General features: G+C 52.0%; 49 protein-coding genes and 3 tRNA genes (2 of these 52 only partly in view). 25 read left to right on the top strand and 27 right to left on the bottom strand.

Features of this window, described 5'->3' with window-relative positions; genetic code table 11:
* The 4 genes from fecA to EH228_RS16245 all read right to left on the bottom strand — a co-directional run.
* Positions 1–283, bottom strand: the 5' portion of a protein-coding gene (gene fecA / locus EH228_RS16260; RefSeq protein ID WP_152322652.1) for a TonB-dependent Fe(3+) dicitrate receptor FecA. The gene continues 2078 nt to the left of window position 1, outside the view; 283 of the gene's 2361 nt are visible here — the first part of the coding sequence; its start codon is at positions 281–283; its stop codon lies off the left edge, out of view.
* Positions 284–419: 136 nt separating this feature from the next.
* Positions 420–1394: a ferric citrate uptake sigma factor regulator FecR gene (gene fecR / locus EH228_RS16255; protein WP_152322651.1), complete on the bottom strand. Its 975-nt coding sequence runs from the start codon at positions 1392–1394 to the stop codon at positions 420–422.
* A 5-nt stretch (positions 1395–1399) separates the two neighbouring features.
* On the bottom strand, positions 1400–1918 hold the full coding sequence (gene fecI, locus EH228_RS16250; protein ID WP_152322650.1) for a ferric citrate uptake sigma factor FecI: 519 nt from the start codon (positions 1916–1918) through the stop codon (positions 1400–1402).
* A gap of 149 nt (positions 1919–2067) precedes the next feature.
* Positions 2068–2628 (bottom strand): DsbA family protein, encoded by a 561-nt coding sequence (locus tag EH228_RS16245; RefSeq protein WP_152322649.1) that lies wholly within the window; start codon positions 2626–2628, stop codon positions 2068–2070.
* Between the two features lie 188 nt (positions 2629–2816).
* Between EH228_RS16245 and EH228_RS20580 the strand changes: the two genes are divergently transcribed.
* Both EH228_RS20580 and EH228_RS16240 read left to right on the top strand, forming a co-directional pair.
* Positions 2817–3020: a YnfU family zinc-binding protein gene (locus tag EH228_RS20580; RefSeq protein WP_338030667.1), complete on the top strand. Its 204-nt coding sequence runs from the start codon at positions 2817–2819 to the stop codon at positions 3018–3020.
* Between the two features lie 156 nt (positions 3021–3176).
* The gene (locus tag EH228_RS16240) at positions 3177–11759 is read left to right on the top strand and encodes a GH36-type glycosyl hydrolase domain-containing protein (protein WP_152322648.1); all 8583 of its coding nucleotides are present in this window, start codon (positions 3177–3179) and stop codon (positions 11757–11759) included.
* Positions 11760–11893: 134 nt separating this feature from the next.
* Here EH228_RS16240 and EH228_RS16235 read toward each other — a convergent pair whose 3' ends face one another.
* The 3 genes from EH228_RS16235 to EH228_RS16225 form a co-directional block, all read right to left on the bottom strand.
* Positions 11894–12145, bottom strand: coding sequence for a DUF2534 family protein (locus EH228_RS16235; protein ID WP_152322647.1), 252 nt, complete (start codon positions 12143–12145; stop codon positions 11894–11896).
* A gap of 149 nt (positions 12146–12294) precedes the next feature.
* On the bottom strand, positions 12295–12669 hold the full coding sequence (gene copC / locus EH228_RS16230) for a copper homeostasis periplasmic binding protein CopC (protein WP_152322646.1): 375 nt from the start codon (positions 12667–12669) through the stop codon (positions 12295–12297).
* A 284-nt stretch (positions 12670–12953) separates the two neighbouring features.
* Positions 12954–13421 (bottom strand): DUF2946 domain-containing protein, encoded by a 468-nt coding sequence (locus EH228_RS16225; protein WP_240116310.1) that lies wholly within the window; start codon positions 13419–13421, stop codon positions 12954–12956.
* Between the two features lie 412 nt (positions 13422–13833).
* Here EH228_RS16225 and EH228_RS16220 point away from each other — a divergent pair, with 412 nt between their 5' ends.
* Entirely contained in the window at positions 13834–14529 is a 696-nt protein-coding gene (locus tag EH228_RS16220; protein WP_152322645.1) for an IS6 family transposase, read from the top strand.
* 525 nt (positions 14530–15054) lie between these two features.
* Here EH228_RS16220 and EH228_RS20260 read toward each other — a convergent pair.
* From EH228_RS20260 to betI, 4 genes are all read right to left on the bottom strand, one after another.
* Positions 15055–15606, bottom strand: a complete 552-nt coding sequence (locus EH228_RS20260) for a hypothetical protein (protein WP_193323364.1) — start codon at positions 15604–15606, stop codon at positions 15055–15057.
* An 81-nt stretch (positions 15607–15687) separates the two neighbouring features.
* Complete coding sequence (gene betA / locus EH228_RS16210; protein ID WP_152322644.1) at positions 15688–17364, bottom strand: choline dehydrogenase; 1677 nt, start codon at positions 17362–17364, stop codon at positions 15688–15690.
* Positions 17365–17431: 67 nt separating this feature from the next.
* Positions 17432–18889 carry a betaine-aldehyde dehydrogenase gene (betB, locus tag EH228_RS16205; protein ID WP_152322710.1) on the bottom strand — a complete coding sequence of 486 codons (1458 nt, stop codon included), beginning with the start codon at positions 18887–18889 and terminating at the stop codon, positions 17432–17434.
* Between the two features lie 28 nt (positions 18890–18917).
* Positions 18918–19514 (bottom strand): transcriptional regulator BetI, encoded by a 597-nt coding sequence (gene betI / locus EH228_RS16200; RefSeq protein WP_152322643.1) that lies wholly within the window; start codon positions 19512–19514, stop codon positions 18918–18920.
* A gap of 556 nt (positions 19515–20070) precedes the next feature.
* On the opposite strand from betI, the gene dtpA reads away from it, so the two are divergent.
* Entirely contained in the window at positions 20071–21534 is a 1464-nt protein-coding gene (gene dtpA / locus EH228_RS16195; protein ID WP_152322642.1) for a dipeptide/tripeptide permease DtpA, read from the top strand.
* Between the two features lie 7 nt (positions 21535–21541).
* Here the strand turns inward: dtpA and EH228_RS16190 are convergent, their stop codons facing one another.
* On the bottom strand, positions 21542–21736 hold the full coding sequence (locus tag EH228_RS16190) for a hypothetical protein (protein ID WP_152322641.1): 195 nt from the start codon (positions 21734–21736) through the stop codon (positions 21542–21544).
* 387 nt (positions 21737–22123) lie between these two features.
* On the opposite strand from EH228_RS16190, the gene gstA reads away from it, so the two are divergent.
* Complete coding sequence (gstA, locus tag EH228_RS16185; RefSeq protein ID WP_152322640.1) at positions 22124–22726, top strand: glutathione transferase GstA; 603 nt, start codon at positions 22124–22126, stop codon at positions 22724–22726.
* A gap of 45 nt (positions 22727–22771) precedes the next feature.
* Here the strand turns inward: gstA and pdxY are convergent, their stop codons facing one another.
* From pdxY to anmK, 5 genes are all read right to left on the bottom strand, one after another.
* Positions 22772–23632 carry a pyridoxal kinase PdxY gene (gene pdxY / locus EH228_RS16180; protein WP_152322639.1) on the bottom strand — a complete coding sequence of 287 codons (861 nt, stop codon included), beginning with the start codon at positions 23630–23632 and terminating at the stop codon, positions 22772–22774.
* Positions 23633–23681: 49 nt separating this feature from the next.
* Positions 23682–24956, bottom strand: a complete 1275-nt coding sequence (gene tyrS, locus EH228_RS16175) for a tyrosine--tRNA ligase (RefSeq protein WP_152322638.1) — start codon at positions 24954–24956, stop codon at positions 23682–23684.
* Positions 24957–25274: 318 nt separating this feature from the next.
* A complete protein-coding gene (gene pdxH, locus EH228_RS16170) occupies positions 25275–25931 on the bottom strand; it encodes a pyridoxamine 5'-phosphate oxidase (RefSeq protein WP_152322637.1) in 657 nt (218 codons plus the stop codon).
* Positions 25932–25995: 64 nt separating this feature from the next.
* Positions 25996–26307 carry an MliC family protein gene (locus EH228_RS16165; protein ID WP_152322636.1) on the bottom strand — a complete coding sequence of 104 codons (312 nt, stop codon included), beginning with the start codon at positions 26305–26307 and terminating at the stop codon, positions 25996–25998.
* A 76-nt stretch (positions 26308–26383) separates the two neighbouring features.
* Entirely contained in the window at positions 26384–27505 is a 1122-nt protein-coding gene (anmK, locus tag EH228_RS16160) for an anhydro-N-acetylmuramic acid kinase (protein ID WP_152322635.1), read from the bottom strand.
* A gap of 289 nt (positions 27506–27794) precedes the next feature.
* Here anmK and EH228_RS16155 point away from each other — a divergent pair, with 289 nt between their 5' ends.
* Complete coding sequence (locus tag EH228_RS16155; protein WP_152322634.1) at positions 27795–28262, top strand: outer membrane lipoprotein; 468 nt, start codon at positions 27795–27797, stop codon at positions 28260–28262.
* A 573-nt stretch (positions 28263–28835) separates the two neighbouring features.
* On the opposite strand, the gene slyA is transcribed toward EH228_RS16155, so the two are convergent.
* The gene (slyA, locus tag EH228_RS16150; protein ID WP_275065365.1) at positions 28836–29279 is read right to left on the bottom strand and encodes a transcriptional regulator SlyA; all 444 of its coding nucleotides are present in this window, start codon (positions 29277–29279) and stop codon (positions 28836–28838) included.
* A 142-nt stretch (positions 29280–29421) separates the two neighbouring features.
* Here slyA and EH228_RS16145 point away from each other — a divergent pair, with 142 nt between their 5' ends.
* The 4 genes from EH228_RS16145 (at position 29422) to EH228_RS16130 (ending at position 32990) form a co-directional block, all read left to right on the top strand.
* Complete coding sequence (locus tag EH228_RS16145) at positions 29422–29658, top strand: DUF1656 domain-containing protein (protein ID WP_152322632.1); 237 nt, start codon at positions 29422–29424, stop codon at positions 29656–29658.
* A 4-nt stretch (positions 29659–29662) separates the two neighbouring features.
* On the top strand, positions 29663–30520 hold the full coding sequence (locus EH228_RS16140; protein WP_152322631.1) for an efflux RND transporter periplasmic adaptor subunit: 858 nt from the start codon (positions 29663–29665) through the stop codon (positions 30518–30520).
* Positions 30517–32538 (top strand): FUSC family protein, encoded by a 2022-nt coding sequence (locus tag EH228_RS16135; protein ID WP_152322630.1) that lies wholly within the window; start codon positions 30517–30519, stop codon positions 32536–32538. Before EH228_RS16140 ends, EH228_RS16135 begins: the two co-directional genes overlap by 4 nt.
* Before the next feature lie 119 nt (positions 32539–32657).
* On the top strand, positions 32658–32990 hold the full coding sequence (locus tag EH228_RS16130) for a NirD/YgiW/YdeI family stress tolerance protein (RefSeq protein ID WP_152322629.1): 333 nt from the start codon (positions 32658–32660) through the stop codon (positions 32988–32990).
* On the opposite strand, the gene EH228_RS16125 is transcribed toward EH228_RS16130, so the two are convergent.
* On the bottom strand, positions 32991–33230 hold the full coding sequence (locus EH228_RS16125; RefSeq protein WP_152322628.1) for a DUF1289 domain-containing protein: 240 nt from the start codon (positions 33228–33230) through the stop codon (positions 32991–32993).
* Between the two features lie 221 nt (positions 33231–33451).
* Here EH228_RS16125 and eptA point away from each other — a divergent pair, with 221 nt between their 5' ends.
* From eptA to EH228_RS16095, 6 genes are all read left to right on the top strand, one after another.
* Positions 33452–35092 carry a phosphoethanolamine transferase EptA gene (gene eptA, locus EH228_RS16120; RefSeq protein ID WP_152322627.1) on the top strand — a complete coding sequence of 547 codons (1641 nt, stop codon included), beginning with the start codon at positions 33452–33454 and terminating at the stop codon, positions 35090–35092.
* A 34-nt stretch (positions 35093–35126) separates the two neighbouring features.
* Positions 35127–35723 carry a TetR/AcrR family transcriptional regulator gene (locus tag EH228_RS16115; protein WP_193323369.1) on the top strand — a complete coding sequence of 199 codons (597 nt, stop codon included), beginning with the start codon at positions 35127–35129 and terminating at the stop codon, positions 35721–35723.
* Positions 35724–35768: 45 nt separating this feature from the next.
* Positions 35769–36872 (top strand): alkene reductase, encoded by a 1104-nt coding sequence (gene nemA, locus EH228_RS16110; protein WP_152322625.1) that lies wholly within the window; start codon positions 35769–35771, stop codon positions 36870–36872.
* Positions 36873–37139: 267 nt separating this feature from the next.
* Entirely contained in the window at positions 37140–37547 is a 408-nt protein-coding gene (gene gloA / locus EH228_RS16105) for a lactoylglutathione lyase (RefSeq protein ID WP_152322624.1), read from the top strand.
* 98 nt (positions 37548–37645) lie between these two features.
* Positions 37646–38284 carry a ribonuclease T gene (gene rnt, locus EH228_RS16100; protein WP_152322623.1) on the top strand — a complete coding sequence of 213 codons (639 nt, stop codon included), beginning with the start codon at positions 37646–37648 and terminating at the stop codon, positions 38282–38284.
* 66 nt (positions 38285–38350) lie between these two features.
* Positions 38351–39202 (top strand): NAD(P)-dependent oxidoreductase, encoded by an 852-nt coding sequence (locus EH228_RS16095; RefSeq protein ID WP_152322622.1) that lies wholly within the window; start codon positions 38351–38353, stop codon positions 39200–39202.
* Positions 39203–39339: 137 nt separating this feature from the next.
* Here the strand turns inward: EH228_RS16095 and EH228_RS16090 are convergent, their stop codons facing one another.
* The gene (locus tag EH228_RS16090) at positions 39340–39681 is read right to left on the bottom strand and encodes a Grx4 family monothiol glutaredoxin (protein ID WP_152322621.1); all 342 of its coding nucleotides are present in this window, start codon (positions 39679–39681) and stop codon (positions 39340–39342) included.
* Positions 39682–40057: 376 nt separating this feature from the next.
* Here EH228_RS16090 and EH228_RS16085 point away from each other — a divergent pair, with 376 nt between their 5' ends.
* Entirely contained in the window at positions 40058–40858 is an 801-nt protein-coding gene (locus tag EH228_RS16085) for a C40 family peptidase (RefSeq protein ID WP_152322709.1), read from the top strand.
* A 57-nt stretch (positions 40859–40915) separates the two neighbouring features.
* Here the strand turns inward: EH228_RS16085 and cydH are convergent, their stop codons facing one another.
* Positions 40916–41005 carry a cytochrome bd-I oxidase subunit CydH gene (cydH, locus tag EH228_RS16080; RefSeq protein WP_152322620.1) on the bottom strand — a complete coding sequence of 30 codons (90 nt, stop codon included), beginning with the start codon at positions 41003–41005 and terminating at the stop codon, positions 40916–40918.
* 399 nt (positions 41006–41404) lie between these two features.
* On the opposite strand from cydH, the gene purR reads away from it, so the two are divergent.
* The gene (gene purR / locus EH228_RS16075; protein ID WP_152322619.1) at positions 41405–42436 is read left to right on the top strand and encodes an HTH-type transcriptional repressor PurR; all 1032 of its coding nucleotides are present in this window, start codon (positions 41405–41407) and stop codon (positions 42434–42436) included.
* Positions 42437–42525: 89 nt separating this feature from the next.
* On the opposite strand, the gene punR is transcribed toward purR, so the two are convergent.
* Positions 42526–43449: a DNA-binding transcriptional activator PunR gene (gene punR, locus EH228_RS16070; RefSeq protein WP_152322618.1), complete on the bottom strand. Its 924-nt coding sequence runs from the start codon at positions 43447–43449 to the stop codon at positions 42526–42528.
* A 112-nt stretch (positions 43450–43561) separates the two neighbouring features.
* Between punR and punC the strand changes: the two genes are divergently transcribed.
* Together punC and cfa are read left to right on the top strand one after the other, a co-directional pair.
* A complete protein-coding gene (gene punC, locus EH228_RS16065) occupies positions 43562–44752 on the top strand; it encodes a purine nucleoside transporter PunC (RefSeq protein WP_152322617.1) in 1191 nt (396 codons plus the stop codon).
* Between the two features lie 481 nt (positions 44753–45233).
* Positions 45234–46382, top strand: a complete 1149-nt coding sequence (cfa, locus tag EH228_RS16060; RefSeq protein WP_152322616.1) for a cyclopropane fatty acyl phospholipid synthase — start codon at positions 45234–45236, stop codon at positions 46380–46382.
* A 72-nt stretch (positions 46383–46454) separates the two neighbouring features.
* Here cfa and EH228_RS16055 read toward each other — a convergent pair whose 3' ends face one another.
* Positions 46455–47102 carry a riboflavin synthase subunit alpha gene (locus tag EH228_RS16055; protein WP_152322615.1) on the bottom strand — a complete coding sequence of 216 codons (648 nt, stop codon included), beginning with the start codon at positions 47100–47102 and terminating at the stop codon, positions 46455–46457.
* A gap of 229 nt (positions 47103–47331) precedes the next feature.
* Here EH228_RS16055 and EH228_RS16050 point away from each other — a divergent pair, with 229 nt between their 5' ends.
* The 4 genes from EH228_RS16050 (at position 47332) to EH228_RS16035 (ending at position 49099) form a co-directional block, all read left to right on the top strand.
* Entirely contained in the window at positions 47332–48705 is a 1374-nt protein-coding gene (locus EH228_RS16050) for an MATE family efflux transporter (protein ID WP_152322614.1), read from the top strand.
* A gap of 151 nt (positions 48706–48856) precedes the next feature.
* A tRNA-Val gene (locus tag EH228_RS16045) sits at positions 48857–48933 on the top strand.
* 4 nt (positions 48934–48937) lie between these two features.
* Positions 48938–49014: transfer RNA gene (locus tag EH228_RS16040), tRNA-Val, on the top strand.
* Positions 49015–49022: 8 nt separating this feature from the next.
* Positions 49023–49099, top strand: a tRNA-Val gene (locus tag EH228_RS16035).
* 38 nt (positions 49100–49137) lie between these two features.
* Here EH228_RS16035 and EH228_RS16030 read toward each other — a convergent pair.
* The 4 genes from EH228_RS16030 to EH228_RS16015 form a co-directional block, all read right to left on the bottom strand.
* Complete coding sequence (locus tag EH228_RS16030) at positions 49138–49992, bottom strand: alpha/beta hydrolase (RefSeq protein WP_152322613.1); 855 nt, start codon at positions 49990–49992, stop codon at positions 49138–49140.
* 23 nt (positions 49993–50015) lie between these two features.
* Positions 50016–50258, bottom strand: a complete 243-nt coding sequence (locus EH228_RS16025; protein WP_193323362.1) for a phosphopantetheine-binding protein — start codon at positions 50256–50258, stop codon at positions 50016–50018.
* 24 nt (positions 50259–50282) lie between these two features.
* On the bottom strand, positions 50283–54203 hold the full coding sequence (locus EH228_RS16020) for a non-ribosomal peptide synthetase (RefSeq protein WP_152322611.1): 3921 nt from the start codon (positions 54201–54203) through the stop codon (positions 50283–50285).
* Positions 54204–54388: 185 nt separating this feature from the next.
* A complete protein-coding gene (locus EH228_RS16015; RefSeq protein WP_420841470.1) occupies positions 54389–56662 on the bottom strand; it encodes a TonB-dependent siderophore receptor in 2274 nt (757 codons plus the stop codon).
* 521 nt (positions 56663–57183) lie between these two features.
* On the opposite strand from EH228_RS16015, the gene pykF reads away from it, so the two are divergent.
* A protein-coding gene (pykF, locus tag EH228_RS16010) for a pyruvate kinase PykF (protein ID WP_152322609.1) crosses the window boundary here: on the top strand, positions 57184–57671 show its start. The gene runs 928 nt beyond the window's last position; only the first 488 of its 1416 coding nucleotides appear in the window; it begins with the start codon at positions 57184–57186; its stop codon lies beyond the right edge, outside the window.

Here is a 57671-nt window from a genome sequence, read left to right as displayed (position 1 = left end):
CCGTCAGGCCATCGGTGACCGTATAACTGCCCTGCAACCCGCGGCTGTGTTTTCCACGTGTCAGCGAGGCATCAACAGAAAGCGTGATCCCGGCTTTGGCCGCAAACTGATTCAGCGCAGTATCCAGATCCCCGGCCGCTATCTGATAAGACGCAGCCTGCTCCCCGGCGACCGCAGGTAAAGCGCTCAGTAATACAGCGGGAATAATCGCGCAGTGAATAGCGATCGCCAGAGGTGTTGTTTGGTGAAAAGAACGAAGAACGCGTGAGCGTGAAATGGACATACCGTCTCCAGATGTTATCTTTTTGCTATGTAATTTTTTATCAGTGCTGCTATGGAGTCGGATGAGCAGATAAAAGGGACAATCGCGAATGCGATTTTTTATCATTTTTATTTACTGGAAGGTTTTTATCAGGACATCATGCTGGTACCACATCAACCCAGTAACGCGTCACCATTTGAATTTTCACCGGGAGAGTACGGGAAAGAATATTCAGGACTGCGTCGGTGTCTTTCAGCGGAAAGGTGCCGCTAATACGGAGATTCGCCACTAATGGATCGCACCCCAGGTGCCCGGGACGGTAGCGGGACAGTTCAGTAAGCATATCGGCCAGACGCCAGTCACTGACGCTCAACACACCGTTGGTCCAGCTTCCCGCATCGCTCGTTATTGCCACGACAGAACCGAACCTGTTCCCGGTGAAGCGTACTGCGTGGCCTTCGCTGACCCGTAAAATGTCAGAAGGCCGGTCATGGAGCGTAATTTCCACTGCGTGTTTCAGCACCGTTAGCGTCGTGGCGTCATCCTGCTGACGCACGATAAACTCAGTCCCCAGCGCGCGTAACCTCCCCTGCAGCGTGTCGACCAGAAAAGGGCGTGGAACCGGCTGATTATCACGCGCGGTGGTAATGCTGATTTCCCCCTGATGCAGCCGGATAAGACGCTGAGTGGCCGTAAAGCGGATATCAACGGCGCTGGCGGTATTGAGCGACAGTTGTGAATTATCCGCAAGGCGCAGCGTCTTAATTTCGCCAGTGGCTGTCCGTGTGTCGGCCCGTAAACGCTGTCCGGCAGGCGACTGCCAGGCTTTCCAGCCCCCTCCCAGACCGCACAACACCAGCAGACTTTTCAATACGCGGCGGCGTGTGACATCCGCTTGCTGACGCGCCTGGTTAAGGGTCTGATAACTGAATTTTCCGGGCAGGCGGCTCAGTTGCCCTTGCAAAGATTCCACCCGCTGCCACGCCCAGCGGTGGTCTTCATCCTGCGCCAGCCACTGTTGCCATTTCTGATTTTGCTGCGGCGTGACGTCGTCCGCGCACAACATCGCGAACCACTGTGCGGCCATTTTCAGTGCCAGACGCTGTTTATCGGTCAGGGAGGAGGTCTTCATCGTGCTCAGTGGTGTTCCAGACTGAACAGCAGGCAATGTTCAGTCGCTTTCGCCATGTATTTTTTGACAGAACTGACCGACACGCCCAGTCGCTCAGCGATCACCGGATAGGTCAGCCCTTCCAGTTGCGACAACAAAAATGCCTGGCGCACCTTCTCGCCTAAACCGTCGAGCATCCTGTCGATTTGTTGCAGGGTTTCGAGCAAACATTGCTGTTGTTCCGGCGACGGCATATGTTCTTCCGGCATCAGCGCCAGCATCTCAAGCCAGGCTCGTTCCAGTGCGTTGCGACGGAAAAAGTCCACCATTACACGGCGGGCCACGGTACACAAAAAAGATTTGGGCTCGCGAATGTCCTGCACGGTATTACCGGCGAGGACACGCATAAATGTATCATGCGCCAGATCGTCGGCATCATTCGCGGACCCCAGTTTGCACTGTAACCAGTTTCTCAGCCAACGGTGGTGCAAGCTGTAAAGCACTTCAAAAGCGCAAACAGGAGAAACGGCAGCATTTTCAGACATTGGACGTTACATTACCAGGACAGAATTCACCTCGCGATGATAATTGATAATGATTATCACTACAATAAAAGTTCCTGCTCTTTTTGCCAGCCAGAGGAGGATCAGCGGCGGCCAGGGTCATGCCCCTGCGGTCGCAGAACGTGTCAGCACTACGCCAGGATGCGTTTCGCCCATTCGCTGATATCGTCCCCGCTACCAATATCCGGGTAGACCAGGCCGTTTATCATAAAGGTCGGCGAAACATGAATGCCATTCTGACGGGCATATTTGCAATGCCATTTTATCTCGGTCTGTAACTCAGGCCGGGCAAAAGGCGCACTGGCGTCGACGCCACTGTAGTGCTTCAGCCGGGCCAAAATGTCATTAGGCGTGGCATCCATATTAGGACCGGCGCAGTGATCGGTGAATTCAAATTCCTCCCGGTTATCCGCCACGGCCTGTAACACCGCTTTAGCCGCATTTTTGCCTGCCGGCAATGTGGACGCCGCTAAAATATAACGAACGATAAGGCCAGAATACAGATGCCATGGTTGTGATTGCAGGCGGATTTTAAGCGTCATCCGTTCTTCTCCCACCCGCGCCAGCAAAGCATCGAATTTATTAAACGCCCTCACCGAAAAAGGACAGGTGGGTTCGAGAAAAACCTCGAAAACGTTTGGACCATGCCCCCACACCAACGGATCGGCATGCAGTGTTACGTTACGATTCATCTTTTTCTCCCCATATCGCGCTTAAGTCAGTCATTACTCATATACCCTTTTGTGACTTCCAGGCCAGGTATTTTGCTGCCTATTTTTGCAAATGGCGATGACACCTGCAGTGGCCTGGATAAGCACAGAGGTTCAGCGCCTGGTGGGTAAAATAGCAGACAATATATTGAATACAATTTAACCAATTTATGGTAGGGTGGAAATCATTCATTGAAAGGTTAATCATCATGTCTTTTATCGATTACGCAATGAAGTTAATGAGTAGTGCTTCTACAACCACTGTCACCTGCCCGGTTTGTGGTGTCAGGTCAATACAATCCACCTCCAAAATTCGTCTGAATCAGGCAATGATTTGTCCTGGATGTAAATCCCTGTTTGTTGCGCCGCACTGAATCCCCAATGCGCGTTCAGAGATAAAATCGGTGTTCGATAGTTAAAAATAGACCAGCAGCTGTTAAATCCCTGATGCCTTACGCCCATCCTGAGAGAACCTTTCTGAACTGATTTCTCAACTGCTCCGAGCGTTAATGTCGCATCAGAGCAAACCTATGAAAAAGAACCTTAAGAAGTGGTTTAACGGTTCCCTCCGCCTGCGGGCAACACCAGAACTTACGCCATTCCAGCACCACGATCCTGTCGGTGACCATCGTCTTCGGAGCGAGTTATTTTCAGCGCCTCAGATGGCGCGCTACGGGCAAAAGCTGGCGAGTTCGCACAAATTGTCGCCTGCCAGACTGCCGTATTACCTTCTCAAACGGCTTAATGACAATGAAGAGGTAATTACGCAAAACTGTTATCTGCTCAATGCGGGTAAAAAAACGACTATTATGCCCGCCGGAGAGTGGTTGCTGGACAATTACTATCTGATTGAGGAACAGATCCGCCTCGTTCGCCATCACTTGCCGAAAAACTTCGGTAAAGGCCTTCCGGCCCTGGCATCACCTCGCCATTGTCCGCGTATTTATGATATTGCGGCTGAGGCGATTGCTCACGGCGACGGACACTGGGACGCCGTCAACCTGAACAGCTATATCTCTGCCTATCAACAGAAAACATCACTCACGTTAGGCGAAGTCTGGGCATTACCCGGCATGCTGCGTCTGGCCTTAATTGAAAATCTCCGCCGGGTCAGTATAGAGGTGGTCAAAGCCCAACAAGAACGCGATCTGGCCGATAGCTGGATAACACGATTTTTCGAGTGCGCAGGAAATACCCCCGCCGATTTGATCATGGTGCTCGCCGACATGGCGCGCTCCCGCCCTGCCTTGAGCAACGCTTTTGTCGCTGAACTGGTACGTCGTCTGCAAGGCCGCGGCAATGTGCTGGTCCTGCCTCTGACCTGGATTGAACAGCGTCTCGCGGAACAAGGCGACACCACCGATGCCCTCATTGAACGTTTTAACCAACAACTTGCCGCCAGCCAGCTTTCGGTCAGCAACAGCATCGCCAGTTTGCGTTTAGTGAGTGAAACAAACTGGGCTGATTTCGCTGAGACTATCAGCGTGGTGGAACAGCTGTTGCGCCTTGACCCCGCCGGGATCTATCCGTTGATGCACTTTGATACACGGGACCATTATCGCCATATCATTGAAGTTCTGGCCAGAGACAGCCGCATCAGCGAACCAGACGTCGCCCGTCGCTTACTGGCACTTTCAAAAGAGACCGTTCCTGACAACACGCCTGGGCGTCATATTGGCTATTATCTGCTGGGCGAAGGCCGCCAACAGTTGGCAATACAACTGTCGGTCAATACCTCGCGGCTTATCCGTCTGCGGCACCGCATCAACCCACTTCCGCTCATTTTATGGCTTGGCAGCCTGAGCCTGCTGACCACCGTAACAACGGTCGGGATATTGTACGAAACGACGAAACAGGGAATGGGCTGGCTGCTGATACTCCCCGGCATACCGCTTATTGTGGCCATCAGCCAGTTAGCCAGCGACCTGCTGAGCGAGGCAGCAACCCGCTTTCGTATGCCGAAACCGCTGCCGCGAATGGATTTTTCTGCCGGGATCCCAGAGCGTTGCGCGACCATGGTCGTGATCCCCTGTCTGCTGACCAGCAGCGGAAACATCAGCAAGCTCATCACCTGTCTTGAGGTTTACTGGCTGGGTAATCAGATCGAAAATCTCTGTTTCGCGCTGCTGACCGACTTCACTGATTCAGCCAGTGAATATTCAGCGGAAAACCGCGCCCTGGTCGGGCAGGCCCTCTCACAGATGCAGGATCTTAACCGGCGTTATCCCGCCGTCCGTCCGCGCTTTTACCTGCTCCATCGGGCGCCGGAATGGAACCCGACCCAGCAAGTCTGGATGGGCTATGAGCGCAAACGGGGTAAGCTGGCGTTGTTGAACAACTGGTTACGCCATCCCGCAGCACAATTTTCCAGTGTTACAGATATGCCCTCTGACCAGTTACCGAAACGGATAAAATATATCATTACACTGGACAGTGATACGATCTTGCCACGTGATACGGCGCATAAACTGGTCGCGACCATGGCGCATCCCCTCAACCAGCCAGAGTATGACCCTCTGCGTCAAAGAGTGGTCAAAGGCTACGGCATTTTACAGCCAGGGCTGGCAGAGGCAATCCCTCGTCACGGTCAGGGGTACTATGCCGCCCTGTGCAGCAGCATGCCGGGCAACAACCCTTATGCCATGATGTCTTCCGATATCTATCAGGATCTGTTCGGCGAAGGATCGTTTGTCGGCAAGGGGATTTACGATGTCGATATCTTTGTTCAGGCCACGAAGAATACCTGCCCCGAAAATCTGGTCCTCAGTCATGATTTACTGGAGGGATGCTATGCCCGGTCAGGGTTACTGAGCGAAGTCTTACTTTACGAGCAATACCCCAATAACTACCTGACAGATGTCACGCGGCGGACACGCTGGATCCGGGGAGACTGGCAACTGCTGAACTGGCTCAAACCCCGTGTCAGAAAAGCGGATGGAACCCACACGACAAACCCGTTATCCGCCCTGTCTTACTGGAAGTTATTCGATAATCTGCGCCGCAGTCTGGTTCCCCCCTCTTTACTGGCGCTGCTGTTTTGCTCGCTCCTGTGTGTACCCAATCCGTTTTACTGGTTAAGCGTGCTGGCTCTGGTGTGGCTGCTACCAGCGGCACTGAGTGTCGCCCATGCTCTTATCCATAAACCAGCACCTCGTGCCGTGACAGCGCATTTACTGTTGGTTGCCGCCAGCGCGTTGAAGCGCCTGTCCCGGACAGGGGTGAATTTTGTCACATTGCCGCATGAAGCTGGCTACTCGTTATACGCCATTATCGTCACGCTGTGGCGCCTGGGTGTGAGCCAGCACAACCTCAATCAGTGGGCCCGCTACCGTCCGGATGATGATCAGAAAAAAACCTCCCCCCTCCGCTTTTACCGTGTGATGTGGCTGAATGTGGCCTGCGGCACAGCATTAACCGTCCTGACCGTGTATTTCGCCCCTTCTTTCTCAGCGTTCGCATTGCTGGTCGGTATTTTATGGTGTCTGGCGCCGCTACTACTGAGCTGGATGAGCCGCCAGCCTGCCCATACCGTATTTTCGCCGACGAAAGAACAAAAACAGTTATTACGCCAGACGAGCCGTGAAATCTGGGCCTTTTTTGAGACCTTCGCCACAGCCAAAGAGAACTGGCTTCCACCTGACAACTATCAAGAAATACCGCAACCGGTCGTCGCGCACCGTACCTCCCCCACCAACATTGGTCTGTCGCTGCTGGCCAACCTGACGGCATGGGATTTTGGCTACCTGCCCACTGGCGAGGTGTTGCGGCGCGTAACGCTCACCCTGGACTCCATGGACAAAATGGAGCATTTCCGCGGTCATTTGTATAACTGGTACGACACCCGCACCCTCGCCCCGCTCAGTCCGCGCTATGTTTCAAGCGTCGACAGCGGCAATATGGCCGGGCATTTACTGACCCTGCGTGAAGGGCTTTCCGCCATGCGCACTCAGCCGATATTAAACCGCGCACAGATGCTGGCCGGGTTGGACGATACCCTGGGTATTCTGGAAAAACACTGGGGGCCAAACGCCCCTGGCAATCTGCAACTGCTGCGTGAGCATTGTCTCAATGCAGCTTCGCTGCCTGCGGAACAGTTGTCTGCCGAACTCAAAAACATGTCGACACAAAGCCATCATCTGTCTGCGTTGAGCCACCACCAGGACCCACTTATCCTGCGCTGGATCGCGCGTCTACAGCATCAGCTGAGTCTGCTGTGCCATGAATGGTCTCATCTCCTTGGCTGGTTAACGCCGACATATGGGGCGCAGGCATTGCCGTCATTGCACTGGCTTGCCCAGGCAACATTTATTGGCGAAGGCTCACCTCCGCCATCAGTGATCGCGCTGGCACGCATGCGTCTGGACATCATCACTGAGCTGGAACAGCGGCTGAATGAACATGCACGTATGGATTTCACCTTTCTGTACAGCGAAGTCACCGGCCTGTTGTGCATTGGCTACAACTGCGACAGCAATATCCGGGATAAAAGTGACTACGACCTGTTGCCATCCGAAATTCGTCTGACCAGTTTTCTCGCCGTTGCGACTAACCAACTACCGCTCAAAAGCTGGTACGCGCTGGGAAGGTTATTCACCACGATTGATAAAGAAACAGCATTGATGTCCTGGAGCGGCTCAATGTTTGAATATCTGATGCCTAATCTGGTGATGCCCACCTGGCCCGGCAGCCTGCTCGACAAAATGAGCCAGTCGGCGGTTCTGCGTCAGATACACTGGGGAAAAGAGCGTGGGGTGCCATGGGGCGTTTCGGAGTCCGGCTATCATGCATTTGATCTTCAAAAAAATTACCAATATCAGGCCTTTGGCGTACCTGGCCTAGGCCTGCGGCGGGGTCTGGCCGACGATATGGTTGTCGCCCCATACGCCACATTGCTGGCATTGATGGTCTCTGCGCAAAAAGCCTGTGAAAATCTGCTCGTTCTGGAAAAAAACGGGGCTCACGGCGAGTACGGTTTTTATGAAGCGCTGGACTATACTCCCTCACGCCTGGCAACCGGACAATTGTACGCTGTGGTGCAGTCATGGATGGCTCATCATCAGGGAATGGCGTTCCAGGCACTGGCGCACGTATTGTTTGACGCCCCCATGGCAGAACGATTTATGTCCAGCCCCACGTTCCAGTCAGCAAGCATACTGTTACAGGAACGGGTGCCGGACGCAGTCGATCTCTACGCCCCGCGCCGTCATTTTGAGTCTCATGAGGGAAGAGTCAAACCTGTTCACTATGAGCCACGGATGTTCACCGAAGCAGACCGGCCAGTCCCCGAAGTTCAACTGTTGTCCAACGGCCATTACCACCTGATGATGAGCCATACCGGCGGCGGTTACAGTTGCTGGAACGGTCTGGCCCTCACGCGCTGGCGCAGCGACGCCACCCGCGATAACTGGGGAGCATTCTGCTATATCAGTGATCCGCAAACCGGCGAAGTGTGGAGCAATACCTGGCAACCCACTCATCACGCCGCCGATAAAGACGAAGTGATATTCACCGATTCAGGGGCTGAATTTAAACGTACTTTCGACACGCTTAACGTCAGGACACAGGTGGTGGTGTCGCCTGAAGACGATATTGAACTGCGTCGGGTCACGCTGACGCATCATGGCCGTAAGCCGCGCACGATTGACCTGACGACCTACACAGAAGTGGCGCTGGCCCCTGCCGTCAGCGACCTGGCACATCCGTCGTTCAGCAATTTGTTCATCCAGACCGAGCTGGCGCCCGCCCTGGAGGCTATTTTGTGCCACCGACGACCACGTTCCCCGGATGAAGCAAGCCCCTGGTTGTTTCACATGATGGTGGTACATGGTGATGACCGGAACAACCTCTCATTTGAAACTGATCGAGCGAAATTTCTCGGGCGCGGCAGGAGTCCGGCTGATGCGCTGGCGGTCAGTTCAGGCAAACAGCTCAGCAACACATCTGGTTCTGTGCTGGATCCGATACTGGCGATACGACAGTCCATCATCCTTCAGCCCGGACAGTCGGTGACGATTGATATCGTGTATGGCATTAGCGAGAGTCGCCAGCTCAGCCTGGCGCTGCTGGAAAAATACCGTGATCACCATATCGCTGACCGCGTCTTTGAACTGGCCTGGTCGCACAGTCTGGCGGTATTACGACAAATGAACGCCAATGAAGACGATGCCGCGCTATTTAACCGTCTCGCCAGCGCGGTGCTTTATCCCTGTCCGGAACTGCGCGCAGACAGCCAGATAATCAGCCGTAACCGCCGCGGTCAGTCCGGTCTGTGGGGCTGGGCCATTTCTGGTGACCTGCCAATCGTGCTGCTCAGTGTCACCAGCGAGGAGAGTATCCCGTCCATTACCACGCTTATTCAGGCGCACCGCTACTGGCATCTGAAAGGACTGTCAGTGGATTTAGTGATCCTGAATGACCGACCAGGCGGCTACCAACAGGCGCTGCAACACCAGATCCTGGACCTGATTTATGCCCGCTCTGAGGCCAGTCTGCTGGATAAATCTGGTGGGATCTTTGTCCGTAACAGCGAACACCTGTCCGCTGAAGACAAACTACTTTTAATCAGCGTCGCTCACATCAGTCTTGATGACCGCGCAGGAGGGCTGAACGAACAGCTCAGTCAGCGTCTTCATACCGTACTCACCGCGACACAGCTATTTATCCCTCACCCTGAGCCAGGCATAAATCAGCACCGCCCCTGGTCGCCGGATACCAGCCAGCTACTGCATTTTAACGGTTACGGTGGTTTTTCTCAGGACGGTCGTGAGTATCAGATTGTGCTCAGGGAGAATGAGCCGACACCGGCCCCCTGGTCAAATGTACTGGCTAACCCCTGTTTCGGCAGCGTGCTGTCTGAAGCGGGACAGGCCTACAGCTGGTATGAGAATGCCCATGAATATCGGTTAACACCGTGGGAAAACGATCCCGTCAGCGATCGCAGCGGCGAAGCGTTTTACCTGCGTGACGAAGAGAGCGGCGTATGCTGGTCGCCAACCACTTTGCCACGACGTGGGCAGGGAGACTATTTGTCTCGTCATGGTTTCGGCTACAGCATATTTTCCCACCGGGAGAGCGGCATCGACAGCGAGATGACGGTATTGGTTGCCGAACAGGCACCGGTTAAACTGGCAATCCTGACGCTCAGCAACAACTCAGGGCGAACACGTAAACTGTCCGTCACCGGCTACGTGGAATGGACACTCGGTGAATCACGAACGCCATCCGCCCTGCACATCGTCACCCATGCGGCTAGCATCGCAGGCGGCTGCGGCGTTATGGCGAACAACTTTTACGGCGCAAACGGCGGTGGACGCACCGCATTCTTCGCCGTCACGGGCGTTCACTGTTCGTTGACGGGTGATCGCCGCGAGTTTATTGGTCGCAACGGTTCGTTGCAAAAACCAGCAGCAATGGGTTTGCGCAAGCTGTCCGATAAAACAGGCGCAGGCCTCGATCCCTGCGGCGCGGTCCAGTCTGCGACCACCTTAATTGATGGCGATCAGAAAACATTTATTTTTGTCCTCGGCGTGGGCGAAGACCCGGCCCAGGCCCAGGCGACGCTGACTCGCTATCTGAACGAAAATGCCGTCCGCGAAGAACTGCGCCATGTTCACCAATACTGGCACCATGTGCTCGATAAAATCGTGGTCAACACCCCTGATACCACCGTTAATTTACTGGTGAATGGCTGGCTACTGTACCAGACGATAGCCTGTCGCCTCATGGCCCGCAGTGGATACTACCAGTCCGGTGGCGCATTTGGTTTCCGGGACCAGTTACAGGACACCCTGGCATTGAGTCACGCCGCGCCGAAATTGCTGCGCAAACAGATTGAGCGCTGTGCATCACGGCAGTTTATCGAGGGCGATGTACAACACTGGTGGCATCCTCCTCTTGGAAATGGCGTGCGCACACGCTGCTCGGATGACTATCTCTGGCTCCCGCTGGCTGTGTGTCACTATGTGGAAACAACGGGAGACGCCGGAGTGCTCGAACAACGCATACCTTATCTTGAAGGTCGCCCGCTCCACGCAGGTGAAGAATCCGTCTACGATAAGCCCACGATCAGTGCGATGGAAGAGACACTGTGGCTACACTGCGTAAAAGCCATCCGGCACGGCCTGCAATTCGGGCAGCATGGTTTACCGCTCATGGGCACAGGAGACTGGAATGACGGGATGAACCGGGTCGGCATCGAAGGTAAAGGTGAAAGTATCTGGTTGGGATTCTTCCTGTACGACATCTTGCAGCGTTTCGCCGACCTTGCAGAACAACGTCAGGACCGCGATGTTGCTTCGCTGTGCCACAGGGAAGCATCGCGCTTACAGCAAAATCTTGAGACCGCCGCCTGGGACGGAAAATGGTACCGACGTGGCTATTTTGATGATGGCCCCCCCCTGGGTTCCACGACATCGCAGGATTGCCGGATTGATGCGATTGCGCAAAGTTGGTCCGTACTGTCCGGAGCGGCTGATCCTGCACGTAGCGCCCAGGCCATGCAGGCCCTGGATGAGCATCTGGTAGAAAACGATACGGGACTGATTAAACTGTTAACGCCGCCGTTCGATGGTCACGGGCCGAATCCTGGCTACATTCAGGGTTATCTGCCAGGCGTCCGGGAAAACGGCGGACAATATACGCATGGGGCTATCTGGGCGGTAATGGCTTTTGCCCGGATGGGTAATACTGCGCGTGCCTGGCAGTTGTGGTCGATGATTAATCCAATAAACCATGCGCTGAATGCCAGTGATGTAGAACGGTATAAAGTTGAGCCTTACGTCATGAGTGCCGATGTATATAGCGCTTCTCCACACACCGGGCGTGGAGGATGGAGCTGGTATACCGGTTCAGCAGGCTGGGCATATCGCCTGCTGACAGAAGAATTACTGGGCATTAAACGTTACGGTGAGACGATCACGGTACATGCTAAGTTGCCGCATGACTGGCCCTCACTCAGCATGACATATCAACAGGGTGAGAGTCAGTATGACATCTCGGTCTCGCGTGACAGCGGAGCATATCGCGTTGCAATGGATGGCGTAATGCTCCCAGATGACAGGATCCCCCTGCTTGATGACGGGCGAAACCATACAGTCAACATTATTCAAAATTGAGGGGCCCGAAGGAGGTAATAACGCCATCTTCTTGACTAAATGGTTATTAAAAAACGATCAGGCCACGGATAGCGTGGCCTGCCGTGATGATTGGCCGTCAACATTTCTGTTGACTAAGACAATCAGATTGCAACTTAGCCCTCGTCTGTCTTCTCTCCCCCTAAAAACCAGTACCACAGGGGGATGGAGAACAGGCCGGTAAAGACCATCGAGTAGACCACTATCATGAATAACTGAGTGACCAACATTTCGACAGACCAGTCGCTCAATGGCAAGTGGTATTCATCAATTGCTCCGCCGATCATCGCCTTAGACATGATGGTCAGGGCAACAATAAGCACTATCACTACCGCAAAAATAAATTGCTTCGTTTCTTTTCTCTGCATGGAAAATGTTCCTGTCTGAGTGGTGATAATATGCGCGAATTTTATGGCGTCTTTCACTCTGTACATCCTGGGCGGGAAAAGTTCGCATTAGCTTTACTGCATTAACACACCACTGCGGACGTCAACGTGATTAACGTCCGCACTATGGGCTATTTCAGTGTGAAGTTGTAGCTGCCTTTGGTTTTGTGACCATCAACCGACAGTACATGCCAGTCAACCACGTAACTACCCGCTTTTAATGGCGCGTTCAGCGGTACCGTGGCCACTTTATTGTCCGCCTTATCAACGCTAAGTTTACCGGTACTCACCATCGCACCATCAGCGCCTATCAGCATGACACCACTGAAATTTGGCTCCACACCTTCGGTGAAGGTGAGTGTCAGGGCGGTGGGCGATGTACTGATAACCGCTTTATCGGCCGGTACGGCACTGGCCAGATGAGCATGAGCAAGCGCCTGTTGCGAAACGATCAATGTCGCCAACACGGCAGCGGTGGCAATGGCTTTTTTCAGATGCACGAACATATCACTTCTCCTTAGATAAAATAGAATCCTGACAACCGGGTCAGAACAGATAATTCAGACACGCCCCTGACGGGATCCGATTTCATTACTGATGAAATACCAGACAACCCCGGTAACAAGGGTATTCATTGACGTCTGCGCAATAAAATCCTGTGATTTATCTTTTTCACTCACCGAATATTTATTTAAGGCGTAGTACATCCTGCGCGTCGCGCATATTTAATTTTCCCGTTTCATCGCGTGATGTTGCGAAAATAACGTTCTAATTTTATCGCTATGAAATATTAAACCGCAGGCGGCGCTCTGGGTTGTGAAATACCGGGGAAGAAAGTCATGGGGGGAGCGGGCGATAACAGTGAAGGAGCAACCCGAGTAATAAGAAACAGCAGAAGGATAAGCGCGGCCAACACCCAGGCCAGCAGGGGAGAATGTACCAACAACTGGCAGTAGCCACAGGCGAAATCATCCATTATTCCCTCGTCGCTACGCTTCCCATGCGCAACCGGGTTCCCGGCATGACCGGTCATCTCATCGGGGGATGCGCTGGTCACAGGGTGTTTCATCCCATGATCCATCGGCATCATGCCCATATCCATCTCGCCCATCACCGCTGACGAGGTTTCATATGCCGCTCGCACCTGCCGGTGCTCCAGCGTTTTCGAAACCTCTGGCGCGATAAACAGCATCAGGATAGCCATCAGGGCAATCAGAGCTGGCAGGCGGCGTTGAGACAGACGATACAGTGTGAGCAAGTCAGGTATTCCACTATACAGACTTCGGGTTGATGGCAAGTCTAACTATTTTTAGTGGAAATGTTAAAAGATTATTTGATGAAATGTCATTATTTATACTTTATTAGCTGCATTAGCAGCTTCTGGTTATATATTTTCAGACATAATGTAAAATCCCGACATCAACAAGGACTCATCCCCTCCTCCGCACATTCTCTGGCTGAATAGACAACATGCCGGGAAATGATAAAAAGTCCACACAAAGAGACCGAATGACTCCGGCCTTTTCCTGTTATCAGTTATTCACCGGGATCACCGCACCTTTATATTTGGCACGGATCCAGTCCTGAATCGGTTTGGAATGCAGTACCTGGTTCTGTCGCATTAAGCAGATATTCTGGTAATCTGCTGTTTTTTTATGATATTGCTGACCATGCCCCTGATCCAAAAATCCTTCAAACGCCTGCATTATCCCGTCGATATAATTGCTCAGTGTGTTCGCTGGTATCTGGCTTATTCCCTGAGCCTGCGCAATCTGGAGGAGATGATGGCAGAGCGGGGTATCATCGTCGATCATTCCACGCTTCACCGCTGGGTCATTCGTCTTGTCCCGCTGCTGGATAAGGCGTTCCGCCGGTATAAACGTGCCGTGGGGTGCCGGTGGCGAATGGATGAAACGGACATCAGGGTCAGGGGCCAGTGGAAATATCTGTACCGTGCGGTCGATACTGAAGCTCAGACCATCGACTTTTTGCTGACGGCTAAACGGGATGCCGCAGCAGCCCTGCGTTTCTTCCGCAAAGCCCTTCGCCAGCATGACGAACCAGAGGTGGTAACCATCGATAAGAGTGTCGCTAATACAGCGGCACTGGCCACACTCAATGCAGGTAAGGAAAAAGAGAAAAGTATCACCATCAGGCAGAGTAAGTATCTGAATAATCTGGTTGAGCAGGAGCACCGTAACATCAAACGGAGGATAAAGCTGATGACCGGATTCAAATCATTCCGGCTGGCGCAGATCCTCCTGGCGGGAATTGAGCTGCTCCACATGATACGCAAAGGGCAATATGAGCATCCGGACGGAGACGGGCTGTCCCCGGCTGAACAGTTTTACCTGTTGACTGTATGAAAAACAGTCAACACAACTTTTGGCAACCATCCTCCGTTAATGCGACAGAACCGCCTTTTTCGCCTGGGTTAATCGACTGATGCTGACGCTGGGAGAATCGTACTTGCCATGATCCCGCTAATCGGGACACGGACTGTCAGGAGACAGCTAAGTATTTCACATCTGTTCATAATTTTAAAAGCAACCGAACAGAGCCTCTACTGTCACTGCCGGGCGGGACTGGTTAAAATAGACGGTTTTGGAGCAGTAACAACAACGAGGCATTATGGTTCATCGGTTTACCCTGGCCGCCATTGCGGCTGCTCTGACGCTGACTGGCTGTGCACAAGTTTCAACAACGGATGAACACCCCGCCACGCAAAAGCTGGCAAACGGACCCGCACAGGTCTCTATTTCACATATTATCAGCCGAACGGATGATGGGTCATCGATTATTGTCACTGTTGACGGCGTGGATGCCGCGCCACTACAGCCCGGGAAGACGACAGATTTACATTTGACGGAAGGCACGCATCAAATTGGCGGTTATGTGCCAACACTGTATGGTTTGGGGCGCGTAACTATTCCGCCTGTCGAGATTACCGCCGTGCAGAATAAAGTGCAGCACGTCACGTATTCTGTTTTGAAAGACAAGCCAGCCTTTACGGCTGGGGCGGCCACTCGGGTACCGGCATCAGCGGCTCCGGCTTCTGACGTTATACCCGCGACCCCATCAATTACAGTGACGACAACGGGCACCGAAAATACCACCACCGCAACGACGTCCAGTCCCTCACCGAACGCCGCCCCGGTCAGCACCGAAAATACCGCCACCGCAACGACGTCCAGCACCTCGCCGAACGCGGCCCCGATCAGCACCGAAAATACCACCACGGCAACGACGTCCAGTACTTCGCCGAATGCAGCGGGTATCTCGCAGGCTAGTGAGTAGCGCGGCAGCGACAACCTCACCCCATCAGGGCTAACATCTGACGTGATAGTCAGTTGAAACGCGGCCTCCGCTTTTGCGCTCATCCACCGGTGGTGAATACCTTCGCCACCGGTGACGATATTCTGGCGACAAACCTGCCATCCCATGTATCTCCTCAGCGAAAACTAAAATCCACTCAGGACCCGGGTTGATGTCCGTCCGGCAATCTTTTGCCAGAATACAGCGGATCAGACCCGTTCAGCCTTCGCGTAAGCCTTGTCACCTCGCAACTGATAGTACGGCACCGTTGCAGCCGCCAGCGGTACACGCCCCCGGATCAGATCGGCGATTTTCTCAGCGATCATCACCGTCGGGGCATTGAGGTTGCCCGTCGGGATCTGCGGCATAATGGATGCATCCACCACCCGCAGACGCTGTATTCCATGGACGCGTCCTTCTGCATCCACCACTGCCATCTCATCGTTACCCATCGCGCAACTACCACAAGGATGATAAGCCGTTTCTGCATGGTCACGAATGAAGGCATCAATTTGTTGGTCAGTCTGTACCGCGGTACCGGGCTGAATTTCGTCGCCGCAGTATTCGGCCAGCGCGGGCTGGCGCATTATTTCACGCGTCAGGCGCACCGCGTTACGAAACTCCACCCAGTCACGCGGTTGCGACATATAGTTGAATAAGATTGAGGGCGGCGCAAAGGGGTGCTTCGACGTCAGCTTCACCCGGCCACGGCTCATTGAGCGCATTGGGCCAACGTGTACCTGGAAACCGTGTTCTTTTACCGGACTGCTGCCATTGTAATTAATCGCCACCGGCAGAAAGTGATACTGTAAATCCGGCCAGTCCGGCTGGTCGTCACTACGGATAAAGCCGCCCGCCTCAAATTGATTGCTGGCCCCAATTCCCGTACCGTTAAACAACCATTCGGCACCAATCGCGGGCTGATTCCACCATTGCAACGCAGGGTACAGGCTCAGCGGTTTTTTACAGCGGTACTGCATATACACCTCAAGATGGTCCTGCAGATTACGTCCCACCCCAGGTAAGGGGTGAACCACCGTAATGTCCAGCTCGCGCAGCCATTCTTGTGGGCCAACGCCTGAGCGTTGTAAAATCTGTGGCGAAGCGATCGCCCCGGCACACAACAGCACTTCACGCGTGGCATGTGCCTGTTCCTCTTTGCCGCCGCGTAACCAGCACACACCGGTCGCGGTTTTACCGTCGAACAGGATACGGTCAGTCTGCGCATGAGTAATGATGCGCAGGTTTGGTCGCAGCTTCGCGACATCCAGATATCCTCTGGCAGTACTTGAGCGACGCCCCTGCGCCGTAACAGTACGATCCATCGGGCCAAAGCCATCCTGACGGTAACCGTTCAGATCGTCGGTTTGATGATGACCAGCCTGCTTTGCCGCGGCGACGAAGGCGTGGAACAACGGATTATTCCCTGCTTTTGGCGTCGTAACGTTCAGGTAACCTTCGCCGCCGTGGTAGTCGTTTTCGCCAATATCGCGTTTCTCCGCTTGACGAAAATACGGCAGGCAATGGAGATAAGACCAATTTTCCAGGCCGTCTTTTTTCGCCCAGTGGTCGTAATCCAGCGCATTACCGCGGATGTAGCACATTCCGTTGATCAACGAGGAACCGCCCAGCCCTTTGCCTCGTCCGCATTCCATGCAACGGTGGTTCATATGCGGCTCAGGCTCGGTGACAAAAGCCCAGTTATAACGTTTACCCTGTAAGGGATAAGCTAAAGCGGCTGGCATTTGGGTACGGAAGTCCCAGCGGTGATCTTTCCCGCCCGCTTCCAGCAAAAGTACCGATACGTCAGCATCCTCAGTCAACCGTGTGGCCAGCACGTTACCTGCTGAACCCGCGCCAATAATAATGTAATCAAATTTCTGCATTAAACCTCCAGACTGCTGCGGCGGGTAAACCGCAGGCAAAATAATCAATAGATTGAGCACGTCACGCTCAGAACGCGGACGGATAATCGCCCATTTCGATCAGAATCGATTTAGTGCGGGTGTAGTGATGCAGCGTCTCAATGCCATTTTCACGGCCAACCCCTGACTGCTTGTAGCCACCTACCGGCATCGGCGCCGGTGATTCTCCCCAGCTATTGACCCAGCAGATCCCGGCTTCGAGCTGATGGATAACCCGATGCGCTCGATTGAGAGACGTGGTGAACACGCCTGCCGCCAGCCCGTACTCGGTATTGTTGGCGCGCGTAATGACTTCCTGTTCATCATCGAACACCAGCACGCTCATCACCGGGCCAAAGATCTCTTCCTGCACAATACGCATCTCATCGGTACAATCAGAGAACACCGTTGGCGCGATGAAACAGCCAGACGCCAGTTTTCCGTCGGTGAGACGCGTCCCCCCCGTCAGCAGGCGGGCACCCTCTTCTCTGCCGAGACGTAAGTAGGAAAGGACTTTCTGGCAATGTTGTTCACTGACCAGCGGACCGAAGTTAACGTGAGGATCTAACGGGTCGCCGCACTTAATTGCCGCCATTTTTTCCAGTAAACGCTGTTCAAAAGCGGCAAGCACAGTGCGATGAACAAACACCCGGGTGCCGTTGGTACAGACCTGCCCACTGCTGTAAAAATTAGCCATCATCGCGCCGTCAACCGCCCGTTCCAGTTCCGCGTCTTCAAAGATTATCAGGGGTGATTTACCGCCCAGTTCCATGGTCACTGATTTGAGATTTGCCAGTGCGGCATCGGCCATCACCCGTTTGCCGGTATTCACTTCACCGGTGAAAGAAACTTTAGCAATCGCAGGATGCTGGCTCAGTCCCTGCCCCACGGCAGCGGCTCCCTGAACCACGTTGAATACGCCATCCGGCAGGCCGGCTTCGGTAAAAATTTTCGCCAGTTCCAGTGCGCTGAGCGGCGTCACTTCACTGGGTTTGAAGATCATCGCGTTGCCAGCCGCCAGCGCTGGCGCACTTTTCCACAACGCAATCTGAATCGGATAGTTCCACGCGCCAATGCCGGCACAAATGCCCAGTGGTTCACGCCGGGTATAAATCAGCGCGCTGTCACGCAGCGGGATGGATTCGCCTTCTATCGCGACAGCCAGACCGGCATAATATTCCAGTACATCAGCGCCGGTAACGATGTCCACTGCCGCAGTTTCGCTGACTGGCTTACCGGTATCACGGGTTTCTAACTCCGCTAATGACTGGTTACGTTCACGTAAAAGCGCCACCGCGTTTAACAGTACACGGCTGCGTTCTACCGGCGTGTAACTGCGCCAGACGCGCTGTCCCGCAGCGGCAGAAGCAACCGCACGATTGATATCCTGTTGGCTGGCCGCAGTTATCCCGGCCAGTATCTCGCCATTAGCGGGGTTAATTGTGGTGAATATTTCACCATGACCGGCCTCTTCCCGACCATTAATGTACAGTCCACGGCGTTGCATATCGGCCATATGTCCTCTCTTATGGGGGTTATTTCTCTGGGAATGAAAGCCATAACGCGAGATTTTGGTAGCAAAGCTGGCGAGCATTATTCACGGTCAGCGTCATCGATTGCGGCGCCAGCGTCATCCGCAGCCACAGGCCGTCAATCAGTGCCGCCAGACTGGCGCCTGCGTGGCGAGCCTGCTCCGCTCCCAACACCCGGGCGAATTGCGCCGTCAGGTTGGAATACAGTCGCCGGTCATTGATACGCTGCAAGCGTTGCAGGTCCGGCTGGTGCAGGCTGCTGCTCCAGAAAGCCAGCCACGTTTTCAGCACCGGTCCACCCATTTGCGACGGGTCAAAGTTGCCATCAATAATCGCGCGGATCTGCGTTTCAGGTTGGTCTGCCGCCTGCTGACGATAACGTTCAACGACCTGATACAAATTAGCAAGGATCTGCCGCATGCAGGCATCCAGCAGTCCATTTTTGTCCCCGAAATAATGGCTGACAATTCCGGTTGAGACCCCGGCTTCTTTGGCGATCAGCGCCAGACTGGCATCAGCCAGACCGACACGATCAATGACCGTTAATGTGGCGTTGATCAGTTGCGCCTGGCGAAGGGCTTTCATTCCAATTTTTGGCATCGATTCATCGTTTTCAGTGATTGAATGGTTATCATTATAGTTATTTTATATTGAACGTTCAATCAATAATAAATTTAGCTATCTAATCACTTATTTTTCAATGAGTAATATGCGGATTTTTTAACGATCCGCTTCGTTATCCGCGCTGCAGATAACGCCAGTCCTGAGTGCCAAATTAAGAAATATTACTTTTAAACTATTTAAACGATTTTATTGATTATAAATATCGTTAATATTAATTAATTTATATTTTCATCCTATTATTAATATATAAAAAGAGGAACTCTACACATAAACGCAATCAGCTCTGATTAAGTCATTTATCGTGAATTTAATAATCAATCCAGTTGTTAACGCTTAATAAAATTAAAAAAACAAAACATTAACATAAAAACCCTCTTTAATTTGACATATGAAAAAAAACTTGCCCGCATGAAAATAACAGGCAAAATTGGGCGCTATTTTTCCTGTTTTATAACTATGCGGCGCATGCCCAACTTATATGAACCCGACTTAATTTTTGTATCGAATCATATTCGTGACTTCTGAGGTGACAGTGTCTACTGCAAACAAACATCCCGAGGCGGCAAGCCTCAATGCGTTTAAGCAACCCAAATCGTTTTATCTGATCTTCTCAATCGAACTATGGGAACGTTTTGGTTACTATGGCCTGCAAGGCATCATGGCGGTTTATCTGGTCAAGATGCTGGGTATGTCCGAAGCCGAGTCCATCACCCTGTTCTCTTCCTTCAGTGCGCTGGTTTATGGCCTGGTTGCCGTCGGCGGCTGGCTTGGGGATAAGGTGCTGGGGACCAAGAGGGTTATCGTCCTGGGTACGCTGGTGCTAGCGCTGGGCTACTCGCTGGTGGCCTTTTCTGGCCATGACCTCAGTCTGGTTTATCTTGGCATGGCGACGATTGCCGTCGGCAATGGTCTGTTTAAAGCCAACCCGTCTTCATTACTCTCCACCTGCTACGCGAAAGACGATCCTCGCCTCGATGGCGCCTTTACCATGTATTACATGGCTATCAACATCGGTTCATTCTTCTCAATGCTGGCCACCCCGTGGCTGGCCGCTCATTATGGCTGGAGCGTCGCCTTCTCGCTGTCCGTGGTCGGCATGCTGATAACCCTGGTGAACTTTATGTTGTGCCGTAAGTGGGTCAAGGGATACGGTTCCGCACCTGACTTTGCGCCGTTGCATCTCGGTAAACTGCTGGCTACCCTGCTGGGCATTGTGGTGTTGATTACTATTGCCAACTGGCTACTGCATAATCAGAGTATTGCCCGTCTGGTGCTGACGCTGGTCACCGCGGGGATTGTGATCATTTTCGCGAAAGAGACCTGTAAACTGAAGGGCGCCGCCCGTCGTCAGATGATCGTCGCCTTCCTGCTGATGCTGGAAGCGGTGGTGTTCTTCGTGCTGTATATGCAGATGCCAACCTCACTGAATTTCTTCGCTATCCGTAACGTTGAACACAACATTTTAGGTATTGCGTTTGAAGCCGAACAGTATCAGGCGCTGAACCCATTCTGGATTATGATTTTCAGCCCAATCCTGGCGGCGGTATATAACAAACTGGGAGACCGCCTGCCAATGCCGTACAAGTTTGCGTTCGGCATGCTGCTATGTTCCGCCGCCTTCCTGGTGCTGCCACTGGGGGCGAAGTTCGCTAACCACATGGGGATTGTATCTGCCAACTGGTTGATCCTTAGTTATGCTTTACAGAGCGTCGGCGAGCTGATGATCTCCGGACTGGGCCTGGCGATGGTCGCGCAACTGGTTCCGCAGCGTCTGATGGGCTTTATCATGGGAGCGTGGTTTCTGACCACCGCAGGTGCCGCAATGATTGCCGGAAAAGTGGCTAATCTGATGGCGGTACCCGAAAATATCACCGATCCCCTGCAGTCCCTACAGGTGTACAGCACGGTGTTCCAGCAGATTGGTATTGCTACCGGCGTCATTGCCGTACTGATGCTGCTGACCGCGCCAAAGCTGAACCGCATGACGCGCCAGTAACGCCAAATCAATCTGTTAACAGGGTGACAGCCATGTCGCCCTTCCCCACATGCCACGGCCATGAATCCTGGGGTGGCTGAGCGGCCGCCAGTGTGGTGTCGGCATATTCAACCCCGCTCCCGATGGCGGGTAGCCGTTGACGCAGCCGTAAAATCTTTTCCGGCGTCACGGTCCAGTAACGTTCTACCCGCCCTTGCCCCAACTGCTGCCAGAGGAAAACGTAAAATATATGCCCGCAAGAGTTCGCGCATTTTGGGATCTGGCTCGCCTTAAGTTACCTGAACTGGATACATTCAAGTACACCGCCCCGAATTAAGTCACGACAAATAAAACTGACTTTTCTGACTTGCGGCATTAAGCTGAAAAAACCTTCCCGGCATCATCCACCTTACCGTAAGACGGAGATGAAGGAATGACGATAACCTTGCACCGGCATCAGGATCAGAGTGATACATTAGCCTGGTGCAAATTTCCACGCCAGGCCGTTAGCCGGACGGAATAAAGCTGTTGACCGGGACACATGATGAATACAGTCAGAGCCCCGGCGCCCTTGAATATCATATTGCTATTACCATGAAAGGAGCATGTCATGAAACTGTTCTTTAAGCCTGGCGCCTGTTCGCTCTCCCCCCATATTATCCTGCGGGAAACAGGGCTGGACTTTACGCTGGTTAAAGTCGATTTACAGACCAAAGTAACGGAGCAAGGTGAGAATTTTCTGCTGATCAATCCTAAAGGTCAGGTGCCGACATTGCAGTTTGATGATCAATCTGTCCTGACGGAAGGTACGGCTATCGCACAATATCTGGCTGATCTAAAACCCGATCGCCAGTTACTGGCTCCCGTCGGCAGCATGACGCGCTACCATACGCTGGAATGGCTGAATTTTATTGCCACCGAGCTGCACAAAACCTTCTCGCCACTGTTTCGCCCCACCACGCCAGATGATTTTAAAACCGTTTTGCGTCAACAACTGGTGAATAAATTTGCCTGGGTCAATGCGGAACTGAAGGAGAAACACTGGCTGATGGGGCTGAATTTCACCCTCGCAGATGCTTACCTGTTTACCGTGATGCGCTGGGCGCGAGCTGTCCAGTTGGACCTGTCAGAAATGCAGACGCTGAACACATGGTTTGCCCGGGTCGCCGCTCGTCCTGCGGTATCCGACGCGCTCAAGGCGGAAGGACTCTGAATCGTCCCCCTGTGCCGCTTAAACGCCGTACAGGGGGCTGGCAGGTTACAGTTTTACCGCCTCGAAATGCTGCTGCGGGTTAGCGATCCCTTCCTGGGCTGCGACCAGTTGCAATTCATATTCACCCATTTGATGGGTTTTCAGCATCACTTCATATACTGCGGCCGTCACGTGTTCCAGGGCTTCTTTCAGCGCTTTGCCCTGTAGCAGATCCACCAGTAACAATCCGCTGGTCAGATCGCCAACGCCGACCGGCTGACGCACGCCGAAGTCCACCAGCGGACGGCTAATGTGCCAGGCTTCACTGGCAGTGATCAGCAACATTTCAAAACGATCACTGCGCTGACCCGCGCGGGAAAGATGCTTCACCAGCACAATTTTAGGCCCTCGCGCAATCAGCTCACGCGCCGTGGCAACCGCCTGTTCCACATTGCTGACCGCATGACCGCTGAGCATTTCCAGCTCCAACAGATTTGGCGCAATGATATCGCTGGCCGGTAATGACCCACGGGCATGAAACTCCGTGACGCCGGGCGCGACGATACAACCTTTTTCCGGATGCCCCATCACCGGGTCGCAGAAGTACCAGGCATTGGGGTTAGCCTGCTTGACCTGACGGACGATAGCGAGAATTTGCTCGCCTTGCTCTGCTGAACCCAGATAGCCACTCAACACCGCGTCACAGGTTTTCAGGCGGTCGATATCCGCAATCCCTTTAACAATGTCGTTCAAATGCTCGGCGGGCATCACCATGCCCGTCCAGTGTCCATACTGTGTGTGGTTAGAAAACTGGACGGTATTCAGCGGCCAAACGTTTGCGCCCATACGCTGCATAGGGAATTCAGACGCACTGTTGCCTGCATGACCATAAACAGTATGCGACTGAATAGAAAGAATATTTTTCATGATACCTTGCCAAAGAGAAAGGCCGGTCACCCCGGCCCGTTAAGATAATTTATTTCCAGACGACCAGACAATAGTTTTTCTTACCGCGACGTAATAACGTAAAACGGTCATAAAGTCTGTCCGTCGCCGCAAAAGCGTACTCGGTGTCTGGCTGTAGCTCGCCATTGATGCTGACCGCTTTAGCGTCGATCAATTTACGTGCCTGACCACGGGAAGGCGCCAAATCGCCCGCCACCATCGCCTGCTGTAGATCGTCTCCCCGCTCCAGCTCGACAAATGGCATGCCATCCTGCGCTAACTGTTCAAAGTCTGCTTCCGTCATCTCATTCAGACTGCCGGAAAACAGGCTCTTAGTGATACGCTGCGCGGCGGCTAAACCTTCCATGCCGTGTACCATACGGGTCACCTGCTCGGCCAAAACGTACTGAGCGCGTGGCGCCTTGCCGCTATTCCGGTCTTCTTCTTCCAGCGCATTGATCTCTTCAATACTCATAAAAGTGAAGAACTTCAGGAAGCGGTAAACGTCCGCATCCGCGGTATTGATCCAGAACTGATAGAATTTATACGGACTGGTCTTTTTCGCATCCAGCCAGACCGCGCCACCTTCCGTTTTACCAAACTTGGTGCCGTCGGATTTGGTGATCAACGGCACGGTCAGGCCAAATACTTGCTGCTGATGCAAACGACGGGTCAGGTCAATACCGGAGGTAATGTTGCCCCACTGATCGGAACCGCCAATCTGCAGTTCCACGCCATAACGTTCGTTCAGACAGGCAAAGTCGTACCCCTGCAGCAGATTGTAGGAGAACTCAGTGAAAGAGATCCCCTGATCATCACGATTCAGACGCTGCCTGACCGCTTCTTTATTGATCATCTGGTTGACCGAGAAGTGCTTGCCAATATCGCGCAGGAAGGTCAGCACGTTCATATTGCCGAACCAGTCGTAATTATTGGCCGCAATGGCGCTGTTTTCACCACAATCAAAATCGAGGAACGGCGCTACCTGTTGACGAATCTTTTCCACCCATTCACTGACGGTCTCGTTGGTATTGAGCTTACGTTCAGCGGCTTTAAAGCTGGGATCGCCAATCAGGCCCGTTGCCCCCCCGACCAACGCTACCGGGCGGTGCCCCGCATCCTGAAAGCGTTTCAGGCACAGTAACGGCACCAGATGACCCAAATGCAAGCTGTCGGCAGTCGGATCGAAGCCGCAATAGAGTACGATTGGCCCCTGCGCCAGTCGTTCCGCTAACGCGTTCTCATCCGTTACCTGGGCGATTAAGCCCCGCTCTTGCAATTGTGTTATCAGGTTACTGCTGGCCATCTGTGACTCCATGTAGAAAAGTCTGCACCATTGCTGGTACACCGCTTTCCGCGACGCGCGGACGAAAAAAACAAAAAAAACCAATAATCCAGTTGCAGGACAACAACGGCTGGCATTTTTGAACCGTGCCAACACTGCCCTCCGCCGGGCGGAGGTCATCAAACCGCCTCACGTGAATCAATGCTCTAATGAATTTACACGACTCAGTGATTCAGCCAGGCGCAGGCAGACAACGTATCTGCAACTGAGATATGACGGCCTATAGGATAAAGCGCTGACGCACTCTGTGCCAGCGCTTAACGGGATTATTTCGTGGAATTACGGGGCGAGACGATCAATTTTCCAGCTTTCACCTTCACGCTGGTAGAAAAAACGGTCATGAAGGCGATGCGCACCGCCCTGCCAGAATTCCATCGCAGCAATTTTGATCCGGTATCCTCCCCAAAAACTCGGCAATGGCACTTCACCCTGCTGGAATTTCTGCTTCAGTTCGAGGAACTTACCTTCCAATACGCCCCGGGCGGAAATCCGGCTGGACTGTTTAGACACCCATGCGCCAATCTGGCTTTCACGCGGACGGCTGTGGAAATATTTCACCACCTCGAACATCGAAAGCTTCTCTACCGACCCCAGGACCATCACCTGGCGATCAAGCATATGCCACGGAAACAGCAAACTGATACGCGAATTGTGTTCCAGATGCTGCGCTTTACGGCTGCCAAGATTGGTGTAAAACACCATGCCAAGCGGGTCGAAATGCTTCAACAAGACAATACGCTGATAGGGCTGACCATGTTCGTCCACCGTCGCCACACACATCGCCGTCGGATCGGGCAACTGAGCATCGATGGCCTGACCCAGCCAGCGCTCAAACAGGGCTAGCGGTTCAGCGGGAAGATCGTCACGGCGTAAACCGCCCCGGGTGTATTCACGGCGCAAATGGGCAATCTGCTGCAGGTTATCGCTTTCGTTCATTGCTCAGGCTTCTACTGGGAGGGGATGAGGCATTGTGCGCTTCATCCCAATGGATTTCAATGGGTTAAGCAGCATGCAAACGGCAGTCATTGATGATAATTTTGCCGTTTCGCACGATAAAAGCCCCATCGCCTTTGGACCAGAAAACATAGTTACCATCACTGTAGCGCATGCCAGAAGCGGTTTCCTGCTGTTTAAGGGTCAGCGGATTACCGTCCAGGATCAGGTTAACTTCCTGCCGTGCGTTATCACGCACCACCGTCAAGGGCAACGTGCCGCAAATGTAGTGCAGCGTTTGCGGTTGATCCAACGGAATATGGGACATACTGCAAGCGGAAAGCAGTACCAGGCTGGACGCGACCCCTATTTTTTTCATACTGTCTCCTCAAGGGACATGATAACAAACCGCTTTCCTCTCAATAATTCGGGGACAGAGAAAAACGGACTGAATCTCAACGGCAACGCAGCGTATTGGCAGGATAAATCGCCCCTAATACCGAGGCCTCTCGCGCCCCTGTCACCGAGGGCAGATTACCCGGTTCACCGGATAAGGTACGCCAGGCCAGCCAGGCAAACGCCAGCCCTTCCATATCGTCGCCGCTGATCCCGGCCTGGTCAGTGGTATTCACTTCCGTACCGGACAGCAGGCTTATCAGCCTTGCCATCAACTGCGGATTACGACTGCCGCCGCCACAGACTAACAGGCGCTCACAGCCCCCACTCAGCATCACTTGTTCGGCAATAGTGGTCGCGGTCAGTTCCACCAGCGTAGCCTGCACATCCTGCGGCGCCAGCCCGGGGAAATACCGCAATTGCCGTTCCACCCAGTCGAGATTGAAATATTCCCGGCCGGTCGATTTGGGCGCGAGTAGCGAGAACCAGGGATCGGCCAGCATCTGTTGTAATAGCGGATAAATTACGGTACCGCGACTCCCCCAGGCGCTATCACGATCATAGCGTTGTCCTTTATGCCGCCCGATCCACGCATCCAACAGAATATTGCCGGGGCCGGTATCATAGCCGCCCACCGGTTTGCCGGGGATCAAAAGCGACAAATTCGCGATGCCGCCGATATTCAGCACCATTCGGCGTTCAACCGGGTGCATCAGTATCGCCTGATGAAATGCCGGAACCAGCGGTGCGCCCTGCCCGCCCAGAGCCATATCCCGGCGGCGAAAATCGCCCACAACGGTGATACCCGTGGCGACCACTATCTGGTTGTTATCACCAATTTGTAGTGTGTTAGGCGCCTCTCCCTGCGGCTCATGCCACACCGTCTGACCATGGCAGCCAATCGCGACGATGTCGTCTTTATCCAATCCTTCACGCTGCAACAACGCCTGCACCGCTTCGGCAAATAATCGCCCCAGCCGGGTATCTAACTGCCCCAGTTGGGACAGGGTCAGCCGCTGCCCCTGGCAGATTGCGAGGATCGCCTGGCGCAATGCCGATGGTATGGGATGACAATAACTGGCTTGTTGCGCCACCCTCTGACTGTCAATCGCGGCTAAAACCACGTCTACGCCGTCCAGACTGGTCCCTGACATCACCCCGATATAGCGTCCTGATTTCATATTTTTATGCCTTAACCGTCAGGATTATCAATTTTCTTACTTACAGCGTCGCAAAATTGGTCTGGTAATTCTATGATTAACTGTACATTTTTAAACTACGTTACTTTTTTTAAGCGTATTTAACAGCTACTTGCAGTTGATTGAATGCCGGTTTAAGCCTCTTACGCTATTTTGTCATTACCATTTTTTTGTTAGAAAAAAGAGACAAGTATTGCTTGTGCCATATAATATAAGTTATTGATCGCTACACAATTGACGGTAGCAATTAGAAAATAAAGGAGTTATGACCATGTTTAAGCGTATGTTAATTGTGGCACTGGCTGGTGTGACATTGGCAGGGTGCGCCAACACTAGCACGCTTTCTGGCGATGTTTACAGTGCTTCTGAAGCACGCCAGATTCAGAGTGTAACTTACGGTACGTTGGTTTCGGTTCGTCCGGTACAGATCCAGGCGGGCGACGAGAATAATGTGATCGGCGCGATCGGCGGTGCCGTGTTGGGCGGCTTCCTCGGTAACACCATCGGCGGGGGTTCAGGCCGTAGCCTGGCGACCGCAGCGGGTGCCGTTGCCGGTGGCGTCGCTGGACAAGGCGTACAGGGTGCGATAAATAAAACCCAGGGTGTTGAGCTGGAAATCCGTAAAGATGACGGCAGCACCATCATGGTGGTACAAAAACAGGCTGCCAGCCGTTTCTCTCCAGGCATGCGTGTAGCTATTGCCTCCAACGGCAGACAAGTTACCGTTTCACCACGCTAACCAATCGCCCGTTGCCCTGTGGGAACACCCTCACCTCAGGGCTGAGTTGCCTCCCCTGTTTCATCAGGGGCTGGCGAGTCTGAGTAAGGGCATTCCGTCATGTTCGTTTTAAAATTAGCGGAGCGTGTCGCAGAACATTCTTCGCTACCACCAGATGTATATCCCCTCACCACGCATGATCCCGCAGATTACGCAACGTCTTAAATGGCACCCTGCTAATCACTTACCCCTGCTCCACCATCATGACATCGTGACTTTCGTTAAGATGGAATTGAGAAGTGTCCTCGACGGGTCACTGGCACAAAACCTGAGCTTCAAGCCTGAGGTTGCAGCGCTCTGGCGAACCACATGGGAAAAATTAAACGCATTGCCAAGAAATGATGTATCAACCGGGTATTTGCGCAACAGATCCAATCACCTTGCGCCAGATGCAATCATAGAGATTTGAAAAGGTCATAAAGGCGCTAATAAAAACGCCAGATCTTTCCTGTAAGCCCAAAACAGAAGGCTTCTTCTTGAGAAATGATACCAAAAACCAGCAGGCCATAATGCTTTATGGCCATTGCCGTTTTTTTATTCATCGCGATTCTGCAGTTCGAGGATGTTTTTTTCCAGTCTGGCAATCAACGTGACCAGTTTGTCGATCTCCTGCTGAGAAATACCAGAAAGAATGTCATCCCGGGTGGCATCAATCACCTGTTCGACCTGAGTGATAACCGGTGCGGCTTCCTCGGTCAACTTAATGCGTTTCGCCCGACGATCATTGGCACACGTGGTACGGGTGATTAATCCCTTGTCTTCCAATTGATCCAACGTGCGTACCAGCGAAGGTTGTTCAATACCAATCGCCTTGGCCAACTGGATCTGTGACTGTTCCGGCGGCAGTTGATGAATATTATGCAACGTAACCCAGTGGGTCTGAGTCAATTCCAGCGGCTTCAGACGTTGATCGATCAACGAGCGCCAAATACGTACTAATCTTGCGAGATCCGTTCCTAGTGGGGTATCCAATTTCATCTCCTTATAATTAGCTTGCTACCTATTAAGCCTCATTCTAGACTATTCTGCGAGTTTACAAGACAAAATACAAATTCAACGGCCATGAAACCGTATTGATAGCCTGCCCGTACCCCGTGGCCAGACGAGAAGGAATTTATTTGTGAGCTATTCCGCCTACGCTTTCTCAGCACCACTGACTGATCTGATTTTCGGCGCCTCGCTCTATTTTCCCCCGCTGTTTAAAGCGGTGCTGATGGGGTTTTTCTTCTGGTTGCTTCTCCATCCACTGTTGCGGGATTGGATCTACTCTGGCGAAATCTGGCATCCGACGCTTTTGGATCTCTCGCTGTTTATACTCTGCGTCAGCGCTTCGTTGTGGCTGCTTATCACCTGGTGATTACATGAAATTCAGCACGTTAAAATACTTTTCTACCCTTATTTTTTTCGCCGCGGCGCTAGGGGCTGGATGGTGGCTTTGGAACTATTACATGCAATCCCCATGGACCCGTGACGGTAAAATCCGCGCCGAACTGGTCAACATTACCCCGCAGGTGTCAGGCCGCATTGTACAATTGCCGATCAGAGACAATCAGTTTGTCACCAAAGGGACCCGGCTTCTGACGCTGGATGATGAACCTTACCGCATCGCGGTACTCAATGCCGAAGCGCAACTGGCCAAAGCGCAGTCAGACTTGCAGAAAGCCCAGCATGAAGCGCGCCGCCGTCAGAATCTGCCCCATAATGTGATTTCTGCGGAAGATCTGGATGCCGCTGATCTCAATGCTAAAGCCATGGAGGCAAATGCCAGGGCGGCCACGGCCGAACTTGAACAGGCGAACTGGAATCTTTCCCAGACCCAGATCTATGCCCCCACCGATGGTTGGATCAGTAATTTGGTGGTACGCCCCGGCAATTACGCCACCAGTGGCACGCCACTCTTTGCGCTGGTCGACAGCCATTCCTTCTACGTAATGGGCTATTTTGAAGAAACCAAACTACGCCATATCCATCCTGGCTATAAAGCAACTATCCGCCTGTATAGCGATAACCGTCAGTTAACGGGAGAAGTGGAAAGCATTGGACGCGCAATTTACGACCAAAGCGTGGAAACAGATAGTGGCCTGGTACCGGATATTAAACCCAACGTGCCCTGGGTTCGCCTTGCGCAACGTGTTCCGGTGCGCATCCGCCTGACCAGCGTGCCGCAGGATCTGACGCTGGTCGCCGGGACTACCTGCACTATCTCCATCCAGCCATGAACCTGAACTGGCTGGAATGGGGGCAGTTGCCGTGGGTCAAAGCCACCAGCGGCCAGTGGCGTTATGCCTTGCGCAACGCCATTGCGATGTGTCTGGCACTCGGGATTGCCTACGGGCTGGATCTGGATGAGCCCTATTGGGCGATGACCTCGGCTGGGGTACTCAGCTTCCCTACCGTCGGAGGGGTTATCAGTAAAAGCCTCGGACGCATCGCCGGCAGCCTGACAGGTGCCAGTGCGGCGTTGCTGATTGCCGGCCATACCCTGAATGAACCATGGCTGTTTGCGCTGACTATCGCCGCGTGGCTGTCATTGTGTACTTATATCGCCAATCACTATCAGAACAATGTCTCTTACGCCTTTTCTCTGGCCGGCTATACCGCCGCCATTATCGCCTTTACCACCGTAAATGTGACTGATATCAGTGACCTTTGGACTATCACGCAAGCCCGAATTTGCGAGGTGATTGTTGGCATTCTGTGTGGCGGGCTGATGATGATGATCCTGCCCAGCACTTCGGATGGCGATGCCTTGATTACCTCCCTCAAGAATCTGCATACACGACTGCTGGAGCATGCCAGTTTGCTATTGCAAAAGGAAACCACCGATAACGTCCGTAGCGCCCATGAAAACGTGATCAGTCAAATCCTGACCATGAACCTGTTGCGTATTCAGGCGTTCTGGAGCCATTACCGTTTTCGCCGTCAAAACAACGTTCTTAACTACGTGCTTCACCAACAATTGCGCCTGACCAGTGTTATCTCCAGTTTGCGGCGTATGCTGCTAAACTGGCAGGATCCCCCGGAAGAACTGTTCACAGCCATGCAGCAGTTGCTCAGTGAACTGGCTAAAAGCGACTGTGATAAGTACCGGCTGGCGCAAATATTAAAAAACGCCGCCCCGCTGGATCCTGGCGACTTTCGCCATCATGCTTTCTGGCATCGCTTACGTGACTTTTGCTGGATGTACTTGAATATCAGCCGCTGGTTACGTCAGTTTGAACGGGCTGATGCCGATACCCGGCTCTCCCCCCCTCCCGTTCCGGCGCTGGCCAGACACAGTGACAGCGCCGAAGCCAGTTGGAGCGCGTTTCGTACCTTTGTGGTTATTATGCTGGGCTGTGCCTTCACCATTACCACACAATGGGATTCCGGCGAGGCAGCGTTGACTCTGGCCGCTATCAGTTGTGTGCTTTACTCCACCGTGCCTTCCCCCACCAGTAGCGTATCTCTGCTGTTGAAGACCCTGTCACTGTTGTCCGTGTTCAGCTTTCTGATTAAATTTGGTTTGATGGTGCAGGTCAGCGTACTCTGGCAATTCCTGATTTTTCTGTTCCCTTTGCTGTTAACCCTGCATCTGTTTAAGTTACAGCAGCCCAAACGGGCCAGTCTCTGGTCACAGTTGATTCTTTTCGGCGGGTCATTTCTGGCAGTAACCAACCCGCCGACTTACGACTACCAAGGTTTTCTCAATGACAATATTGCCAAAGTATGCGGTGTCATGCTGGTGTGGCTGGCCTTTCAGATCCTGCGCCCCAGTTCTGACAAGCGTCGTAGCCGTCGTCATATCCGCGCCCTGCGGCGTGAGTTTCTCGATCAGTTAAGCCGCCATCCACACCTCAGTCAGAGCCGTTTTGAGTCACGTATTTATCATCGGATTAATCAATTAGTTGCCAGTCGTGATGAGACCGCAAAAACCTGGCTGTTGCGCTGGGGAGTGGTACTGTTGAACTGTTCGCATATTGTCTGGCAGCTACGTAACTGGAAAACCGACTCTCCCACGCTTGCCAGCATGCGAGAAGCCACACTGAAAGATTTACATCGCATCATCAGTGAACGCGGCGTAAAACACAGTTCGCTCAATGAAACACTGGATGAATTGCAGGATATGGTGACTACATTAGCCGCTGATGGCACCCCACGGGAAACCGAACTGGCCGGGATAATCTGGCGGCTTTACTGTTCGCTGGCACAGTTGAAACAGGCATTGCCGGAAGACGCCAGAATAACCTCACACTGACTTCAGCCCCCACAGTTGCCGCGCTACGCAGTTAAAATTGGCGTTACATAAAATAAGCGCGCTGATTTATACTTCCCGAGCTAATTTTTTAATGGACTCCATTTCGTAAGGGATACACGATGAAGAAACTGCTGATTACCCTCTGCCTGCTTGCCTGCACTTTTTCCACCTTAGCCGATGGACAGGGAAAATCCGTCACCGTAAAACAGGCAAAATCACTACACGATGACAGCCGGGTTACATTGACAGGCAAAATTACCGCCCGGGCCAATGATGATGATAAATACTGGCTGGAAGACAGTACCGGGCGCATCAAGGTCGATATTGATGATGATGACTGGGAAGATGAAAATGTCGCCATTGGTAAAACCGTTCGCGTGACAGGCGATACGGACAAAGACGACGACGACCATATCGAAATCGATGTCGATCATATCCGCGTAGTGGAATAGTCAAAACAGCGATGGCTGTTCCGGCTCGTCAGGAAGGTCGGTTTTCCCGACCCGCTGCAGGCGCTGGAACCGCTGACGACACAACCGCAACACCTCCCGCTTTTGCGCGTCGCTAAATTTTATCCAGTTGAAACGCTCGTCGCGACTGCGCATGCAGCCGCGACAGTATCCGCGTTGATCAACCTGACAAATCCCACGACAGGGATTAGGAACCGGGAAAAACTCTAATTGCTCAGCCACCGTGACTCCTGATACATGCATCGCCCTTCTATTGAAGATCGGTTATTCCTTCTTCGCAAGCAGCCACCAGGATTATGACCGACAGTCAGCACATTTTTACAACCACTCACATTATCCCCCACTGACACCGGTAAACTCAGAGTATTATTAAGGGCTGGTTAAGGTTGCTCTAAGGTTACAAGGCTACCCTGCGTAGCAGAGTTTTTTACCGCAGGAAAGCCATGAACTTTTTGAATAAGTTACGTTGTAACGAAAGTACTTTTAACGTTTACGCCGCTCTGTTCTTCACCTTTATCCTCAATGCTGTCTTTCTCAGCCGTACCTGGGAGACCATTCCCTATCTCTCAGCGCGGGACTATATTTTTGCCGCAACGGTGCCGATGGTGCTGTTCAGCGCCTTCTTGTTTATCTTCAGCATCGCCGCCGTACCCTGGCTGCGTAAACCCCTGTTTATCATTCTGCTTATCATCAGCGCTACCGCAAACTATTTTATTTACAGTTTCGGCACAGTCATCGACAGCAACATGATCCAGAACGTGTTTGAAACTGATGTCCAGGAAGCCAGTGCCCTGCTCAGCCCACACTATCTACTGTGGCTGACGATTATGGGGATAATCCCTGCCGTCTTTGTCGCCTTTATCCGCATCGGTACCCATCGGCCATGGTGGATGAATATCGCGTTCCGGGCGGTAACCGCGCTGGCTTCTGTACTGCTGGTACTGCTGATCGCCTCGCTGTTTTATAAAGATTACGCTTCGCTGGTCCGCAACAATAAAAACCTGGTAAAAATGATAACCCCAGTCAACGTGGTCAGCAGTCTGGGACACTATGCGGATAACCGCTGGCTGGTTGGCGATCAGCCGCTGGTGAAAATTGGTCTGGATGCGCAAAAAGGCTCACTGATTAAAGCCGAAAAGAAAAAAACACTGGTCATTTTTGTGTTGGGTGAAACTGCGCGTGCGGAAGACTTTTCGCTGGGCGGTTACGCACGTGATACCAATCCCAAATTGCAGCACGATAACGTCATTTATTATCCCAACGCCAGCTCATGCGGTACGGAAACCGCGGTCTCTGTGCCGTGCATGTTCTCCAACATGCCGCGCAGACATTATGATGCCAACCTGGCGCATCATCAGGAAGGCTTACTGGATGTCATGGCCCATGCCGGAATCAACGTGTTATGGCGCGAAAATGACGGCGGCTGTAAAGGTGCCTGTGATCGTGTGCCGCATAGCGACATGACCCGATGGCATGTCAGCGCCCTTTGCCAGCATGATTACTGTCTGGACGATGTGCTGATGTACCGCCTGAATAACTATATTGACAGCATAAAAGATGACACGGTGATTGTACTACACCAGATGGGGAGCCATGGCCCGGCGTATTACCAACGCTATCCGACGGCGATGCGTAAGTTCACCCCCACCTGCGACAGCAATCAAATCCAGGATTGCGACCATCAGACACTGGTGAATACCTATGACAACACAATACTGTATACCGATTCGATGGTGGACAGCACGATCAGTCTGCTGAAGTCTTACAGTAACAAATTCAATGTGGCACTGGTTTACCTGTCCGATCACGGTGAATCACTGGGTGAACACGGTATGTATCTACACGGCACACCTTATGTTTTCGCCCCATCGCAGCAAACGCATATTCCCTTCCTGTTGTGGATGTCTGATGATTACGCCCACACTTATGGCATTAATCAGTCATGTTTACAGCAGTCGGCAAAAACCGCTGAGGTTTCCCAGGACAATATTTTCCATACCCTATTGGGCATGCTGAACGTGCAGACGAAAGAGTACCAACCGGCGCTGGACATGATCAAATCGTGCCAGGTCCAAAATGGATAATTTGTATCAGACCGATCGGTCTGATACAGTGAAAATCATGAAATCGACCCGATACGACACCCGAGAACATCTTCTGATAACTGGTGAGCAGTTGTGCATTCAGCGCGGCTTCAACGGTATGGGATTGATCGAGCTACTGAAAGTGGCTGAGGTGCCGAAAGGGTCGTTTTACCACTACTTCCCGTCGAAAGAGGCGTTCGGCGTCGCGATGCTTGAACGTTATTTTGCCATTTATCATCAGCGTCTTCACGAATATCTGGAAGATCACCAGGGCAATCAGCGTCAACGCATCCTTGATTATTATCAGCAGTCACTCACAACTTTCTGCCAGGACCACTCCTTTGCGGGTTGCCTGTCAGTCAAATTGTCGGCGGAAGTTTGTGACCTGTCGGAACCAATGCGTATCGCACTGGACAACGGGTCAAAAGCGCTGATGTCCACGCTAAGTATCGCGCTGGAACGAGCTGAGCAACAGGGGAGCTTACAGTTGTCAGTCCCCCCTGAAACTTGTGCGCAGAATCTGTATATGTTGTGGCTGGGTGCCAGTCTGCAGAGCAAAATCTCCCGTGATAACAGGCCGTTGATGAATGCCTGGCAGGAGATGACGCGGATGCTGCCTGAACCCCTTTAAAAAAACACTGTTTCTAGTTGACCGGTCTACCACCAGGAGTGAAGTATGGAACTAAAGAAGTTATTTACCCCATTAAAAACCGGGGCGATCACCGTACCGAACCGCGTATTTATGGCGCCATTGACTCGTCTGCGCAGCATTGAGCCGGGGGATATTCCTACGCCGCTGATGGGTGAATATTACCGTCAACGCGCCAGTGCCGGTCTGATCATTACCGAAGCCACTCAGGTTTCTTTCCAGGCTAAAGGTTATGCCGGCGCACCCGGTCTGCATACCCCAGAGCAGATTGCCGCATGGAAGGCCATTAATAGCGGCATCCATCAAGCGGGCGGTCACAGTGCAGTGCAACTGTGGCACACTGGTCGTATCTCGCACTCCAGTCTACAACCCGAAGGCAAAGCGCCCATTTCCTCTTCCGCCATTAACGCCCAAACCCGTACCACACTGCGTGATGAAAACGGCCTTGCCGTACGTGCCGATACCTCCACACCTCGCGCACTCGAACTGGACGAAATCGCCGGTGTGGTAAATGATTTTCGTCAGGCGGTCATCAATGCCCGCGAAGCCGACTTCGATCTGGTCGAGCTGCACTCTGCTCACGGTTATCTGATCCATCAGTTCCTGTCGCCAGCCTCTAACCAACGCACTGATGCTTATGGCGGCAGCGTGGAAAACCGGACCCGCTTTGCGCTGGAAGTGGTCGATGCCGTTATTGACGGCTGGAGTGCGGACCGCATTGGTATCCGAATCTCGCCTCTTGGTCCATTTAACGGTCTGGATAATGGCGAGGATCAGGAAGACGCCGCGTTGTACTACATTGCCGAGTTGGCAAAACGCAATCTCGCCTTCCTGCACATTTCCGAGCCGGACTGGGCCGGTGGTAAACCTTACAGTGAGGCGTTCCGCAAAGCTATTCGCGACATTTATCCCGGCGTCATTATCGGTGCCGGAGCCTATACCGCCGAGAAAGCGGAAGACTTGATCGAAAAAGGGCTGATCGACGCTGTCGCCTTTGGCCGCTGGTATATCGCGAACCCGGACCTGGTGGAACGCCTGCAACAGCACGCCCCACTTAACGAGCCGCGCCCGGAGCTGTTTTACGGCGGCGGTGCTGAAGGCTATACTGACTACCCCACTCTGGCTGGGTAACCTGGCTGAAAGTACGGCATTATGTCCATCACATCAGGCGGCGGATCGCCCGGCTGATGTTTGTTAATGATTATCCCCACCCTTCGGGACCACGAATTAACGCGTGGGGATTTCATCATTATACGCGTCATACTTCAGCAAGTTGCATGGGATGGACGGCGGTCTTCCACCGTTACCGCCTGCATGCCATTGCTATTATTTAGAGTATATACTGACCTTCTTCCTGTCATCAGATGATGGCGCCTTTGCGTCTACCAAGAGGATGTTATGCGCTTACTTCACACCATGCTACGCGTTGGCGATCTACAACGCTCCATTGATTTTTATACCAGAGTGCTGGGAATGCGCCTGCTGCGCACCAGCGAAAACACCGAATATAAATATACCCTGGCCTTCGTCGGTTACACCGAAGAGAGCGAAGGTGCGGTGATTGAACTGACCTACAACTGGGGCGTGGACAAATATAACCTTGGCGATGCTTATGGTCATATCGCACTCGGCGTTGATGACGTGGCGGCAACCTGTGAGCGTATTCGTAAAGATGGCGGTAACGTCACGCGTGAAGCGGGACCGGTCAAAGGGGGCACCACGATTATTGCCTTTGTTGAAGATCCCGATGGCTATAAAATTGAGCTAATAGAAAACCAACACGCCGGTCACGGTTTGGGAGCATAACATTCCGGGGACCGCGTTTGGCGGCCCCGGATCCCCTGTGCATCTCGTGGCGAAATTTGCCATAATACGCGCTGCTTTTTTTCGCCTATGAGATCCTGATGCCTGAATCGAACGAACTGAACGCCCTCAGCAGCCGTTTTCGCGGCTTTTATCCGGTAGTCATTGATGTTGAAACTGCCGGGTTTGACGCTAAAACTAATGCGCTACTGGAAGTGGCCGCTGTCACGCTGAAAATGGATGAGCACGGTTGGCTGGAGAAAGACGACACGCTTCATTTCCACGTGGAGCCTTTCGAAGGCGCTATCCTGCAACCTGAGGCACTGGCGTTTAATGGTATCGATCCGCACAACCCCCTACGTGGCGCGGTTAGCGAATATGAAGCGTTGCATGCTATCTTCAAACTGGTGCGTAAAGGCATCAAGGATCAAGGCTGCAATCGCGCCATTATGGTCGCGCATAATGCCACTTTCGATCTCAATTTTATGAATGCGGCGGCAGAAAGGACGGGGCTTAAGCGTAATCCATTCCACCCTTTTGTCACCTTTGATACCGCAGCACTGAGCGGCCTGGTGCTGGGTCAAACCGTGCTGGCTAAGGCCTGTACTACTGCGGGTCTGCCGTTTGACAATACCCAGGCTCACTCGGCGCTGTACGATACATTACAGACTGCGGATTTATTCTGTGAGCTGGTCAATCGCTGGAAGCGTCTGGGCGGCTGGCCGTTGCCCGTCGCGTGAAAAAGTGTCTTTGGATGGTCAAATCCACCGGGTTGCTCTCTGCGTTGCAGAACAGGAGGAAGCCAAATGAAAACCATTGCTATCGTGGCACCCGGCGCGATGGGGTCTGCCCTGGCCGGCGTTTTGCATCGGCATCGTCTCGAGGTACTCACGTTACTCGATGGGCGCTCGCAAGCCTCGCTTGAGCGGGCAAAAAAAGCCGGTATGAAGCCCGTCAGCGCTCATGAATTGATGCAGGCAGAAGTCATTTTATCTGTTGTTCCTCCCGCTTCCGCCATCTCCCTGGCGCAACAGTTAGCCCCATATATTGCTGCGGCAATGGATAAACCGCTGTACGTCGATTGCAACGCAGTCAGTGAACAGACACTCAAACAGATTGCTGAGATTATCCTTCCTACCGGTGCCGCTTTTGTCGATGGCGCCATTATCGGCCTGCCGCCCGTCACATCACAGGACCGCGTTCCACGCTTATGGTTTGCCGGTGAGCAGGCTGGCCGATTGGCCGAGCTGGAAAATTTTGGCTTGTCCGTCAGCGTTATGCAGGCAGCAACGGGGGCCGCCTCAGCGCTGAAAATGTCCTATGCCGGGATCAATAAAGGCATCACCCTGCTGTGCGCTTTGATGTTGATTAATGCCAGCCGGGTAGGCGCGGCGGATGCCCTACTGCAACAGATGGAAGAAAGCCAACCCTCGCTACTGGCTCGTCTGCGGGCAAGTATCCCGGATATGTACAACAAAGCCTGGCGCTGGGCGCCTGAAATGGAAGAAATAGCCCGTCTCAATGCCGGCGAAGTACCGGGTGCAGCACTGTATCAAGCGCTAGCCGCCTTTTGCCGTCAAATGGCCGAGGATCAGCAACATGACGGCGATTTCGTGCCCCTGCTCAATGCCTTCTTGCAGGCTGAAAAACGATCATAATGGGCGATATTTCGCCTGGACCCTTCCAGTATCGGTTTTCTTCAGTCCGAAACCGCAGCAGAAACGGGGTTAACGCTGACAACAAAAAAAGGCAGAAATCCTCGCAGATCTCTGCCTTTTTAGCTGACTAAAACGACTTATTCAGCGGCGTCGGAAGAATATTTCTTCGCCGTCTCTTTGATCAACGGCTGCAATTCGCCGCGCTGATACATTTCAATAATAATATCGCAGCCACCAACCAGTTCACCATCTACCCACAGCTGTGGGAATGTCGGCCAGTTGGCGTATTTCGGCAATTCGGCGCGAATTTCCGGATTTTGCAAAATATCGACATAAGCGAAACGTTCACCGCAGGCAGACAACGCTTGCACAGCCTGAGCAGAAAAACCGCAACTTGGCAGTTTTGGCGAGCCTTTCATGTACAGCAGAATCGGGTTTTCTGCTATCTGGCGTTCAATTTTCTCAATAGTACTACTCATAAATGGCTTCCTTTAATCGGCTACTTCATGTTTATTTATTGTAGCTATTCTGCCCCAACGATGAAAACGACATTTTCAGCAGGGTTATTTATTGTCCGCTTTCAGTGCCGCTGCGGCGGATGAACGTAGTAGAATAACATTTTCTTATGCTTTCCGCCGCGCGGCGGTATGAAAAATATTCGCTAATGTCACAGATAACCAAATGATTAGGTTAATTTTTACAGTTTTTATCAGTTCTGTATGATTGAAACAAAAAAAGACCTTACCTTTCGTTGATAAGTTCGATTAGAATCGATAATGATGTAAGTTATCAGTAGATAACTCCAAATTAACCATGCTCTGGCCCCGGCGGGAGCACAAACTGTTAATGGTAACGATGCGTTTACTCATCACGCTCTTCATGCTGGCTATGGCCCAGCTCTTTCTAAATATGGCGCACGCTTCGCCACGCTCGCCTGTTAATGCCAACCATCATAAGGTGGACAGCAATACGGCAGCCAGGGACGATCAACGGCGTAAGCGCCGCCCGGTAAAAACCATTTTCACCCGGAAAGTCAAAGAAAGCAGCGTCAAAAAACCCCTATTAAGTTCTGTTCATAAATTCAAATTCAAGAAAAAATCTTCCCTCGAAACGGCGGCAATCAAGCATAAATCGTCTATTACTAAAAAACACTATGGCCGCCATCGCGGTAATCCGGTTGAAGAAACTGAGGAATTGACGGCCGGGGCGGATACACCACTCCGGCTCAGCAAAGCACACCGAGCCCGTTATCAGAAAGCACGCGAAACCGCGATGAACAAGTTAATGAATCAACTGGGTAAGCCTTATCAGTGGGGGGGAACCTCGCCGAGGACGGGTTTCGACTGCAGCGGCCTGGTCTGGTATGCCTATAAAGATCTGGTGAAGTTCAAAATTCCACGTACCGCTAATGAGATGTATCACCTGCGCGATGCCGCCAGCGTTAAACGCGATGAACTGGAGAAAGGCGATCTGGTGTTCTTCCGTATTCATAGCCGCAGTGCCGCTGATCATGTCGGCGTTTACCTTGGTAATGGCAAGTTTATCCAGTCACCGCGTAGCGGTAAGGATATTCAGGTTAGCGCGCTGAGCGACGATTACTGGCAGCGCCATTACATTGGCGCCCGTCGGATGGTGACACCCAAAACGATCAGGTAATCGAGCCACCAGTAGAGAAAACAAGGCCGTTCGGCTGAGCGGCCCGATTGGGATAACTTAGTGCATTACGGCGGTAAAACTGAAAGCAACAATCATCAACAGCGCGCAAATCGTTGTCATTAGTGAAAACTTCAGATCGGTATCCATTTAGCTCTCCTGTAATAAATACCCTTACTATTTATAACGTCATCAATTTTCCCATACTTGTCGGTAAAAATCTCGTTTTCTCTGCTCAGGATTGTTAGAATCTCCACTTTCGTTGCGCAACTCACAGGGGAACCACCTCGTCAGTCGTCAGGCCAAATCACGCGGTGAGTATCGGCCTCCCGATGAGCTTGCACAGGCCAGTGATTCAATGCGGCGGAGTGAACACCAGCAAGGGTATCTGTGACCTGAAATATAACCGGGATAAAATTTTTTCCTTCCTGACGTCTTCGGAATACACTGCAAAAAGCGCCTTCAGACGTTCGGTTTTTTTAACTTCAAAGCAAACGTTTAACAACATACTTATCATAAAGTTATGATAAGTGCAGGAGTAGCGAGTTAATGGCAACAATAAAAGATGTGGCCAGACAAGCGGGGGTCTCTACCACCACCGTATCCCACGTCATCAATAACACCCGCTTTGTCGCCAAAGAGACGCGGGAGGCCGTATGGACAGCAATCAAAACATTGCATTATTCTCCGAGTGCTGTCGCCCGCAGCCTGAAAGTTAATCACACCAAAACAATTGGTCTGCTGGCCACGTCCAGCGAAGCCCCCTATTTTGCCGAAATTATTGAGGCTGTGGAGAACTGCTGCTTTGCCAAAGGCTATACTCTGATCCTGGGAAATGCCCACAATAATCTGCAAAAACAACAAGCCTATCTGTCGATGATGGCTCAAAAGCGTGTGGATGGTCTGCTGGTAATGTGTTCGGAGTACCCGGCCCCTTTGATCAAAATGCTGGAAGAGCATCGCAATATCCCCATGGTGGTCATGGATTGGGGTGAGTCGCGCGGCGATTTTACCGATACCGTGCAGGATAATGCCTTTGAAGGCGGTTACCTGGTCGGTCAGTATCTGATTGAACGCGGCCATCACGATATTGGGGTGATCCCGGGTCAGATGGAGCGGAACACCGGTGGAGGACGTCTTGCTGGTTTCCTCAAAGCTCTTTCTGAAGCCGGCCTCACTATCCGTGATGAATGGCTGGTTCAGGGAGATTTCGAGCCGGAATCTGGCTACCGTGCCATGCAACAAATTCTGGCACAGAAGCAGCGGCCAACGGCGGTCTTCTGCGGCGGCGACGTCATGGCGATGGGGGCCATCTGTGCGGCAGACGAGATGGGCTTGCGCGTACCCCAGGATATTTCGGTGATCGGTTATGATAATGTGCGCAACGCCCGTTATTTTACGCCGGCACTGACGACCGTTCACCAACCCAAAGTGCAGTTGGGCGAAACGGCGTTTACGATGCTGCTGGATCGCATCATCAGTAAGCGCGAAGATCCACAAACCATTGAAGTTCACCCCAGCCTGATCGAACGCCGTTCGGTAGCGGATGGCCCCTTCATAGATTATCGTCGCAAGGATTAATGTCATCGCGCGCGACATGCAACATGATAACTCGGGCGGCATACCTCGATGCCGCCCGGCGGGTAGAACTGGTTCCAACTGGAAGGCATTTATTCGGGCCGTTCCAGCTCTTCGCGTAACCACTCGCTGTTGAGCGTTTCGCTATCCCCCAGATAATCCAGCAGCCAGCTCAGCGCCGGTGAAGATTGTTGTTCCGCCCAACTGACACAACACGGACTCTCCGGGAACACGGATTCAAGCGTCAACTCAACCAGTTCGCCACATTGCAAAAAGGGTCGGGCAAAATGTCCTGGTACCATCCCCACACACAGTCCAGCGCGCAGACAGTCGAAGGCGCTTTCCCAGTCCGGCACCACCAGCCTGCGCTGATTATCCAGCGTCCAGGTGGTTCTTTTCGGTAAGGCGCGTGAGGTATCTTCCAGCACCAGCGAAGGCCATTCACTCATCGCCTTTTCGCTGACGTTTCCCTGGTGTTGCGCCAGTGGATGATCGGCTTTGATCACACATCGCCAGTTAAGCATGCCCATATTGCGAAAAGCAAAGCGTCCTCCTACCGGGATTGCCTGCGTTGCGCCAATCGCCACATCAACACGCCCATCAGCCAGCGCATCCCAGACGCCGTTAAAAACTTCAGGCGACAGGTGCAGCTCCATATCAGGAAAGTGACGATAAAAATCGACCACTAACTGACGGGTTCTCTGCGGTTTTACAATACGGTCCACCGCAATATTGATCTGTCCTCGCCAGCCATTAGCCACCTGCTGACACTGCCGTCGGGTGGCAAGCATTTTTTTGATAACAATCCGACCTTCCTGAATAAATACCCGTCCGGCATCGGTCAGTACCACATCCCGATGGCGCCGTTCAAACAACGAAACAGCCAGCCATTCTTCCAACTGACGGACAGTATAACTGATGGCTGAAGGCACACGATGCAACTCCACTGCCGCTGCGGTGAAACTGCCACAACGCGCCACGGCATCAACAACTTCAAGGGAATGTTCTGACCACATAATTTGCCTGCAATTTTTTTGAATGCAACCTGCAAATATTACTGTTTCACAAGCACTATGCCACTCAATTACACTTCGCGACGTTTCATTAGACTGATTAAAGAGCCCAAAAATGCCATCAAAAGGATTGATTATTTACCTTGCGCTGCTCAGCGTTGCCGGTTTTCTTGCTACCGACATGTATCTGCCCGCATTTGGCGCTATGCAGCAGGATCTGCAGGCTGATGCCGGAGCCATCGGCGCCAGTTTGAGTCTGTTCCTGGCGGGCTTTGCTATAGCCCAACTGCTCTGGGGACCATTATCCGATCGGATTGGCCGCAAACCCGTATTGCTGATCGGACTGGGGCTGTTTGCCGCCAGTTGCGGCGCAATGTGGTGGGTTGACTCAACCGTGGCTTTGCTGGCGCTACGTTTCCTGCAAGCAATCGGTATCTGTGCCGCCGCTGTAATATGGCAAGCGCTGGTCATTGACCGCTATCCCGTTGCCCAGGCCAATCGCGTATTTGCCACCATCATGCCGTTGGTTGCCCTCTCTCCGGCGCTGGCACCCCTGCTCGGCGCATGGCTGTTGGATCACTTTAGCTGGCGGGCTATCTTTATCGCCCTGTCGCTGATTGGCATTTTTCTGTGGGGTTTCACCTTGTTTCTTGCTCCCCAGCCGAAAAAGCCCAACATCGATAAAAATGAAAAAATCAGCTTTTTTACCCTGCTAAAATCCCCCTTGTTTAGCGGCAATGTATTGATCTACGCCGCCTGTTCAGCCAGCTTCTTCGCCTGGCTAACCGGTTCGCCATTTATTCTGGCTACGCTTGGCATGTCACCGGGGGAAATCGGCCTGAGCTATGTGCCACAAACCCTGGCCTTCCTGCTTGGCGGCTACGGCTGCCGTGTGCTGCTGAAGCATACCGAAGGCAGCTCACTTTTGCCGTGGCTGCTTTCTCTCTATACCCTGAGCATCGTGGCATTTTTCATTGCCGCGCAGTTGGAAGAGGTGTCGACGTACGCATTATTGTGGCCATTTTGCGGTATGGCTTTGGCAAACGGCGCTATTTATCCACTAGTGGTTGCTCGTGCTTTACTGCCCTTCCCACAGGCCAGCGGTAAAGCCGCTGCTCTGCAGAACACTCTACAGTTAGGGCTTTGCTGTACCGCCAGTCTGATCGTCTCCACCTTCATCAGCACCCCGTTACTCATTACGTCAGTGATCATGTTGACGACCATTGTTCTGGCCATTACCGGCTATATTTTACAACGAACAAAGGGACAAAGCCGGAGGCTGTCTGCCGCACACAGTGGTCGCTAATTATCTGAATTTATTTAATTAGCGACCTAACAATAAACAATTGAATATTGCCAGGCGTGAGAATATACTCATTTCCAGACAGAAAAATAACAAATCCATCCGCCAAATAATTTAAGTTGCAGGACAAAAACGTCTGGCGTTTTTGAATAATGCTTACGCTGCCTTCGCAGGGATGATGCCTTCAGAGCGAGTCACTCGGCAAATGAAATCATCCCGCAAAGTTTATCTGGTCAGTGATTCGTCTGACTGAACGCCGCCAACGCACCTGCCGCTTGATGTATGACGGGTATATAGCAACGTTGAGTTCTGACAGGATGGTCAAGCCATCTATGGCATTCGTTATGTGCTCTACAGGTTTCATATCAATCCTCTGTAACGTCGGATATCAGGCGTACGGCTATGCCGTGCGTTTTCTCACAATCCTGCAGAAATTGACTATTCTATTTCTCAGGTTTCAATCACACAGGGTGATGGAGAAGCTATGAGTTCATCGTGTATAGAAGAAGTTAGCCTGGAAGAGAATCAGTGGTATCGCATCGCCCAGGATATGTTGCGCAATGCCGATATTAAAATCAACGGTACCCGTCCGTGGGATATTCAGGTAAACAACGTTGATTTTTTTAAGCGTGTTTTACAGGAAGGCTCGCTGGGGCTGGGTGAAAGTTATATGGATGGCTGGTGGGAATGTGAGCGACTGGACACCTTTTTTCAGCGCGTACTCCTGGCCAAACTGGATAAACAACTCCCCCATCATTTCAAAGATACGCTGCGCATTGCGGCCGCACGGTTGACAAATCTTCAGTCACGCAAACGAGCCTGGATAGTGGGTAAAGAACATTACGACCTGGGCAATGACCTTTTTACCTTAATGCTGGATCCTTATATGCAGTATTCCTGTGGTTACTGGAAAGAGGCTCAAACACTCGAACAGGCCCAGAACGCTAAATTAAAAATGATCTGCGAGAAACTGCAGCTTGAGCCCGGTATGTCGTTGCTGGATATTGGCTGCGGCTGGGGAGGACTGGCAGAATATGCGGCGCGTCATTATGGCGTTAGCGTATCCGGCGTGACCATTTCCGCTGAGCAACAGAAGTTGGCGCAACAGCGCTGTACCGGACTGGACGTGACTATTTTGCTACAGGACTATCGCGACCTGAATCAGCAGTTTGACCGCATTGTCTCCGTGGGCATGTTTGAGCACGTTGGACCGAAAAACTACGCCACCTATTTCGAGGTGGTCAACCGGAATCTCAAAGCGGATGGCATTTTTCTGCTGCACACTATCGGGTCCAACAAAACAGATGAGAATGTTGATCCCTGGATCAACAAATACATCTTCCCTAATGGTTGTCTGCCTTCTGTCCAGCACATTGCGGATGCACATGAACCTTATTTTGTGATGGAAGACTGGCACAATTTTGGCGCGGATTATGACACCACGTTGATGGCATGGTACCAACGCTTTCTCACTGCGTGGCCGCAATTGGCAGAGAAGTACGGCGAGCGCTTTAAACGGATGTTTACCTACTATCTGAACGCCTGTGCCGGTGCTTTCCGTGCGCGCGACATTCAGCTCTGGCAAGTGGTATTTTCACGCGGTAAAGAAGGTGGCCTGCGCGTACCTCACTGATTATTCTGGTGAATAGTAAAGGGTCAAAAAAGGCTGGCATGATACAAATTGCCGGCCCTTTTTTATTGGGGGTTATTCCGATCCCGCCGCGACCGTTGCCACTGATGCAGCATCGCGCTGCGCCAGCACTCGCTCAACGGTATCAACAATCGCCTGAGTATGCGGATCGATTTCAATATTCACCCGTTGCCCCAGTCGTTTACTTCCCAGGGTGGTTCTTGTCAGCGTTTCCGGAATAAGGTGTACACAGAATTTAGTTTTGGTCACTTCTCCCACCGTCAGGCTAATACCATCAATACCAATAAACCCTTTATGCAGGATATATTTCATTTGCCGTGGGTCCTGCAGCGTAAACCAGATTTCCCGGTTATTTTCCGACGTGAGAATTTTACTGATTTCGGCAGTGGTCATTATATGACCAGACATCAGATGACCACCAATTTCATCACTGAATTTTGCCGCTCGCTCAACGTTAATTTTATCACCAACCTTCAAGTCCCCGAGGTTCGTAATACGCAACGTCTCTTTCACCAGATCGAAACTGACCTGATCACCATTAATCTCCGTCACCGTCAGGCAGCAACCATTGTGCGCAACAGAGGCACCCAACGCCAGCCCGGGTAACATATCCCCCGGTAAGCGGACAATATGTGTGCGAAAATTGGGTTTCTCTTCAATTGCCAGCACCTCAGCGGTACCTTGCACAATACCGGTAAACATAATTGTGGCCTCTGTAATATTATCCTTGTGTTAGTTTGCCCTGGGTAGCCGATAAAACCAAATGGCGAGACGCGTTTTAAAGGATATAAAGCACTATTCTTACTGCGAGTGATTGGCTAATTACGCTGCGAACATTACACTATGCCGCCAGCCCTGCTATGCGGTGTCAAAAAACAGCATTTTACTATCGCAGCGCTCTTCCCTACCGATAAAACAATAAGGTGTATGTGTGCAGAAATACCTGACAGAAGCGCGCCAACTTCTGGCGTTGGCAATTCCAGTTATTCTTGCGCAGGTTGCGCAAACCGCCATGGGGTTTGTCGATACCGTTATGGCTGGCTCGGTCAGCGCCACAGATATGGCGGCCGTTGCCGTCGGCACCTCAATCTGGCTGCCGGCCATTCTTTTTGGTCACGGTCTGCTACTGTCGCTGACGCCAGTGGTGGCGCAATACAATGGTTCCGGTCGCCGTGATCGCGTTGCTTATCAGGTTCGTCAGGCTTACTGGCTGGCAACCTTCGCTGCCGTGCTGATCATGGTGGTGCTGTATCACGCTGGTTTTATGATCCGCGCTATGCAGCATATCGACCCCGCCCTTGCGGACAAAGCGGAGGGATATCTGCACGCCCTGTTGTGGGGAGCGCCAGGTTACCTGTTCTTCCAGGTCGCCCGTAATCAGTGTGAGGGTTTAGCTAAAACCAAACCCGGTATGGTGATGGGCTTTCTCGGCCTGTTGGTGAATATTCCCGTCAACTACATTTTTATTTATGGGCATTTCGGCATGCCGGCACTTGGCGGCGTCGGCTGTGGTGTGGCGACAGCATCCGTCTATTGGGTGATGTTTATCAGCATGAAGTTTTGGGTGGGGCGTACTCACTCGCTGGGTGATATTCGCCTGAACAGCCGTTTCAGTAAACCGGATACCCGCGTGCTCTGGCGCCTGTTCAAATTAGGTTTGCCGGTTGCGCTGGCGCTGTTTTTTGAAGTGACGCTGTTTGCGGTCGTCGCGCTGCTGGTTTCTCCTCTGGGCACCGTTAAAGTCGCCGGTCACCAGATTGCGCTTAACTTCAGCTCGCTGATGTTTGTGCTGCCGATGTCACTCGGCGTCGCCGCCACCATTCGCGTTGGCTTCCGGCTTGGTCAGCAGTCAGTTGAGGACGCACGCGTCGCCTCCTGGACCGCTCAGGGTGTTGGCATATGCATGGCCCTGCTCACCGCGCTGTTCACCATCACCTTCCGCGAACATATCGCATTGCTGTATAACGACAATCCACAAGTGGTGACACTGGCCGCGCATCTGATGCTGCTGGCCGCTATCTACCAGTTCTCGGACTCGATTCAGGTAATAGGCAGCGGTATTCTGCGCGGTTATAAGGATACCCGTTCGATCTTCTTTATCACTTTTATCGCTTACTGGCTCCTGGGCCTCCCCAGCGGTTATCTCCTGGCGTTGACTGACTGGGTGGTTGCGCCAATGGGCCCGGCGGGTTTCTGGGTTGGTTTTATTATTGGCCTGACCTCGTCTGCGGGAATGATGATCTGGCGGATGCGCCACCTGCAAAAGCAATCCGCTGAGCGGATACTGGCCCGCGCAGCACACTAATTTTTCGCTAATTTTATCGTTTGCGCGTTTAAAATTGCCGCGCTTCGCACAGTTGCGCAGCAGTCTCAGCGAAAAAAGCGGATTTCCGCTTGCCAGTCGGTGAGGCTGTCGTTAATATTCGTCCCCGCTATCTCCATGACAACAATCAGATGCGTTCTTAGCTCAGTTGGTTAGAGCACCACCTTGACATGGTGGGGGTCGGAGGTTCGAGTCCTCTAGAACGCACCACAGTGCGTCCGTAGCTCAGTTGGTTAGAGCACCACCTTGACATGGTGGGGGTCGGTGGTTCGAGTCCACTCGGACGCACCAATTATCTTGCGTTCTTAGCTCAGTTGGTTAGAGCACCACCTTGACATGGTGGGGGTCGGAGGTTCGAGTCCTCTAGAACGCACCATCATCATCTTCCCTCTGTTGAATACGCTGACTTTCCCCTCAGCACCGTCTGAAATGATGCATCATCGCCTTTTGCAGTGAGCAAAGCGGGACCGATTGATGTGACTGATCCGGATGAATAAACAGTTCAACCTGCAATGAATTGACCGGATGGGACTGAAACAACCCAGCCAGTTCCCGCAGGCCATCGACCATACGCCGTTGTTGGCGATGTTGCGCCAGCCACCGGCATTCCTCCGCTGGCTGACAACGCTCCCACGCTTCAAGAGACTGCTCATGCTCTCCTACCGACAGAAACAGAACGGTCTCCTGACGTAATGATGTCGTCGTCGCGCGCGCGATAAAGTGTTCTGCGAGTTTCCTGATATAACCATCATTCCACCAGACCGAAGGACTGGACGCATAAAAATGCCGGAAACGCTCACTATGGGTAAACAGGGAATAAAGGGTAAACAAGCCACCATAAGAGTGGCCGTATAATGCTTCTCTTTTATCGTCCGTGAGTAACATCGAACGGATAAACGGCTTAAGTTCATCCTGCAGGAAAGAGAAAAAGGCCTCTGCTGCGCCTGTCATCCCGGCAAGATAATAACCGCCGCGCGGGTTCGGTTCAGGAATTAACTCTGCCACATAAGGTCGGTAATCCCGCTCGCGCCGGGTTGCGCCGGGATAATCAATCGCCACTACCACACCGGGAAGCATGCAACACCGTGGTCGAGCCAGGGTACGCATCAGGTGTGCCGCTATAGGGAAATGACTGGCACCATCAAGGAGATAAATGACGGGCCACCCCTCATCAGGAGGGGGAGCTGCAGGTTGGCAAATCATCACCCGGTAATCGCCACACACTGACGAGTGAATCATTTCTTCCCGTATCGGGTAAGACTGCTCCATCATTTTTTCCTCAATGACCTGTTTCAGAGACCTAACTGTTTTCGCCAGGCGTTAAATGTCGGTTCTATTGCCAAATCAATAAAACTGACTTTCAATCCACGCGTGTGCAAATGCGCAACCAACGCCATAAGATCGACGGAATTCAGACCATAGTCGAACAGATTTTCATCTTCTCCAAAACCGCCATCGGACATATCAAGCTTTTCATGCAATATATTTCTTAAATCATCTGCGCTGAAAGCCGGAATATCAGTAAGTTTGTTCATTATCATTTCCTTTGATTGATAGCATTAATCTAACGTTGATGCCAGAGCCAGGTCCTGTTGGATAATTTGCATCGCGCCAGAGCGCATCAGTTCATCCATCAACGTATCGTGTTCTCCGATAAATTGATGGCAACTCAACCTGTCGGTAATCAATTCTCGCCACTCCTCACCAGGCACGGTAAAACCGTAATGAAATGCGCGTCCGCTGATCGTCAACGGTCTCAGTCTGTCCGGTGGCACCGTTCCGCGGGAAAAACTGAAGCGCAAGGCGGATATCAACTGTTCCGGCGTCATAAACCGCATAGCTCCTTGCTTCAGCATTTCCCCGGCGATAGCGCTAAGCTGCGTCTCTTCATCCAGACGACGAACGCTGTCGAGGTATTCATGGCCCAACTTGTTTTTGACCATGGTGTAGAGTGGATTCTCCATTTTTTCCACGTACTGCGGAGATCGACAATCAAGCAATCCCAGATAACTGACTTTTTGTCCTTCCTCACTCAATAACTGCGCAACCAGCCAGGCAATATTTCCGCCCAGTGAGTATCCCAGCAGATAATAAGGCCCTTCCTTTTGCTCATGGCGCAGTAATGTCCTGTAATGTTTGGCCAGATCGAACAACGTGTTGAATTCACTGGCCGGACCGGTGAGATACGGTGCCTGGAACGCCATAATGTCGAACTGTGGCTCAAGCCGCTCCGCCAGCGTCCGGTAGCAGTCAACGCGACCAGAATAAGGATGAAACGTCCACAATGTATGCTTACGCTGGTGATGTTGTAGTTTTACGATCAGCTCAAGACCGGGGATGCGGCTTTGCTGTTCGGTCATGCTTTGCTGCCAGGCCAAATACAACTGGTGAACAGTGCGATTCTCCAGCAACAGTTTAGGTGCAATCGATACGCCCTGGTTGAGCAGGCGGGCATGGACTGAAAACAAATTCAGCGAACTGCCGCCCAGCGCATAAAAATCCTGATGGATGCCGACATAATCCAGCGACAGCTCATTTTTCCATGCGTCCACGACTGCACGTTCAAAATCTGATTCTCCCTGCTCAAGCAGCGCATTTCCCACCGGCGTTTGCAGTTTTGGCAGTTTTTTTTCATCAATCTTCCCACTGCGAGTCAGCGGGAATTCGCTCAACGGAATAATTTGATTAGGTTGCATATATTGCGGCAACGTGTGCTGTAAATGCGTCGCAATGCGCTGACAGTCAACCGCTGCGCCATCTGCAAGTTGAACATATAAAATCAACTGTCCATTATCCTCCTGTCGCATTACCGCCCTGGCCTCTTTCACCCCGGGTACGGCCAGGCAACAATCACGAATTTCATTCAGATCAACGCGGTATCCGCGGAATTTAACCTGCTTATCGATACGTCCGAGATAAACAATTTCCCCCTGCTCCGTCAGCGTGACCCAGTCTCCGGTTTTATACGCTCTGATTGTTTCCTCACCGCATTTCAGCGTCACAAAACTCTCACGGGTCATCGCAACACTGTTAATATATCCACTGGATAACGTTGGCCCAATCAGATAGAGCTCCCCGGCCCGGCCCGGCCTGACGGGGCACTGTGCGGCATCCAAAATCAGACAGCGTAATCCCGCCAGCGGTAATCCGATTGATCGCAGATCGGAAGTGGTGGGATCAAATCCTTCACCGGCCAGCACCTTACAGGTAAACACGATGGTCCCTTCTGTTGGCCCATAGGTATTGATCAGCCGGATACGCTCACCCATCAGCGATTTCCATTGCGATAAGCGCTGCTGCGAGATAGCCTCACCGCCAACAATCAGCGTTCTCACCGTCGCGGGCCATACATGGGACTGAACGCTCAGTGTTAACGTCAGCGTGTGCCAGAATGTGGTGGGTAAATCCAGCACAGTAATGGCATGTTCGGTGACATAAGCGAGAAATTCAGCCAGCGATGCCGCCATTTCCTCCGTACGCAGCACGACACAAGCGCCGCGGCACAACGGAATAAAAATCTCTTCCAGGCAGGCATCAAATGTTAATGATGAGAACTGCAATATTTTATCGTTCTGCCGGATGTCATAGGTCTGACCCGCCGCATCAACGAACCAACTGAGCGCCCGATGCGGAATGGCCACCCCTTTGGGTTGACCTGTTGAACCAGAGGTAAAAATAATAAAGCTGATCGTTTCCGGCAAAATCGCCTGTCGGGGCGACATCCTGCCCGCCGTGTTCATCAGCAGATCTGCGCTCAGCAAGGTTTCAACGCCAAATGTATGCTCGCGCTCTTGCCTTTCCGCGATAATCACATAACGCGTGTTGCATGCCTCCAGCGCCTGTTGCAATCGTTCATCCGGACTGCTGGTATCCAGCACGAAACAACTTGCACCCGCCGCCACTATCCCCAGCATAATCACGATGGTTTCTGCTGTCCGGGGTAGAAACACCGCCACGACCTCGCCCTGCTGTGTTCCACGCGCCATTAATTCGCCCGAAACCGTATCAAACTGTTTTACCAGCGACTGATAGCTTATACGGACACTGTCCGTTTCGAGCGCGATAGCCTCAGGCGTGCGGAGAGCTTGCTGACGAATGCGCGAGATAACATCCTGCCAGATAAACGTCCCTGTTTCCCGACTGTGAATAAGATAGTCCGCCAGGGCATACCACTGATGCTGCTCAAGTTTTGCCATACTGTTCTGCGGATGAGCAAGCCAGTAACAGCTCCAGTGAGCCAGCTCCTTGCAAATGGCCAACAATTCGTCTGCCGGATACACGCCAGGGTTCGCGTCGATATGGATCAGCAAATCGCTATTTTCTGCATGACTGGACGGCACCACCCGCAATGCACAGTCATCTACCGGGCCACCATGCACATTCTCAATCACCCCAGTGGCACCGTGTAGCTCCAGCGACTCATAAAAAGGCAGTACGTTGACTACCGGGCCAAAAAGCGGCTCGTTATCTTCCCTGAGACGTAACAACTGCATGCCACGATATTGCGTATGAGGTTTAACGTACTCAATCTCCTGACGAATTTTTTTCGCCAGGCTGGCGATATCATCATCAGGAGACACCGGGATGGATAACGGCAGGATATTGACCATCATGGCAGGCAGTTTAAACAATGCCCCGTCATTGCGGTTCATGAAGGGAAAACCTAATACAATGCCTTGCTCCCGTGTTTTCCACGCCACATAGCCGGCAAAAATAGCCAGCCACACTTCTATCCAGGAGACCCGGCATTTTTTTGCCAGTGCGTTCATCTGTACAAACTGTTCCGCAGGCATTAACAGCTGTTCACGGCGCACCGTATCAGCAACCTCGCAGTGAATGGGGCTGAGGCGGGGCGCCGTGGGGAGTCGCTGGCAATAGTTTTTCCAGAACTCTTCATCTTTATGCCATTGCTCAGAATTCCGGTAAGCCTGCTCTTTAGCGAGCAAATAGTTCAGTGGGGTAAAGCCCCTCGATTCACTCGCCATTCCCTGCTGAAGATGGTTATAGGTATCCGCTATCTGGCGCAGTACCATCGCCACGCCGAAACCATCCAGCGCAATATGATGCACACGTTGATACCAACAAAATTCATCTTCCGCCAACTGGATTAGCGCAAGGCAATAGAGCGGTCCATTACGCAGGTCTACCGGCTGCCTGATATCATATTGCATCCATTCCTGCAGGTTGCGTTCAGGCTGCTTGTCATGGCTGAAATCAAGGAACTGATAATTCACGTTGTCAGTTCCTGACATTATCTGTACCAATTCACCTTGCTGTAATTCATAGCTGCAATTAAGTGTTTCAATCTGCCGAATAACCTGGAATACCGCTTGTTTAAAACAGTCAGCAGAAAACCCGCCCTTAATCCTGATACATTCAGCTGTATTGTAACGTGAACTGTCATCCGTCATTTTCTGGGCAATCCAAATTTCCTTTTGCCCTTCGGTAAGCGCCTGGACCGTTTTATTACTCAATGCCATTCCCTTACTCCATTTCTTCAATTATATAATCTTCACTGCAGCATTACGGTTCCCACCCTGAAAATTATCAGGGCAGGCATATATTCATCCCGTAAAAGCAAACAGCTCCGCGATTATTTCCCTGACGAAAATAAAAAAAGCATTGCCATTATTTTATCTTTGATCCGTCTTGCTAAGTGAACAGATCAGAAATGAGTATTAAGACTGACGTAAAAAGTCCGTCCTGGCTCGTTATAGGTCGCTGCGCCGGCACCATATACCGTATTGGTTACGCCTCCCGAAGTATTCGAGACTGACTGGGCGCTGCCGGCTCTGAACTGCCGCTTATCAAAAATATTATCTATGCCAACCGTCATGCTGGCATATTTATTGACCTCATATGATCCGCTAAGCCCGAATACCGCATAAGGTGAGACCTCATGCCGATCCACCCCGGTGGTCGCTTCGCCTTTGTAGTTATATTTTTTAGGTTTCTGACGCCCATACCATACCATCTCACTCAGCAGAGATAAGCGTTCCGTTGCCTGCCAACTGACCGATGAATTCAGCGTGAATTTTGGCGTAATTGAAAGATAATCTCCGGTGATTTTATTTTTTGATTTCAACATCCAGGTGATATTATTGTTCCATTTTATTTTTTCACTGAGCGGAATATTCAATGTTCCTTCAAATCCTTCCACCAATGCTTTGTCAACATTCTCCCATTTCAGGATCCGCGTATCCTTCGTCGTCGTTGAACCCGTGGAATAAGTGCCGGATTCTATCTTGTTGCGATAATCATTGCGAAACCAGGTCACGCCAGCCTGATAACCTTCGCGCCTGAACTCAACGCCGACTTCTTTATTGATACTGGTTTCCGCTTTTAAATCTTTATTGCCCATCAGATAACATCCATTGCTCCCGGCTACACTACAGCCATTTCCACGACTGTAGAGCAGATAATTAGGATTAAGCTGATAAAGATTAGGGGCTTTATAAGCCCGGGCGATCCCCAGTTTCAATGTAAAGTCGTCCCCCAGCCCCTGCGATATATTCAGCGATGGACTCCAGTTATTACCTACTTCACTGTGATGATTAAAGCGTAATCCCGGAGTCAGCATCGTGCTCCCGGTCGCCTCAATATTATCCTCGGCAAAAATTGAAGCTATACGCGCCGATATTTTATCGCTCCGCGAACCGCCCGGAAAATCCGCGATAGTTCCCCCCTGCAGTGTTTGAGTCATCGACGCAGGATCCTTCATTTTTTGCCCGGCCCATTCGACGCCCATCGTCGCCGTTTGATTAACGAGGCTATCAAAGGGAATATTGATTTCACTGTGGGCGGTAAAAGCCCTTAGCTTGATAGTGGTAAAATCATCCCCCTGCGGCCGCCCCGCCGGGCCGCCGGCCAGGGCTTCAAAAATGCGCGTGTTATGCGTATTTTCATATTGCAACCAGGATAAGGCATTGATTCCGTTATCCCAGTAACCCCGATGCGTCACAGCAAAATTCTGCCGGTACATCCGGTTGGTTTCCTGACCATATTTAGAAAGTGAATCGCTGGTGCTGTTGTTATTTTCGGTATCACCAGCATAGATATTGCCCTGGCGGCTGAATCCTGTCTCAAACTCCAGTGTCTGTTGCGGCATAAATGTCCAACGCAGTAGTCCATTAATATCCTTATTGCGCACGCCTTCACGTCCCGCAGGGATAGTAGTCGCCAGCGGACTCAACTGATGTCCGGCATTAATATCCATCGCATCAGCCTGGGTTTTATTGATATTGCCGTATAAACGGAAACTCAGCGCGTCCGTCAATCCCCCCATCAGGCTGAAATCAGTGCGTTTGGTCGCGCCTTCCGCTTTATGCTGCGGCAGGTTCATGTAGGTATTCCAACTGCCATGCAATTCCTGCGTTGGCTGTTTAGTTATAATATTAACCACCCCTCCTGCCGCACCGTTGCCATACAGCGCCGCCGCCGGGCCGCGCAGAACTTCGATACGCTCGACCATATCCGCAGGCACCCAATTCGTGTCACCCCGGGTATCCCGCTCTCCCCGCCAACCGTAACGAACCGCCGCCCGGCTTGATATCGGCTTGCCATCAACCAGGATCAGGGTGTTTTCCGGTCCCATGCCGCGCAAATCGATCTGACGATTATTACCCCGAGAACCACTGTTTGAATTGCCGGAGAGATTAACCCCTGGCATAGTCCGAATTAACTCGGACAAATCATTAACCGGAGGACGTTTACGGATATCTTCCGCCGTGATGACCGAAACGCCCGGAGCCTGCCTCACTTGCTCCATCGCGGTAACAACGAGTGTTCCCTCCTTTTTTTCTTTTTCAGCGAGTTTATCCTCATTATCTTCAAGGTCTTGTTTGTGGGGGGTGGGTTTATCGACAGGGGGAGTATCGCGGGTACTGGCAAGTGTAGTACTCATCCCCAGTAGAGTTACCATACAGCAACGGGAAAACATCCTTATCACTTTGAATCCTCCATCTTGCAGCGAGTGGTTACTGAAAATTACAACTGATAATGATTATCACTACTATTTACAGTAATGCTACCTATTTTTGCAATTATTTGATCTACAGCAAGTAATTTATTCGTTATTATCGCCATCTATCTTCTTCCTGTGATTGATGTCTTCTTTTTCCTTTTTATGCAGCAACCTGATCTGACGCAATCTTTGTGCAGCCAATGCGTTTTTTAATTGGTCTGCGGGTACTTAGCGACTATAATGCGGAACGTTGTTTCACTTGAATGGTTTCAGCGTATGGTTGACCTTTTAGCAAAAACGATAGTTCGTTGCGCAACGGAGTTTTGCGCCCGCGCTGAAACCGCGATACAACTTCCTCTGCACGCTTTTCTACTGTCACCTATTCTTAATTCTGTATTGCTGTTCGCCGCCCAGGCAAAAATTCTTCTCCGGCGCGAAACACCCGACTCCGGATCCACGTTTCTATCATCCATTACAACTTAAATAGATAACTCGTCATGAAAAAGACCAAGATTGTTTGTACTATCGGTCCAAAAACCGAATCAGAAGAAATGCTGACTAGCCTGCTGAACGCGGGCATGAACGTCATGCGCCTGAACTTCTCTCATGGGGATTACGAAGAGCACGGTAAACGTATTGCTAACCTGCGAGCGGTGATGAAAAAAACAGGTCTCCAGGCCGCGATCCTGCTGGATACCAAAGGCCCCGAAATCCGAACCATGAAGCTGGAAGGCGGAGCAGATGTAGCGCTGAAAGCTGGGCAGACCTTCACTTTCACCACGGATCAGTCAGTGATTGGTAACGCCGAATGTGTGGCTGTGACCTATCAGGGCTTCGCTGCCGACCTGAAAATCGGTAACACTGTGCTGGTAGACGATGGTCTCATCGGGATGGAAGTCACTAAGGTCACTGAAAAAACGGTAGTTTGTAAAGTGCTGAACAATGGCGACCTGGGTGAAAACAAAGGCGTTAACCTGCCGGGTGT

Source organism: Erwinia endophytica (assembly GCF_009295515.1).
Lineage (GTDB): Bacteria > Pseudomonadota > Gammaproteobacteria > Enterobacterales > Enterobacteriaceae > Erwinia > Erwinia endophytica.
Note: the sequence above shows the minus strand (reverse complement) of the source record. Positions and strands in the feature narration are given on the sequence as shown.

Excerpts from the sequence above, each read along its gene's own strand:
- fecR (WP_152322651.1), bottom strand. The coding sequence starts at position 1,394 with ATGAAGACCTCCTCCCTGACCGATAAACAGCGTCTGGCACTGAAAATG.
- fecI (WP_152322650.1), bottom strand. The coding sequence starts at position 1,918 with ATGTCTGAAAATGCTGCCGTTTCTCCTGTTTGCGCTTTTGAAGTGCTT.
- EH228_RS16245 (WP_152322649.1), bottom strand. The coding sequence starts at position 2,628 with ATGAATCGTAACGTAACACTGCATGCCGATCCGTTGGTGTGGGGGCAT.
- EH228_RS20580 (WP_338030667.1), top strand. The coding sequence starts at position 2,817 with ATGGTAGGGTGGAAATCATTCATTGAAAGGTTAATCATCATGTCTTTT.
- EH228_RS16240 (WP_152322648.1), top strand. The coding sequence starts at position 3,177 with ATGAAAAAGAACCTTAAGAAGTGGTTTAACGGTTCCCTCCGCCTGCGG.
- EH228_RS16235 (WP_152322647.1), bottom strand. The coding sequence starts at position 12,145 with ATGCAGAGAAAAGAAACGAAGCAATTTATTTTTGCGGTAGTGATAGTG.
- copC (WP_152322646.1), bottom strand. The coding sequence starts at position 12,669 with ATGTTCGTGCATCTGAAAAAAGCCATTGCCACCGCTGCCGTGTTGGCG.
- EH228_RS16220 (WP_152322645.1), top strand. The coding sequence starts at position 13,834 with ATGCCCCTGATCCAAAAATCCTTCAAACGCCTGCATTATCCCGTCGAT.
- EH228_RS20260 (WP_193323364.1), bottom strand. The coding sequence starts at position 15,606 with ATGGGATGGCAGGTTTGTCGCCAGAATATCGTCACCGGTGGCGAAGGT.
- betA (WP_152322644.1), bottom strand. The coding sequence starts at position 17,364 with ATGCAGAAATTTGATTACATTATTATTGGCGCGGGTTCAGCAGGTAAC.
- betB (WP_152322710.1), bottom strand. The coding sequence starts at position 18,889 with ATGCAACGCCGTGGACTGTACATTAATGGTCGGGAAGAGGCCGGTCAT.
- betI (WP_152322643.1), bottom strand. The coding sequence starts at position 19,514 with ATGCCAAAAATTGGAATGAAAGCCCTTCGCCAGGCGCAACTGATCAAC.
- gstA (WP_152322640.1), top strand. The coding sequence starts at position 22,124 with ATGAAACTGTTCTTTAAGCCTGGCGCCTGTTCGCTCTCCCCCCATATT.
- pdxY (WP_152322639.1), bottom strand. The coding sequence starts at position 23,632 with ATGAAAAATATTCTTTCTATTCAGTCGCATACTGTTTATGGTCATGCA.
- tyrS (WP_152322638.1), bottom strand. The coding sequence starts at position 24,956 with ATGGCCAGCAGTAACCTGATAACACAATTGCAAGAGCGGGGCTTAATC.
- pdxH (WP_152322637.1), bottom strand. The coding sequence starts at position 25,931 with ATGAACGAAAGCGATAACCTGCAGCAGATTGCCCATTTGCGCCGTGAA.
- EH228_RS16165 (WP_152322636.1), bottom strand. The coding sequence starts at position 26,307 with ATGAAAAAAATAGGGGTCGCGTCCAGCCTGGTACTGCTTTCCGCTTGC.
- anmK (WP_152322635.1), bottom strand. The coding sequence starts at position 27,505 with ATGAAATCAGGACGCTATATCGGGGTGATGTCAGGGACCAGTCTGGAC.
- EH228_RS16155 (WP_152322634.1), top strand. The coding sequence starts at position 27,795 with ATGTTTAAGCGTATGTTAATTGTGGCACTGGCTGGTGTGACATTGGCA.
- slyA (WP_275065365.1), bottom strand. The coding sequence starts at position 29,279 with ATGAAATTGGATACCCCACTAGGAACGGATCTCGCAAGATTAGTACGT.
- EH228_RS16140 (WP_152322631.1), top strand. The coding sequence starts at position 29,663 with ATGAAATTCAGCACGTTAAAATACTTTTCTACCCTTATTTTTTTCGCC.
- EH228_RS16135 (WP_152322630.1), top strand. The coding sequence starts at position 30,517 with ATGAACCTGAACTGGCTGGAATGGGGGCAGTTGCCGTGGGTCAAAGCC.
- EH228_RS16130 (WP_152322629.1), top strand. The coding sequence starts at position 32,658 with ATGAAGAAACTGCTGATTACCCTCTGCCTGCTTGCCTGCACTTTTTCC.
- eptA (WP_152322627.1), top strand. The coding sequence starts at position 33,452 with ATGAACTTTTTGAATAAGTTACGTTGTAACGAAAGTACTTTTAACGTT.
- nemA (WP_152322625.1), top strand. The coding sequence starts at position 35,769 with ATGGAACTAAAGAAGTTATTTACCCCATTAAAAACCGGGGCGATCACC.
- gloA (WP_152322624.1), top strand. The coding sequence starts at position 37,140 with ATGCGCTTACTTCACACCATGCTACGCGTTGGCGATCTACAACGCTCC.
- rnt (WP_152322623.1), top strand. The coding sequence starts at position 37,646 with ATGCCTGAATCGAACGAACTGAACGCCCTCAGCAGCCGTTTTCGCGGC.
- EH228_RS16095 (WP_152322622.1), top strand. The coding sequence starts at position 38,351 with ATGAAAACCATTGCTATCGTGGCACCCGGCGCGATGGGGTCTGCCCTG.
- EH228_RS16090 (WP_152322621.1), bottom strand. The coding sequence starts at position 39,681 with ATGAGTAGTACTATTGAGAAAATTGAACGCCAGATAGCAGAAAACCCG.
- EH228_RS16085 (WP_152322709.1), top strand. The coding sequence starts at position 40,058 with ATGCGTTTACTCATCACGCTCTTCATGCTGGCTATGGCCCAGCTCTTT.
- cydH (WP_152322620.1), bottom strand. The coding sequence starts at position 41,005 with ATGGATACCGATCTGAAGTTTTCACTAATGACAACGATTTGCGCGCTG.
- purR (WP_152322619.1), top strand. The coding sequence starts at position 41,405 with ATGGCAACAATAAAAGATGTGGCCAGACAAGCGGGGGTCTCTACCACC.
- punR (WP_152322618.1), bottom strand. The coding sequence starts at position 43,449 with ATGTGGTCAGAACATTCCCTTGAAGTTGTTGATGCCGTGGCGCGTTGT.
- punC (WP_152322617.1), top strand. The coding sequence starts at position 43,562 with ATGCCATCAAAAGGATTGATTATTTACCTTGCGCTGCTCAGCGTTGCC.
- cfa (WP_152322616.1), top strand. The coding sequence starts at position 45,234 with ATGAGTTCATCGTGTATAGAAGAAGTTAGCCTGGAAGAGAATCAGTGG.
- EH228_RS16055 (WP_152322615.1), bottom strand. The coding sequence starts at position 47,102 with ATGTTTACCGGTATTGTGCAAGGTACCGCTGAGGTGCTGGCAATTGAA.
- EH228_RS16030 (WP_152322613.1), bottom strand. The coding sequence starts at position 49,992 with ATGGAGCAGTCTTACCCGATACGGGAAGAAATGATTCACTCGTCAGTG.
- EH228_RS16025 (WP_193323362.1), bottom strand. The coding sequence starts at position 50,258 with ATGAACAAACTTACTGATATTCCGGCTTTCAGCGCAGATGATTTAAGA.
- EH228_RS16020 (WP_152322611.1), bottom strand. The coding sequence starts at position 54,203 with ATGGCATTGAGTAATAAAACGGTCCAGGCGCTTACCGAAGGGCAAAAG.
- EH228_RS16015 (WP_420841470.1), bottom strand. The coding sequence starts at position 56,662 with ATGTTTTCCCGTTGCTGTATGGTAACTCTACTGGGGATGAGTACTACA.